General features: G+C 45.1%; 47 protein-coding genes, 7 tRNA genes and 3 rRNA genes (2 of these 57 only partly in view). 12 read left to right on the forward strand and 45 right to left on the reverse strand.

Going from position 1 to position 57,671, the window contains the following annotated elements:
• The 5 genes in view from yigB to lptM are tightly spaced (at most 48 nt apart) and all read right to left on the reverse strand, a layout consistent with a single transcriptional unit that may run on beyond the window.
• Positions 1-223 carry the 5' end (the start) of a 5-amino-6-(5-phospho-D-ribitylamino)uracil phosphatase YigB gene (yigB, locus tag ACSJJG_RS18650; RefSeq protein WP_481090183.1) on the reverse strand. Its footprint begins 494 nt before the window's first position, so only the first 223 of its 717 coding nucleotides appear in the window; the start codon lies at positions 221-223; the stop codon falls past the left edge of the window.
• Positions 223-1,137 carry a tyrosine recombinase XerC gene (xerC, locus tag ACSJJG_RS18655; RefSeq protein ID WP_481090184.1) on the reverse strand — a complete coding sequence of 305 codons (915 nt, stop codon included), beginning with the start codon at positions 1,135-1,137 and terminating at the stop codon, positions 223-225. The genes yigB and xerC overlap by 1 nt, the downstream gene beginning before the upstream one ends.
• Positions 1,134-1,838, reverse strand: coding sequence for a DUF484 domain-containing protein (locus ACSJJG_RS18660; RefSeq protein ID WP_481090185.1), 705 nt, complete (start codon positions 1,836-1,838; stop codon positions 1,134-1,136). Before ACSJJG_RS18660 ends, xerC begins: the two co-directional genes overlap by 4 nt.
• 48 nt (positions 1,839-1,886) lie before the next feature.
• Positions 1,887-2,711 (reverse strand): diaminopimelate epimerase, encoded by an 825-nt coding sequence (dapF, locus tag ACSJJG_RS18665; RefSeq protein WP_481090186.1) that lies wholly within the window; start codon positions 2,709-2,711, stop codon positions 1,887-1,889.
• A 40-nt stretch (positions 2,712-2,751) separates the two neighbouring features.
• Positions 2,752-2,949, reverse strand: a complete 198-nt coding sequence (lptM, locus tag ACSJJG_RS18670) for an LPS translocon maturation chaperone LptM (RefSeq protein ID WP_481090481.1) — start codon at positions 2,947-2,949, stop codon at positions 2,752-2,754.
• 78 nt (positions 2,950-3,027) lie between these two features.
• Between lptM and cyaY the strand changes: the two genes are divergently transcribed.
• Positions 3,028-3,348 (forward strand): iron donor protein CyaY, encoded by a 321-nt coding sequence (cyaY, locus tag ACSJJG_RS18675; protein WP_481090187.1) that lies wholly within the window; start codon positions 3,028-3,030, stop codon positions 3,346-3,348.
• A 110-nt stretch (positions 3,349-3,458) separates the two neighbouring features.
• Here cyaY and ACSJJG_RS18680 read toward each other — a convergent pair whose 3' ends face one another.
• Positions 3,459-6,077: a class I adenylate cyclase gene (locus tag ACSJJG_RS18680; protein ID WP_481090188.1), complete on the reverse strand. Its 2,619-nt coding sequence runs from the start codon at positions 6,075-6,077 to the stop codon at positions 3,459-3,461.
• Between the two features lie 656 nt (positions 6,078-6,733).
• On the opposite strand from ACSJJG_RS18680, the gene hemC reads away from it, so the two are divergent.
• Genes hemC through hemY form a run of 4 tightly spaced genes read left to right on the forward strand, consistent with a single transcriptional unit; the run spans position 6,734 to position 10,798 of the window.
• Complete coding sequence (gene hemC / locus ACSJJG_RS18685; RefSeq protein ID WP_481090482.1) at positions 6,734-7,675, forward strand: hydroxymethylbilane synthase; 942 nt, start codon at positions 6,734-6,736, stop codon at positions 7,673-7,675.
• Positions 7,672-8,412: a uroporphyrinogen-III synthase gene (hemD, locus tag ACSJJG_RS18690; protein WP_481090189.1), complete on the forward strand. Its 741-nt coding sequence runs from the start codon at positions 7,672-7,674 to the stop codon at positions 8,410-8,412. Before hemC ends, hemD begins: the two co-directional genes overlap by 4 nt.
• Before the next feature lie 20 nt (positions 8,413-8,432).
• Complete coding sequence (gene hemX / locus ACSJJG_RS18695; RefSeq protein ID WP_481090190.1) at positions 8,433-9,590, forward strand: uroporphyrinogen-III C-methyltransferase; 1,158 nt, start codon at positions 8,433-8,435, stop codon at positions 9,588-9,590.
• A 2-nt stretch (positions 9,591-9,592) separates the two neighbouring features.
• Complete coding sequence (gene hemY, locus ACSJJG_RS18700) at positions 9,593-10,798, forward strand: protoheme IX biogenesis protein HemY (RefSeq protein WP_481090191.1); 1,206 nt, start codon at positions 9,593-9,595, stop codon at positions 10,796-10,798.
• A gap of 788 nt (positions 10,799-11,586) precedes the next feature.
• Here hemY and ACSJJG_RS18705 read toward each other — a convergent pair.
• The 19 genes from ACSJJG_RS18705 to trxA all read right to left on the reverse strand — a co-directional run bounded on the left by ACSJJG_RS18705 (position 11,587) and on the right by trxA (position 29,586).
• Positions 11,587-11,663 (reverse strand) — tRNA-Pro (locus ACSJJG_RS18705).
• A 24-nt stretch (positions 11,664-11,687) separates the two neighbouring features.
• A tRNA-Leu gene (locus ACSJJG_RS18710) sits at positions 11,688-11,774 on the reverse strand.
• A gap of 15 nt (positions 11,775-11,789) precedes the next feature.
• Positions 11,790-11,865: transfer RNA gene (locus tag ACSJJG_RS18715), tRNA-His, on the reverse strand.
• 75 nt (positions 11,866-11,940) lie between these two features.
• Positions 11,941-12,017: transfer RNA gene (locus tag ACSJJG_RS18720), tRNA-Arg, on the reverse strand.
• A gap of 170 nt (positions 12,018-12,187) precedes the next feature.
• Positions 12,188-13,561, reverse strand: a complete 1,374-nt coding sequence (thrP, locus tag ACSJJG_RS18725; RefSeq protein WP_481090192.1) for a bifunctional threonine/serine APC transporter ThrP — start codon at positions 13,559-13,561, stop codon at positions 12,188-12,190.
• A 376-nt stretch (positions 13,562-13,937) separates the two neighbouring features.
• On the reverse strand, positions 13,938-14,675 hold the full coding sequence (gene wecG / locus ACSJJG_RS18730) for a lipopolysaccharide N-acetylmannosaminouronosyltransferase (protein WP_481090193.1): 738 nt from the start codon (positions 14,673-14,675) through the stop codon (positions 13,938-13,940).
• The gene (gene wzyE, locus ACSJJG_RS18735) at positions 14,666-16,090 is read right to left on the reverse strand and encodes an ECA oligosaccharide polymerase (protein ID WP_481090194.1); all 1,425 of its coding nucleotides are present in this window, start codon (positions 16,088-16,090) and stop codon (positions 14,666-14,668) included. Before wzyE ends, wecG begins: the two co-directional genes overlap by 10 nt.
• Before the next feature lie 2 nt (positions 16,091-16,092).
• Positions 16,093-17,205 carry a TDP-N-acetylfucosamine:lipid II N-acetylfucosaminyltransferase gene (locus ACSJJG_RS18740; RefSeq protein ID WP_481090195.1) on the reverse strand — a complete coding sequence of 371 codons (1,113 nt, stop codon included), beginning with the start codon at positions 17,203-17,205 and terminating at the stop codon, positions 16,093-16,095.
• Positions 17,202-18,452, reverse strand: a complete 1,251-nt coding sequence (gene wzxE / locus ACSJJG_RS18745) for a lipid III flippase WzxE (RefSeq protein ID WP_481090196.1) — start codon at positions 18,450-18,452, stop codon at positions 17,202-17,204. Before wzxE ends, ACSJJG_RS18740 begins: the two co-directional genes overlap by 4 nt.
• 1 nt (position 18,453) lies before the next feature.
• Positions 18,454-19,584, reverse strand: coding sequence for a dTDP-4-amino-4,6-dideoxygalactose transaminase (rffA, locus tag ACSJJG_RS18750; protein WP_481090197.1), 1,131 nt, complete (start codon positions 19,582-19,584; stop codon positions 18,454-18,456).
• The gene (rffC, locus tag ACSJJG_RS18755; RefSeq protein ID WP_481090198.1) at positions 19,571-20,299 is read right to left on the reverse strand and encodes a dTDP-4-amino-4,6-dideoxy-D-galactose acyltransferase; all 729 of its coding nucleotides are present in this window, start codon (positions 20,297-20,299) and stop codon (positions 19,571-19,573) included. Before rffC ends, rffA begins: the two co-directional genes overlap by 14 nt.
• The gene (gene rfbA, locus ACSJJG_RS18760) at positions 20,277-21,158 is read right to left on the reverse strand and encodes a glucose-1-phosphate thymidylyltransferase RfbA (protein ID WP_481090199.1); all 882 of its coding nucleotides are present in this window, start codon (positions 21,156-21,158) and stop codon (positions 20,277-20,279) included. Before rfbA ends, rffC begins: the two co-directional genes overlap by 23 nt.
• An 18-nt stretch (positions 21,159-21,176) precedes the next feature.
• Positions 21,177-22,247: a dTDP-glucose 4,6-dehydratase gene (rffG, locus tag ACSJJG_RS18765; RefSeq protein ID WP_481090200.1), complete on the reverse strand. Its 1,071-nt coding sequence runs from the start codon at positions 22,245-22,247 to the stop codon at positions 21,177-21,179.
• The gene (gene wecC / locus ACSJJG_RS18770) at positions 22,244-23,506 is read right to left on the reverse strand and encodes a UDP-N-acetyl-D-mannosamine dehydrogenase (RefSeq protein ID WP_481090201.1); all 1,263 of its coding nucleotides are present in this window, start codon (positions 23,504-23,506) and stop codon (positions 22,244-22,246) included. Before wecC ends, rffG begins: the two co-directional genes overlap by 4 nt.
• Positions 23,503-24,633 carry a non-hydrolyzing UDP-N-acetylglucosamine 2-epimerase gene (gene wecB / locus ACSJJG_RS18775; protein WP_481090202.1) on the reverse strand — a complete coding sequence of 377 codons (1,131 nt, stop codon included), beginning with the start codon at positions 24,631-24,633 and terminating at the stop codon, positions 23,503-23,505. The genes wecC and wecB overlap by 4 nt, the downstream gene beginning before the upstream one ends.
• Positions 24,634-24,703: 70 nt before the next feature.
• Positions 24,704-25,774 (reverse strand): ECA polysaccharide chain length modulation protein, encoded by a 1,071-nt coding sequence (gene wzzE / locus ACSJJG_RS18780; protein WP_481090203.1) that lies wholly within the window; start codon positions 25,772-25,774, stop codon positions 24,704-24,706.
• Between the two features lie 30 nt (positions 25,775-25,804).
• Positions 25,805-26,893 (reverse strand): UDP-N-acetylglucosamine--undecaprenyl-phosphate N-acetylglucosaminephosphotransferase, encoded by a 1,089-nt coding sequence (wecA, locus tag ACSJJG_RS18785; protein WP_481090204.1) that lies wholly within the window; start codon positions 26,891-26,893, stop codon positions 25,805-25,807.
• A 334-nt stretch (positions 26,894-27,227) separates the two neighbouring features.
• The gene (gene rho, locus ACSJJG_RS18790) at positions 27,228-28,487 is read right to left on the reverse strand and encodes a transcription termination factor Rho (RefSeq protein WP_198690304.1); all 1,260 of its coding nucleotides are present in this window, start codon (positions 28,485-28,487) and stop codon (positions 27,228-27,230) included.
• Positions 28,488-29,259: 772 nt separating this feature from the next.
• On the reverse strand, positions 29,260-29,586 hold the full coding sequence (gene trxA, locus ACSJJG_RS18795; RefSeq protein ID WP_099133093.1) for a thioredoxin TrxA: 327 nt from the start codon (positions 29,584-29,586) through the stop codon (positions 29,260-29,262).
• Between the two features lie 119 nt (positions 29,587-29,705).
• Between trxA and rhlB the strand changes: the two genes are divergently transcribed.
• Positions 29,706-30,989 (forward strand): ATP-dependent RNA helicase RhlB, encoded by a 1,284-nt coding sequence (gene rhlB / locus ACSJJG_RS18800; protein ID WP_481090205.1) that lies wholly within the window; start codon positions 29,706-29,708, stop codon positions 30,987-30,989.
• A 41-nt stretch (positions 30,990-31,030) separates the two neighbouring features.
• Complete coding sequence (gene gppA / locus ACSJJG_RS18805) at positions 31,031-32,539, forward strand: guanosine-5'-triphosphate,3'-diphosphate diphosphatase (protein ID WP_481090206.1); 1,509 nt, start codon at positions 31,031-31,033, stop codon at positions 32,537-32,539.
• A 55-nt stretch (positions 32,540-32,594) separates the two neighbouring features.
• Here the strand turns inward: gppA and rep are convergent, their stop codons facing one another.
• The gene (gene rep, locus ACSJJG_RS18810; protein ID WP_481090207.1) at positions 32,595-34,628 is read right to left on the reverse strand and encodes a DNA helicase Rep; all 2,034 of its coding nucleotides are present in this window, start codon (positions 34,626-34,628) and stop codon (positions 32,595-32,597) included.
• 161 nt (positions 34,629-34,789) lie between these two features.
• On the opposite strand from rep, the gene ACSJJG_RS18815 reads away from it, so the two are divergent.
• Complete coding sequence (locus ACSJJG_RS18815) at positions 34,790-35,905, forward strand: class II histone deacetylase (protein WP_481090208.1); 1,116 nt, start codon at positions 34,790-34,792, stop codon at positions 35,903-35,905.
• A 52-nt stretch (positions 35,906-35,957) separates the two neighbouring features.
• Here ACSJJG_RS18815 and ilvC read toward each other — a convergent pair whose 3' ends face one another.
• On the reverse strand, positions 35,958-37,436 hold the full coding sequence (ilvC, locus tag ACSJJG_RS18820) for a ketol-acid reductoisomerase (protein WP_481090209.1): 1,479 nt from the start codon (positions 37,434-37,436) through the stop codon (positions 35,958-35,960).
• Between the two features lie 160 nt (positions 37,437-37,596).
• Here ilvC and ilvY point away from each other — a divergent pair, with 160 nt between their 5' ends.
• Positions 37,597-38,481: an HTH-type transcriptional activator IlvY gene (gene ilvY / locus ACSJJG_RS18825; RefSeq protein WP_481090210.1), complete on the forward strand. Its 885-nt coding sequence runs from the start codon at positions 37,597-37,599 to the stop codon at positions 38,479-38,481.
• A 63-nt stretch (positions 38,482-38,544) separates the two neighbouring features.
• On the opposite strand, the gene ilvA is transcribed toward ilvY, so the two are convergent.
• The 6 genes from ilvA to ilvL form a co-directional block, all read right to left on the reverse strand.
• A complete protein-coding gene (gene ilvA / locus ACSJJG_RS18830) occupies positions 38,545-40,092 on the reverse strand; it encodes a threonine ammonia-lyase, biosynthetic (protein ID WP_481090211.1) in 1,548 nt (515 codons plus the stop codon).
• 2 nt (positions 40,093-40,094) lie between these two features.
• A complete protein-coding gene (gene ilvD / locus ACSJJG_RS18835; protein WP_481090212.1) occupies positions 40,095-41,945 on the reverse strand; it encodes a dihydroxy-acid dehydratase in 1,851 nt (616 codons plus the stop codon).
• 91 nt (positions 41,946-42,036) lie between these two features.
• The gene (locus ACSJJG_RS18840; RefSeq protein ID WP_481090213.1) at positions 42,037-42,963 is read right to left on the reverse strand and encodes a branched-chain amino acid transaminase; all 927 of its coding nucleotides are present in this window, start codon (positions 42,961-42,963) and stop codon (positions 42,037-42,039) included.
• Positions 42,964-42,987: 24 nt separating this feature from the next.
• Positions 42,988-43,245 carry an acetolactate synthase 2 small subunit gene (gene ilvM / locus ACSJJG_RS18845; protein WP_481090214.1) on the reverse strand — a complete coding sequence of 86 codons (258 nt, stop codon included), beginning with the start codon at positions 43,243-43,245 and terminating at the stop codon, positions 42,988-42,990.
• Positions 43,242-44,888 (reverse strand): acetolactate synthase 2 catalytic subunit, encoded by a 1,647-nt coding sequence (gene ilvG, locus ACSJJG_RS18850; protein ID WP_481090215.1) that lies wholly within the window; start codon positions 44,886-44,888, stop codon positions 43,242-43,244. Before ilvG ends, ilvM begins: the two co-directional genes overlap by 4 nt.
• A gap of 142 nt (positions 44,889-45,030) precedes the next feature.
• Positions 45,031-45,126 carry an ilv operon leader peptide gene (ilvL, locus tag ACSJJG_RS18855; protein ID WP_152669737.1) on the reverse strand — a complete coding sequence of 32 codons (96 nt, stop codon included), beginning with the start codon at positions 45,124-45,126 and terminating at the stop codon, positions 45,031-45,033.
• Positions 45,127-45,726: 600 nt separating this feature from the next.
• Between ilvL and ACSJJG_RS18860 the strand changes: the two genes are divergently transcribed.
• Complete coding sequence (locus tag ACSJJG_RS18860) at positions 45,727-47,253, forward strand: YifB family Mg chelatase-like AAA ATPase (protein WP_481090216.1); 1,527 nt, start codon at positions 45,727-45,729, stop codon at positions 47,251-47,253.
• A 62-nt stretch (positions 47,254-47,315) separates the two neighbouring features.
• Here ACSJJG_RS18860 and ACSJJG_RS18865 read toward each other — a convergent pair whose 3' ends face one another.
• The gene (locus ACSJJG_RS18865) at positions 47,316-47,654 is read right to left on the reverse strand and encodes a MaoP family protein (protein ID WP_481090217.1); all 339 of its coding nucleotides are present in this window, start codon (positions 47,652-47,654) and stop codon (positions 47,316-47,318) included.
• 115 nt (positions 47,655-47,769) lie between these two features.
• On the opposite strand from ACSJJG_RS18865, the gene hdfR reads away from it, so the two are divergent.
• Positions 47,770-48,612, forward strand: a complete 843-nt coding sequence (gene hdfR / locus ACSJJG_RS18870) for an HTH-type transcriptional regulator HdfR (protein WP_481090218.1) — start codon at positions 47,770-47,772, stop codon at positions 48,610-48,612.
• Positions 48,613-48,890: 278 nt separating this feature from the next.
• On the opposite strand, the gene ACSJJG_RS18875 is transcribed toward hdfR, so the two are convergent.
• The 6 genes from ACSJJG_RS18875 to ACSJJG_RS18900 all read right to left on the reverse strand — a co-directional run bounded on the left by ACSJJG_RS18875 (position 48,891) and on the right by ACSJJG_RS18900 (position 54,111).
• Positions 48,891-48,966, reverse strand: a tRNA-Trp gene (locus ACSJJG_RS18875).
• Positions 48,967-48,974: 8 nt separating this feature from the next.
• Positions 48,975-49,051, reverse strand: a tRNA-Asp gene (locus ACSJJG_RS18880).
• Positions 49,052-49,107: 56 nt separating this feature from the next.
• Positions 49,108-49,223: ribosomal RNA gene (rrf, locus tag ACSJJG_RS18885) — 5S ribosomal RNA — on the reverse strand.
• A gap of 80 nt (positions 49,224-49,303) precedes the next feature.
• A 23S ribosomal RNA gene (locus ACSJJG_RS18890) occupies positions 49,304-52,215 on the reverse strand.
• Positions 52,216-52,406: 191 nt separating this feature from the next.
• Positions 52,407-52,482: transfer RNA gene (locus ACSJJG_RS18895), tRNA-Glu, on the reverse strand.
• Between the two features lie 87 nt (positions 52,483-52,569).
• A 16S ribosomal RNA gene (locus ACSJJG_RS18900) occupies positions 52,570-54,111 on the reverse strand.
• Together the 16S, 23S and 5S rRNA genes with 3 tRNA genes alongside form the textbook arrangement of a ribosomal RNA operon.
• A 495-nt stretch (positions 54,112-54,606) precedes the next feature.
• Between ACSJJG_RS18900 and ACSJJG_RS18905 the strand changes: the two genes are divergently transcribed.
• Positions 54,607-55,161, forward strand: a complete 555-nt coding sequence (locus ACSJJG_RS18905) for a gamma carbonic anhydrase family protein (protein ID WP_047771680.1) — start codon at positions 54,607-54,609, stop codon at positions 55,159-55,161.
• On the opposite strand, the gene ACSJJG_RS18910 is transcribed toward ACSJJG_RS18905, so the two are convergent.
• The 5 genes in view from ACSJJG_RS18910 to dprA are tightly spaced (at most 60 nt apart) and all read right to left on the reverse strand, a layout consistent with a single transcriptional unit that may run on beyond the window.
• Positions 55,128-55,397, reverse strand: a complete 270-nt coding sequence (locus tag ACSJJG_RS18910) for a DUF1488 family protein (RefSeq protein ID WP_481090219.1) — start codon at positions 55,395-55,397, stop codon at positions 55,128-55,130. The genes ACSJJG_RS18905 and ACSJJG_RS18910 overlap by 34 nt on opposite strands.
• The gene (aroE, locus tag ACSJJG_RS18915; protein WP_481090220.1) at positions 55,394-56,218 is read right to left on the reverse strand and encodes a shikimate dehydrogenase; all 825 of its coding nucleotides are present in this window, start codon (positions 56,216-56,218) and stop codon (positions 55,394-55,396) included. The genes ACSJJG_RS18910 and aroE overlap by 4 nt, the downstream gene beginning before the upstream one ends.
• Positions 56,219-56,224: 6 nt before the next feature.
• The gene (gene tsaC, locus ACSJJG_RS18920; RefSeq protein ID WP_481090221.1) at positions 56,225-56,794 is read right to left on the reverse strand and encodes an L-threonylcarbamoyladenylate synthase type 1 TsaC; all 570 of its coding nucleotides are present in this window, start codon (positions 56,792-56,794) and stop codon (positions 56,225-56,227) included.
• Between the two features lies 1 nt (position 56,795).
• On the reverse strand, positions 56,796-57,347 hold the full coding sequence (locus ACSJJG_RS18925; RefSeq protein ID WP_481090222.1) for a topoisomerase DNA-binding C4 zinc finger domain-containing protein: 552 nt from the start codon (positions 57,345-57,347) through the stop codon (positions 56,796-56,798).
• Positions 57,348-57,407: 60 nt separating this feature from the next.
• Positions 57,408-57,671: the end of a DNA-protecting protein DprA gene (gene dprA, locus ACSJJG_RS18930; RefSeq protein WP_481090223.1), read on the reverse strand. 825 nt of this gene lie beyond the right edge of the window; 264 of the gene's 1,089 nt are visible here — the last part of the coding sequence; its start codon lies off the right edge, out of view — the gene reads right to left on this strand; it ends in the stop codon at positions 57,408-57,410.

A 57,671-nucleotide genomic window follows, 5' to 3' on the forward strand; every position in this document is an offset into this window, starting at 1 on the left:
ATGAAGTCACATCATGATAAATCTCCGGCTCCCGTTCAAGAACCGTCTGACGATATAAATGCAGATCTTCATACCCAAAGTGACCGAATTTGGCATCGTACTTCCTGATAAAACACAATACTTCTTTTTCGGTTTTATCGATGACAGGATGATTATTGTAAAGCGTATCATCCAGATCGAATGTCATCGCCGCAAACGGCGCGATAGGCCGATAAAAACGCATTATGATTTTCCTCGTTTGGCTCTGGGGTGAGCCACATCATAGACTTTGGTCAGGTGCTGAAAATCCAAATGGGTATAGATCTGGGTGGTCGACAGATTCGCGTGACCCAGTAATTCCTGCACTGCCCGCAGATCACCGCTGGACTCCAGAATATGTGTGGCAAAAGAGTGACGCAATTTATGAGGGTTAACATGGCTGCTAACACCTTGTCGAATCCCCCGCTGTGCAAATCGTTTCTGTACGTTACGGGCAGAGATACGTTTCCCGCTCTTGGTGGAAATGAACAGCGCGTTATCTTCCGGCTCAAACAACTCTCGCATTTCCAACCAACGCCGGAGCCATTCCTGTGCCATACGGCCGAACGGTACTTTACGCTCTTTACTGCCCTTACCATGTACCCAGACTTCTCCACTCGCCAAATCCAAATGGCGACAATCCAGTCCCACCAGTTCAGACAAACGCAATCCCGCTCCGTACATCACTTCGAGCATGGTTCTGTCACGCACTGACAGCGGATCGTTCAGATTAATATTGAGCAGTTGGTTAACTTCATCCACATCCATATTTTTAGGTAAGTGACGTTTTTTACGCGGGGTACTGACTGTTTTAGCCGGATTAGCTGCCAGCTTATTTTGCATCACCATCCAGTCAAGAAAGCTGCGCAAAGAAGAGAAACGCAAGGCAAGACTGGCAGACTGCAATCCTGCCCGCCGACTGCGGGAGGCAAACATCCTGACCTTAACTGAATCTAATTCCTGCCATTCACGTATCCCCATCTCCCGTGACATTTCCGCCAAAACGGCCAAATGGCGCCGATAGTGAGTGATTGTGACGGGGCTTAAACGTCGCTCAACCCGCAAATAGTGTAAGAAGTCTTCCACGGGCGCTAACAGTAAATCAATCGGCTGAGTCATGTGCGTTCAATCCAACGGGACAACAAACCCGGCAACAGCTTCGCCAAATGGGCGAGAATGTCAGTTCCCATGCCTTCGTGATAGTGCTGTTTATTATGGCTATTGAAAATGACCATGCCCAACTCCCCTCGTGATCCCAAAAGGGAAATCGCCACTGAACCAACATGACGTGCCTGTGGCATCAACAATAAAATCTCTGGGCCATACAACCGGCCAAGATAATGATTTTTTTCACCAAATCGCTTAATGCGGACGGATTCAAAAGCCTGACGGGAAATCGCCAGCTCCGGTACATTCAGTGGTGCGCCAATATGCCATTGATCACTGAACAACCGAATATAACTGTTACTTAATCCCAATGTTTTTGACCATGAACTTAAGCAGGAAAGAAAGTCCTGTAAACTCTTGGCACCAGAGAGATCTGTCAGTAATTGCAATAGGCTACTGAACAGCACTTCATTCTGTTTCGCCTGCTCTATCAAATGGTTCAGATCGTCTTCCAAATAACAGATACGTTTCCTCTGGCGGTTCATATGCCATTCCATTAAAGAAACACATTCCCGCACTGGATGGGGAACTCTTATCTTATCGACCATATTGGCATTACGGATAAAAAAATCTGGATTATTCAATAAATAATCCACGACTGTCTGATCATCCAGCCTGTTTCCAATGTGCAATGGATCGTCTTTTTTACTCATTTTCCAATGCCCCATATTTCAAGAGAGACTCAGCGAATACAGAATCAATCACAAATGAATCGTACCATCATAGACATGGGTTGCAGGCCCCGTCATAAAAAGTGGTTTGCCCTGCCCATCCCAGCGAATTTGCAGTACCCCACCCGGAAGATCAACCCGAACCTGATTATCCAACAGATCCTGCAGGATACCGACAGCTACTGCGGCACATGCACCGCTGCCACATGCCCGTGTCTCACCAGCACCGCGCTCAAAGACACGCAACCGAATATGGCCCCGATTTATTATCTGCATGAAACCAATATTGGCTCGTTCAGGAAAACGTTCATGGCTTTCCAATACGGGTCCCAATATTTCCACTTCGGCAGTGTCGACATCCTCAACCTGTATGACACAATGAGGGTTTCCCATTGATACAACGCCACAAAGTATCGTACGTTCGTTAGTACGAATAATATAGGTTTTCTCAGCCTTATTGGCGCGAAAGGGAATACGCTGCGGCTCAAAATCCGGCTCTCCCATGTTGACACAGACCTGGTCATCATTTGTGATGCTCAATATCATTTGGCCCGCTCGCGTGCTGACTTTGATATCTCGTTTATTGGTCAACCCCTTGAGACGGACAAAACGGGCAAAACAACGTGCGCCATTACCACACTGGGAAACTTCACTGCCGTCAGCATTAAAAATGCGGTAGTGAAAGTCTAAGTCAGGATCATAGGGCGCTTCAACAATCAAAAGTTGATCAAAACCCACCCCAGTATTCCGGTTAGCCAGACGGCATATTAACTCTGGAGAAAAATAAATATTTTGCGTCACTGCATCAACGACCATAAAGTCATTACCAAGACCATGCATTTTGGAGAACTGCATATACGACTCCAAGAGAAATCACATCACCGAATCACTATCATTAAGCATTCATCAATATATTGTCTTTAAGTAAGCTGTTTTCTAACAACTTTTCTGGCTGCACCTTATCCATTTTGTGCATAGATACCTGTGTTGCAGATGTTTTTGCAGGAGGAAAATAGAGAGGCCCTTTCAAGCCACAACCAGCCAGAGAAAGTAATGTTATAATAGCCAGTGACCAACGGAGTTGTTTTTTCATCATATTAATGCCTGTGATTCATGCGCCAATACTCTCTATAATCGCAGCTAGGCCCTGAAAAGCAAATAGGAAATAAACATGAACGATAGCGAATTTCATCAATTGGCTGATCAATTGATGCTTCATATTGAAGAGCAACTGGATAATTACGAAGGTGATACGGATATCGACTATGAAATAAACGGCGGTGTGATGACGCTGAGTTTTGAAAACGGCAGCAAAATCATCATTAACCGCCAGGAGCCTTTCCATCAGATATGGCTGGCAACCAAAAATGGCGGTTACCATTTCGATTATCGGGATAGCCAGTGGATTTGTGACCGCAGTGGTAATGATTTTCTCTCCATGCTGGCACAAGCCATTACTGAACAAAGCGGTGAGCCATTCCAATTTTCGTGACTATATTTCATTAAAACCCAATTTCGTCAAAGCCAAATAAAAACAATTAGCCAACGAAAGATATCTAACAAAAGCGTCTGATAAAACAGGCGCTTAGGTAATTGATAATGTCAATAGTGATACAGAGAACGATAAGGATCGTGTGCATGTGCCCCACGAGTTTTATCAAGGTGCTCGTCAATATGAATCCTTGTATCATTCGCTTCTATATCATCCACTGGGTACACTCCCTCTATAAATGGAGTGACATGGGTACGCTCACCTTTCTTAACGATTTGATAGAACTGCGGCAAATTGAAATTGACAAAACTAGAGCCATAAGTGAAACGATCATGTGATGATGAATAAAATCGGCTGATATCTCGCACCAACTCTTCTTTACTGCCTTCACAATGGGAATAAATTTCCACCCGATTTGATTCATCAAGAATATAAATATTGAACCCTTGCTTGCTGTCAATATCTTCGAAAAAGAACTGGATAATTCCTTCACAGGCAAAACCGTCTATGACAGACGGTAAGTGTTTTTCTTTGGTATCAATTTTGACTGGCAGACCATGCAATTTGGTGTTGGAAATCGCACCATAGAATTCCACTGCATTTTCCAATTTTTGCACCGAAACGTTTAACCGTTCGAAGAATAATCCCCATGTTTGACCTGAAATGCGTAACGCCTTGAAACGGTTTGGATCTTGTCGGTTGCTGGACAGGCGTAACTCTATACACTCCGAAACTAATTGCTGGATACGGGTGCGGATCAACCCACGCAAATGTTTGCTATAACAGAATACTTCAACATCAGATGGCGGCGCTGCATCTTGATGCATTTTTCCCAATATGGTTTTTAATGCTTCCAATACCGATTGTTCACCACTGAAATGCAAGGTTCTCACTTCATTCCATGAATTGCGGTAAAGCAAATCAATACTACCTACCAGACATTGTTGCAACTCGCCAAAACTGAAAACATTCAGGTTCCTTAAGTCAAAACGAACGATTTGATCAGAAAATGCAGCTGTTGGATCTTGTTCTAAATTGACAATGATCGCCAAATGGCGGATTTCACAAGGACTATATAGTGCTTTTGGTGTGGGAGCAGGTAGACGGACTGGGAAATGAGCGGCAATGTCATCCACCAAATCACATAATTTCTGCCTGTCACACTGAGATTCCCCGTGATGAATATGGAGCCGAGTTTCTTTAGCCAGCAGGCCATTAAAATAGGTCCAGGAAACTAATTTATTCAGATAGCGATTGTATTCCAATGGTTGATAACCAATGATCGATTCAATCGTGGGGGCATGGTTGTAAAGATACCAACCACTGCGGTTTACTCGCCCCGGAGGGACATAAATGAAAGTCAAATCCTTTTCCGACAGATCCGGTGATATCTGAGGATTGACCAAAGTCACTTTACCGGGTAGTGCTTCAAAAGCCGCATACAATTTACGGGTCAATACGCCAATATCTTGCGGGCTGGCACTCACACTTAAATTATTACGGCGGGCAAAACGGATTAAGTTGCGATAACTCTGCATCATGGTATCAAGCAATTCATTATGAGCATCACGTACCTGCTCAATTTTCCATGCATTACGCTTATCCAGCATGGCCAGTTTATCGTCATCCCAACCCCATTCGCGCACTAACTGGGACATAACCTGACGACGCCATCCTGTACAGCCTTTATCATTCTGACCTGCCAATAGTTTCTCGCATACCTTCAGATAAAAACAACGACGCGCCAAATCAAGGCGCGCAAGGTCGTTCGTGGCAGTCAGATAGCGAGTTACACGCTCCAGCATCATGCTATAGGCATCGAGGCCAAACGAAACAATCGCACCATCATGAAAATATTGCTTCATTTCCATCGCCAGAAGTTTTCCATTGGGATACTCCCATGAATAAGCTTCCAACAGCAGGCTTTTCAATACAGCTTTATAAGGAGAGTCCACACTCTTGTAAAGCTGCCAGAGACTTGCCCCAAAATATTCCTCTGCGGATAATTCGCTCAAGCCACCCAGATCTAACCATTCATTTGGTGTCAGCACGCCTTGGGCATAGAGAGAAAGAACATATTCATCATAATGAGCCTCCTCTTCCACCGGAACCATTGCCCACAGCAAGCGTTTGCCAGCCATGCAGACCGCTGTACGATAAAACTCATCAAGCAGAAGGATGTGTTGGGTAGAACCACAATCTTCACCGTTCAAACTACCGCAGGCATTATGCCGAAAACGGTTTTCATCAATCAGAAAAAAAGTCACCTCTGTACCCAGTGAAGCCGCCCACTGTTCTATCAAGGTACATTTTTGTTCCAGTAAAGCTTTCTCGTCACTATCTAACCAAGATTGATGACAAACCCAAATATCCAAATCAGAAGAACAACTTTGCCCGATAGAAGAAGTACTGCCCATGGAATAAATTCCCGTAATCGGCAATTCACCATTAGACGTATGTGACAATACATCTGGCAGGGCACCAGTAAGCTGGCTATCCAGATCATTAATCCAAAACTGCTGCGCTTCATCAGGCATAAAAAAGCAAACGCCATGAGGAACGTCGCTTTTGATATAACCGGGCATCATTGGATGATGATAATGTAATAATACTGGAATTAAACTATAAACTTGCTTGAATGCGTCACTCATTAAGCTCGTAGCGCGCTCTAATCTAAGTTGGTTAATTGCATCCAGTCGCTGCTTTAGCGTTTCAATATAGAGATACAAGAGTTTCGCCTGATATCAGTTCCAGTGCCTAAAGTAGTCCCCTGTTTCCGATAACGCATGATATTACAAGATTATTTAAAATTATTTTTACAAACTTATTGTCGGAAACGTGATCAATTTAACACCTTGCAGTCAAAGCGTAAAGTATGCAATACCATCTTTTCTCTTCACCTGCAATAGCCGAAATACAATTAACTCATTGTAAAATATTAAGTTAATCACGAAATAGACACAATAATATGCTTTTTTGACATAACTATTATCATTGATTATTTTTCGTATCGCGGTTGTAAAGCATTGTAAATGCATCACTCTTCCATAAATATTTAACCGAATAATATTTTTCTTATTGTTAAATATTTTCACCGTTTTTTATCATCAAGCTCAGCACAAAATTCAATTTGCTTTTAAATCAATCTCTTTGTTTATTTTCTCCATTCAAATAAAATATTATTTTAATATTTAAAATTATTTTTATTTAATAATCTGTATATCTATATACTATTTTGATTTTTTTCTGGCTTTTTCGTCACTGGAAAAAAAATCATTGAGATGTTAAAACTGATACTATTTTCTTACTAATTGGTGACTAACTGGTGGCTAAAAACCATTATTTTCCATCAATTACCCAATATACTTACCTAATAGATTTATCCATGACAATGAAAACCATTCGCATCGCTACCCGCCAAAGCCCATTAGCTATGTGGCAAGCGCAATATGTTCAAAAGCAACTGAAACACTTTCATCCAGAACTGCAAGTAGAACTGGTTCCAATGGTGACACGCGGCGATATTATCCTTGATACACCATTGGCAAAGGTGGGCGGCAAGGGGCTGTTTGTGAAGGAACTGGAATTAGCTCTGCTCGAAAAGCGAGCTGATATTGCCGTCCACTCCATGAAAGATGTCCCTGTCGAATTTCCTGATGGTTTGGGATTGGTCACAATCTGCGAACGGGATGATCCACGGGATGCTTTTGTTTCAGTAAAATACGCCTCGCTCAATGACCTACCGACTGGCAGTGTTGTGGGTACGTCCAGTTTACGCCGCCAGTGCCAAATCCGTCAGCTACGTCCTGATCTTGTCGTTCGTGACTTACGCGGTAATGTCGGGACCCGTCTGAACAAACTCAATAACGGCGATTATGATGCCATTATTCTTGCAACAGCGGGCCTGAAACGGCTGGGGCTGGAAGAATGCATTCGTATGCCATTAGAGCCTGAATTATTGCTGCCAGCCGTCGGTCAAGGGGCGGTAGGTATTGAGTGTCGGCTCGATGATCATCAAACCCGTGAACTGCTGTTGCCCTTGAACCACGCAAGAACAGAAGCTTGCGTTCTCGCTGAAAGAGCGATGAATACCCGCCTTGAAGGGGGCTGTCAGGTACCGATTGGCAGTTATGCCATCTGGCAGGGAGAGAGCATTTGGTTACGCGCGCTAGTGGGTTCCCCTGATGGCACAGTGATCGTGCGCGGTGAAAGAGTGGTCTCCCCCAAAGAGGCTCGTCAAGCGGGTATCGCATTGGCGGAAGAGTTATTGGAAAAGGGCGCACGCCAGATTCTGGCTCGCGTATACCAGAGGAACCTACCAAAATGAGCATTTTGATCACCCGCCCTGTCCCCGCAGGAGAGGAATTGGTCAAGCGACTGCGGTCTATTGGAAAATCAGCCTTCAGCGCCCCCCTCATTGAAATTCATCCGGGGGCAGATTTGCCATTACTGCCACAAAAACTGCAATGGCTCTCTGCGGGAGATCTGGTTTTTCTATTATCAAAAAATGCTGTTCATTATGCCAATGAACGGCTTATTCAAGAAGGCCAGTCATGGCCTGAACAGTTATCCTATTATGGGATCGGCAAATCAACTTCCCTGATGTTTCATCAATTAACTGAATTGGAAATCTTCTATTCTAAGCAGGGTGAAACCAGTGAAGATCTGCTGCAACTCCCAACTTTACAGTCAATGGACAATAAAAAGATTTTATTGCTCCGAGGCAATGGCGGCCGCGAAGTGATTGCCTCCACATTAAGGCTCCGTGGAAGTGCAGTAGATTACTGTGAATGTTATTCACGCCAGCCAGTTAAATACGATACAGCCGATTTCAGTCGTCACTGGCAGCAATGTGGTATAAAAACCATCGTTGTTACAAGTGGCGAAATGCTGCAACTGTTATATAACTTAGTAACTGATAGCGATGGAAAAGCATGGTTACTGAATTGCAAGCTGATTGTGGTCAGCAAACGTCTTGCTAATATCGCCCAGACTTTGGGCTGGCAAACAATACAAGTCGCCAAGAGTGCAGATAATGACGCCTTAATCCAGGCACTGGAATAAATTAATATGGGATGTCCATTATGACGGAACAAAAAAAGACGGAACAAAAACAATCTACCGATACGGTTAAGAGTTATGGATGGTTAGGTAATACGCTCTCAATAGCCATTTCTTTGGCGATAGGTGTTGGTGGTTTCTATATTTATTATCATGGTCAACAGCAGAATGCAGCATTAAAAGCCGAAAATCTCGCTCTTCAACAAGAGACGGCTTCTCTGACACAACAGCAGTCTGCCGATAAGCAAAACTTTAGCGCCAAACTCCAAGAGTTGGAGGATTCCTTACAACAAGCCAACTCACAAAGTCAGCAACTGGCGGGGCGCATTACAGAGCTTCAAAACCGTGTTTCGGCATTTGCAAATACAGATATTGAAAACTGGCGACTGGCGCAGGCAAGCTCCCTCGTTAAGATGGCTGGCCGAAAAGTCTGGAGCGAACAGGATATGACTACTGCCATCGCCTTGCTGAAAGATGCCGACCAGAACCTGGCTGAAATGGATGATCCCAGCCTGCTCTATGCCCGTAAAGCTATCATGGCAGATATCGATTCCCTGACCAAAATCAAACAGATTGATTTAGACGGTATTATCCTGATATTGAATCAGCTATCAAACCAAGTCGATAACTTACACCTTGCCAATAAAGTCGAACGAGCCACATCGGAGAAGGCAAATGACCATGGGATCACGGCTTCCCTCGCGGATTGGCGCCAGAACCTGAGCAATAGCTGGCACAGCTTTATGGATAACTTCGTTACCATTACTCCACGTGATAACAGCAAAGAGCCGCTGCTGGCACCTAACCAAGGCGTTTACCTGCGTGAGAATATTCGTTCCAAGCTGCTGATTGCTGCGCAGGCGGTTCCTCGCCATCAAGTTAAAATTTATCAGGACGCATTGAAAGATGTTCAAGCTTGGGTGAATGCCTATTTTGATACCTCTTACCCGGAGGCTGAACGCTTTTTAACAAACGTTGCTTCACTGCAAAAGAAACCATTATCCATCAATATTCCTGAGCAACTGAACAGCCAACCAATATTGGCAGAGCTGGTTCGTAAGCGTATCTATAACTTACCGCATTCTCATCAATCCCAACCTGAAATTCAGCCTGAGTCACAATCACGGTCGACAACAACAGCAACCACCGATCAGGCAAAAACATCCGTTGAGGGGAACTGAACATGCTGAAGATATTCTTGCTGTTCGTGATCCTTATTATCGGGATCGTCGTTGGCCCTTTGATGTCTGGCCATCAAGGATATGTTTTGATCCAGACGGACAAACTCAACATTACCACCAGTATCACTGGGCTAGTGATCATCTTCCTTCTGCTGCAATTCCTGCTGATTCTGATCAGCTGGTGTTATCGTCGCTTAAAACGTACCAGCACGTCCACTCATAGCTGGATCTTTGGTGGATATAAACGTCATCGTGCTCGCTCACAAACCAAACAGGCACTGCTGAAATTCGCCGAAGGGGATTTCAAGCAAGTTGAACGCCTGATGGCCCGCAACGCTGACCATGCAGAACTTCCTGTCGTGAATTATCTGCTGGCGGCAGAGGCAGCCCAACGACGCGGTGATTATTTCCGAACCAACCAATATATTCAACAAGCGGCAGATGTTGCCGATAAAAACCAACTTCCCGTTGATATTACCCGTATCCGGGTCCAATTAGCACAAGGTGAAATTCATGCCGCGCACGTTGGTGTGGACAAGCTGTTGGATCATGCCCCTCGTCACCCTGAAGTATTGCGATTGGCGGAACAGGCTTACTCTCTTTCAGGTGCTTATCAATCCCTGATTGATATCTTGCCTTCCATGCTGAAAGCTAATCTGCACAGTGAAGAAGAAATCCTTAAATTGCGTCAGCAAGCCTATATCGGATTAATGAATCAGGTTATGGCAGAGAAAGGCAGTACGGGGCTGAAAATATGGTGGAAAGATCAAAGCCGCAAAATTCGCAATGACATTGTACTGCAAGTTGCCGTGGCCGAGCATTTGATTGAATGCAATGATCACGAGACCGCCCAACAAATCATTTTGGACGGATTAAAACAGCAGTACGACGAACGTTTGCTACTATTAATTCCCCATCTTAAGGCAAGTGATTCTGACGCCATACAAAAGACCCTTTCTCACCTGTTAAAGCAACATGGTGCAACCCCGTTGCTCAATAGTACACTGGGACAAGTTGCCCTGCGCCATGGTGAATGGGCCAATGCTGAATCGGCATTTAAAGCAGCTCTTGCTCAACGACCAGATGCTCATGATTACGCATGGCTTGCCGATGCACTGGACAGATTGCAAAAGCGTGAAGAAGCTACCCAAACCCGCAATAAAGGCTTTATGCTGACCTTGAAGCGTGATAGCGACGTCGACGTATAAAATCGCGGGGGTACACCTCAGTTAACGATGAAATATATGGGATGCAATTGAGTCGTTAACCGAGGTGCATTCACCATTAAAGCTCATGGTAAACTGCCTGAAGCCTGTCCTCACTGTTCTACAGACAAAAAAAAACACCTATCAAAGAAGACAGGTGTATAAATACAATCAGGTCTACAGACGGATAGTGCCTCACTCAACGTTGTGTCCGGTTTGCGATGAAAAGACAGAATACTTACTCATCTATAACGTGGACCATAGGCACTGACAATCAGCTCTACATCATCCCGAGGTTTATGAAGTCATTTGCTGTCATAAGGAGTGGAATGAGTATCTACGATTTTAAATATTGCATTTTATGTGCCAACTTTTTCAATCAGGATAAACTTTCTTTACCCAAGGTTTGGCTGGCTTTCCATAATAGATAACCTGACTTTCACCAAATATCATTAAAAATACCGTCTCTCATTTGAGACGCCCTTTGAGCCGTTTAAATATAGACACGATAAATCATATAGTTGAACGTCTCCTATTTGAGACATTAAGTGGTGCGGTTTGTCGTTGAAATACAACATCAATAAAAAATATCTTTTAAAACATAATATTAATTCATTAACAAAAACAATAACACTCAATTTATCGATTAAAAATCGAACAGAAATTAAGAAGAAATAAAAAGGGAAAAATTTTTTATCAGCAGGAAAAACAGGGAGAATAGGGAGAAAAAGAAAAAAACCTGGAAGTAGACAGAAAGAAAAAACCCCGCAAAGCGGGGGTTTTTCAGAATTTGGTCGGCGAGAGAGGATTCGAACCTCCGACCCACTGGTCCCAAACCAGTTGCGCTACCAAGCTGCGCTACTCGCCGAAATATATTTTTTTATCTTTCTTATGGTGCGAAGGGGGGGACTTGAACCCCCACGTCCGTAAGGACACTAACACCTGAAGCTAGCGCGTCTACCAATTCCGCCACCCTCGCGTTTCATAAAAAAGATGGGGTGGCTAACGAGACTCGAACTCGCGACAACTGGAATCACAATCCAGGGCTCTACCAACTGAGCTATAGCCACCATAACAGCTATCTTTTTACATACAACAATGCCCGACCACGATAACTCATTACCACTGCTCTTGCACGCTTAAAATGGCGCGCCCGACAGGATTCGAACCTGAGACCTCTGCCTCCGGAGGGCAGCGCTCTATCCAGCTGAGCTACGGGCGCTTAACGCCGTTGCGGTGGAGGATAGTACGGATTTAATGTCGTACTGTCCAGTGCTTTTTTAAAAGAAATGATGCGTTTGATTATGCTTTGCTCATTTAGCTGATAAAGACAGCACTTTCCCACCGCAGTATTAGCAAAAACAGTTGCCGATCAAAAACCAACCCATAAAACTATATCGATTTTTTAGGCAAATACCATTTCATCAACCAATAAATTAATGACACGATCAGCAAAAATACGCCCCCGACTATCAGGGAAAAACGTGTATCCGTGTTAATTGCCATCCCAACCAATACGCAGCACAGGAAAATCAGTGTTAGGTAATTGACATAAGGGAACAGAATTGATTTAAACCGATGCTGTTTTATGGCTTCCTCATGATGCTGACGGAAACGCAATTGACTGACCAGAATCACAAACCATGGCACCATGCCAGGCAATACGCTGGCGCTATAAACGTAAACAAATACTGACTGCGGATTTGGTATCAGATAATTCAGGCTGGAACCTGCAATCAAGCAACCAATGGTAATTGCAATACATCTTACCGGCACACCATTTTTCGACAATTTCAGCAATGAAGCAGGCAATTGACGGTTCTGCGCCAAGGCATACAGCATTCTGCCACCGCTGTACATTCCGCTGTTACACCCTGACAGCGCAGCTGTCAGCACGACAAAGTTAATCACTGCGGCCGCAGAAGCGATACCAACTTTAGAAAAAGTCATCACAAACGGGCTGCCATGCGCGCCTACTGCTGTCCACGGGAACAAGGTTACAACGATAAAAATAGCACCAACATAAAAAATCAGGATACGCCACAAAATATTGTTGATCGCTTTTTTAAGGGTAACTTGTGGGTTTTTCGCTTCACCAGCAGTAATGCCAACCAGCTCTACCCCCTGATAGGAAGCGACCACAATACAAAGGGCAAATAAAAAGCCTTTCCATCCACCGGAGAAGAAACCACCATGTGCGGTCAGGTTATCCAAACCAATGGGTTGCCAGTCATTGCCCAAACCGAAGAAAATCAAACCAATGCCAATCAGGATCATCACAATAATCGTTGTGACTTTGATCATGGCAAACCAAAACTCCAGCTCACCATATAGCCTTACTGCCGCCAGGTTAGCTAAGGCAACCAATCCAACTGCTCCCAGTGCTGAAACCCATTGCGGCAACTCTGGAAACCAGAATTCAGCATAGACGCCAACAGCAGTAATCTCTGAGATCCCGACAGAAACCCACATGAACCAATAACCCCATGCGGTCAGGCATCCCCAATAAGGGCTTAGGTACTTATGCCCAAAGGCAGCAAATGAACCCGTTACAGGTTCAAGGAACAACATTTCTCCCATGGAACGCATAATGAAAAAGACAAAAAAACCAGCAATAATGTAAGCCAGCAAAACAGAAGGGCCGGCCCATTTCAAGGTACTGGCTGACCCCATGAACAGCCCTACGCCGATTGTGCCACCTAGCGCAATCAGCTCAATATGACGTGCCTCAAGTCCCCTTTGCAGGCTCTGTTTTGAATCACTCATAAAACTCCCTATCCACTTTTATGATGTCTATACTTGCAAACAGAAAAATACAGGAATTGATAATCAATCGTTGTAAAAAAGGCTGGGATCAAAACACGTTTTGCCAATCAGTGAAATAAAAAATTATAAAATTGGGTCGATATCTGTTTTATTTGACATCGTAGTGGAAGAGAACGACTTCCAGAATGATTGCTTTTCCTCATATAACAAGGCGATTATTTGAGGTTTTGCCAAGAAGCTTAAAAACACGGGTTTTAAAACATGGAATGTGAACACAAACGATTAAACAACAAGCTATTAGCAAATCCAAAAAACAAAAAACCTGCTGCAATCGCATATGCCCGACGCAACAGGTAGAAAAGAGAAATGATCGGGACTAAAGCTTACCACCATAATAATAGCCAAGGAATCTCAATAGCTTTAGCTGCCTACGGATACGGCTTGGCTGAGAAAGTAAGCGATACAACCACTCCAAACCCAGATTCTGCCAGACTTTTGGTGCACGTTTAACGTGACCAGTAAAGGCATCATAGGTTCCTCCAATCCCCATATACAGGGCATCTGGATATACTTTGCGGCAGTCACGCATAAAGATTTCCTGTTTGGGTGATCCCATTGATACGGTAATAATCGCAGCACCACTGGCATGAATCCGCTCAAATACCTCATCACGCATTTCGGCCGTAAAATACCCATCTTGGCTACCCACGATATTGACATTCCACTGAGTACGCAGTTTGTTCTCAGTCTGTGCCAGGATATCGGGTTTTCCACCAACCAGAAAGACGGGAGTACCTTTGCGCCCAGCCCGTTCCATCAAGGCTTCCCATAAATCAGCGCCCGCAATACGCGATACATCCGCATCAGGGTATTTACGGCGAATGGCACGTACGATGCTAATGCCATCTGCGTATAAATATTCGGCCTCATCCAACAATATCTTCAGCGCATTGTCTTTCTCGGCCGTGAGTACTTTTTCTGCGTTAATCGCAACCAATGTACCTGTTTTTACCTGTCCATCCAGGAAAAGATGATCGAGGAAATGCGACATGCCACGAAAGCCCCAAATATTGAGGCCGCGAATGCGGTATTTGGGAGTGTTATTCAACGCCATTTTTTTTTCCTTACACCCAAAATAACAGATGTTTTTCGCGTAGTAGCCAGATTACTGACCACAAATTTTCGAATCAGCCCGGCACTTTCAAACAGCCAATACAGCAATTTCGCCGCAACCAGACATAGGCCAAAGACAATACAAAAGAACACCACCCGAGAAACAAAAGAATCTACTCCTTCACGGGCAAGCACAATCATGTTAAAGATGGCGCCAAAGCAGAAGGCTTGCAAAATGGCTGCCTTATAGCGATTGCTTTCCTGTTTTCCTGCTTCATAAATCCAGTCAAACCATTTAATAATAAAACCGACTGCTATCGCCCCCAGAGGGATAAAGAATACGCCCCCCATAACCACAAGAGAGCCAATCAATGTGGGGGAAATCGCAAGACCAGAGTGGTTATTCAATACATCCCATGTGAAATAGTTAGCTGTGTTCCAGACCAGATTAGGCCTGTCCGGCCATACCCAACCAGGAATAAAAACATAAAAATCACGGATAATCGGTGCCAGCCCTTGAAACTCAATTTTACTGTAATTATTCAGCAGCAGGGCCAAATTTTCCCATGGCGAGAAAGTATCTCGCGTGAGATACAGAAAAGTATAAAATGCCTCTGCCCCGCTTACATCCAGGCTATAGCGTTTCAACGCCAGCCAGAACATGCCGACAATTCCCATTGCGCCCGCAGTAAACAGCATCCATAGCGTGATCCAGCCGCGGACAATCCCGATAAACAGGAACAATGCAAACGCGATAATGATGTTAGCCCGCGTTCCGCCAACGATCACATATGTCAGGATGCCAAATCCCACCGTTCCGACCAAAAAGCATAACCATCGTCCTTTGGTCGGTTTCAGAAAAAAGACCACCAGCATGGCAGGAATAAAGAAATAAAAGAATCGCTTGAGCGCCACGCCGGAAACCTGGCTGGAAAAGATCTGGCTATAGGACTGTAACTTAAACAGCAAAAAGCCGTTTTGCATAAAGAATGAACCTACCGTAACGATAGCAATACCGGCAAGCAGTAACCACGTCAGATTCGTTTCCACCCGATTCATCGTAAACAGGGGCTTACGCGGCACAGTCACCGTTAAGTTTTCAGGTCTGATATTATCGTTGGGCCGTATTTTATAAGTGAGGCGTGTTTTATAAGCCACATAGTAAATGGCATAAAAACAGCCAGACGCTAACATCGCATGTAACAATGAGTCTACCGGTACTACTGCCACATCAAACTGAAATACCAACAGACTGGTCAATGGAAAGCCAAAATAGAATGTCAGCAGATACAACAATGAGAAAAAGACATTAAAGTTAAAACGGATACGCCGAAACTCCTGATACGTTAAAGTCAGGATAAAGGCCACCGAAATCACGTAAACAACAAAAAGCCCGCCGAATTGTGTCAAGGTCATTGCTACTCTCCAGATGCTGCCGACAGGGCGGTTTTCCACCCCTCAATGAAATGGGGATCAAAAAAAGCAATCGCCTTTTTATCGAGGGACAGCATCTGGCGCTGTGCTTCCTGCACCCAGTGTTTATTGAGTTCATCGCCGTCAAACAGCACAGGGATCTGCTGTTCCGTTAAATCATGCCAGAATGGATTTTGACGACTCAGAACAAACGGAATACCAAATTGAATCAACAGACAGAGTGTTCCGATACCCTGCTGACGATTGAAAATGAAATAACCTAAATCGCATTGGCGCAATAATGATAAGTATTCATCAAAGGCTATTTGCTCTTTCAAAATGCGGATGTTTTGCGCCGGAAACAACGATAACGCCGTTTGCTCCACACTCTGGATATAGGCCTGATTATTATCAGGATAGCCCATTGGAATGATTACCTTTGCCTCATCGCCAAACTGGCGGTGGATCTTCTGCAAAGCTTCAATATGGCGATTAGATTGATCCCCTGAATTTCCCAATAAGATGGAAATCCCTTGCGGTGAAAATGTTTTCTCCGTTACCGTCAGCGTAGGGTTCATCCGGGTTGGGAAATAGAGTAATGATGATGGCACATCAGGTTTAGCCTGATTTGAATGCAGGATACCGCATTGGAGGCCCTTCTGGAAGAAGTACCTGAGATCGCCACGCGTGGCAAAAATATGCCCTAACCGCTTCTGTGCCAGGCGACGAATCAGATAGAACAAACGGAATTTCAGTTGGCGGGATTCTTCATAGAGATCAGCGCCCCAAACGTGCCAGAAGAATTGGTGTCGCTGAATTTTGCCCATTAATAAAGCCAACCACAAAGCAGCATTAAACTGCCCGTGGAAAAAGAAACGGACGGTTCTGTCGGCCTTCGCTTTCTCTATCACCGCCTGTGACAAGGCAGATTTGCTGTTATAAAGCGAAATAGCCAGGTCAGGGTAATTTGATAGCCATGTGTGGTCTTTAGACACCACCATAAAACACGGTTTGGCGGAAAAATGTATTTCCTGTGCCAAGACGTCATTAAAGAAACGCAGTAACGTTTGATTGTGATGTGGGATATCCGATCCCAAAACGTGAATTAGGGTTGTCATGCTCGCCTGCGATAAATAATAAATACGCTACAACAAAGAATGAAATAAACAATGTAAGTTACCATATATGACTGGGCAGCCCCCAACGCCCCATTTGCCGGTATCAGCCAATGAGAAAAACCCGTCAGTAAAAGGAACTGACTCACTTCAGTCAATATATAAAAACGCAGTGCCGCTTTCGCTATCACCAGATAACCAAAAACATAAGCACCAACTTTCAACACATCGCCCACTAACTGCCACGCAAACAGATCCCGCATGGCGATGAATTTGTCTGAAAATAACAGCCAAATCACGAAATCACGTAACAACCAGACAGAGAAACTGGCAGCAACCACAGCAGGCAAGACAAATTTCAGCGCCTTCATAATCTCGCCAGTGATTTCTTGTTTACTCTCCAAACGAGAAAGGGTCGGCAATAGATAGACAGTGAAGGAGGCGGTGATAAATTGTAAATAGGCATCTGAAATACTACTAACTCCCTGCCAAATCCCGACCTCTTCCCAGCTATAACGCGCTGCCAGTAAATTTCGCATCATGACATAAGCAACGGGCAAGGTAATGGAAGTCAGCAATGCCATAAGGGTAAATTTGCCCAAATGGCTGGCAATCGCACGATCCCACGTAGGTTTCAAGGCAGAAAACGTAATCACCTTGCGATGCAGTATCATCAGGCCGGCAGGTAAAACTACCAATGCAGGAACCAATGCCAAGCCAGCCAATGCTCCTTCATAGCCTCCCAGCCAATAGCAGAGGCCATAAGCCAGCATGCCTGTCAGGCTGCCCAAAATAATGGCTAACGCATTTCCCTTAGCATCCCTGAACCCTTTCAGGATTGCCAGAAAATAGTTGGCGTAAGCAATGCCCATTTGAATAAATGCGAGCGCCTGCACAACAGTTTTGTAATGGGTGTGACCAAACAGGCCAATACTGATAATTTCACTGAACCAGAGAAAGAACACTGCCAGTAAGGTCGAAAAACCCAAAATTATCAAGGACGATGTGCCCAATACTGCCCTGAGCCTTTCCGGTTGCTGATGATGTTCCGCCACGTATTTGGTGACACCATTAAAAATCCCTGCCCCAGAGAGCACACCTAATACAGTAATGAGTTGGCGAAAATTACCTGCTTGCCCAACACCTATTGGACCAAAAGATACCGCCAGAAGTTTAATGACCAGCAACCCCACACCGATCTTGATCAGTGTGGAGCCTGCTGTCCAAACAGAAGCTTTAGCAAGTGACATATCAGGCGAAAAATTCCTTGATACGATCGATAACGATTTGCTGTTCTATATCAGAGATGTTGTAGAACATCGGTAAGCGAACTAAGCGGTCACTTTCGCGGGTGGTAAAGCGATCTTCGCCGTGGAAACGGCCACATTTCTCACCCGCTGGGCTGGTATGCAATGCCACGTAGTGGAATACGCTCAGGATACCATTCTCTTTCATATAACTATTGAATGCGCTACGCTCTCCTACATCTTTGAGCTTGATATAGAACATGTGGGCATTGTGTTCCAAGCCTTCCGGGACAATTGGCAAAGCTAAGTATCCCGCGTCTGCTAACGGTTTCAGGGTTTGATAGTAGTTCTCCCACAAAGTCAGGCGGCGTTGATTTATTTTTTCAGCAAGTTCCAGTTGTGCCCACAGGTAAGCCGCTTGTAGATCAGACAACAGATAGCTGGAACCGATATCACGCCATGTGTATTTATCGACTTGTCCGCGGAAGAATTGACTACGGTTGGTGCCTTTCTCCCGAATGATTTCGGCACGGGTAATCATAGAACTATCATTGATTAACGTTGCCCCACCTTCACCACCGGCTGAGTAATTTTTGGTTTCATGAAAGCTGAAACAGCCAATATGTCCAATTGTGCCCAATGCACGGCCTTTATAGGTGGACATGACGCCCTGTGCAGCATCTTCCACCACATACAGGTTATATTTTTTCGCCAGTGCCATGATGGTGTCCATTTCACAGGCCACGCCCGCATAATGCACTGGTACGATAGCACAGGTTTTCTCTGTAATAGCGGCTTCAATCTTGTTCTCATCAATGTTCATGGTATCAGGACGAATATCCACGAATACAATGGTTGCACCACGCAGTACAAAAGCATTGGCAGTCGAAACAAAGGTATAGCTCGGCATAATGACTTCATCACCCGGCTGGATATCCAACAACATTGCCGCCATTTCCAGTGAAGCTGTACAAGAAGGTGTCAGCAATACCTTCGGGCAATTAAAACGCTGTTCCATCCATTCTTCACAACGTTTGGTAAATTCACCATCACCGCACAATTTACCGCTAGCCATCGCCTGTTGCATGTATTCAAGTTCAGTGCCGACTACCGGTGGTTTATTAAATGGAATCATCTCGTCCTCTGTATAACCAATATGCGGTGCTTTCAATGATGGCACCACGACGTGTATAAAGACGCAACGCAGCGATATTGCTTATTTGTGTCGCTACTCTCAGCCGTTGTATCTGATGGCTCTGGCACCACTGTTGCGCCGCCGACATTAATTTTTTGCCAATCCCTTGATGATGATTATCTGGTGCAGCAGCCAATAAGCCAATGCGTACTTCGCTGTTACCTATGTCCCTTAAGGTGACAAAACCCGCTATTTGGCCGTGTTCATCATTAATCAGTAGGCATTCATGATCAAACGTACCCAAAACGGCTTTTTCAACCCAAGCGGCGTAAAATCGCCCGCTGTCATCAGGTTGATACCACGGTGCGCGGAAGCGGCTGGTCGCAAATACACGCGCGGCAACGGCCTTTAATACGGGGATATCTTTTGGTTTTGCCGAAATGAGTGCTTTTCCCGTATGCATGCCAGGAATATCTCCCGCCTCAATCGATAACCGTAAATCGACCTCACCTTCAACCAGTGAAAATCCCAAGGCAGAAAGCTCATCGATAAGGCCTGTTTGTTGGGCCGCCACTTTAGCTTGCACCAATGCATATTGGTCCAAATCAGCAGCCGTCAATGCTGCCGCTTCCGACGAAAAATTCAGGCGGGCAGTAGATAAACCCAAAAACTGGCTTTCCCAAGCCAAGGGGTCAAGGTTGGCGTGAATAGACATTGAGCAAATCCATCAGATAATTGCCGTAACCTGTTTTCGCTAAATCCGTGGCAGCCACTTTTAATTGCTCCTCACTGAGCCAACCATTACGCCATGCGATCTCTTCCAGACAGGCAATTTTGAAGCCTTGCCGTTTTTCGACGGTCTGAACAAAAGTACTGGCTTCAATCAGGCTGTCATGAGTCCCCGTATCCAACCAGGCAAAACCACGCCCCAATAATTCAACATTCAATTCACCGCATTCCAGGTACATCTGGTTGATGCTGGTGATTTCCAGTTCCCCGCGCGCAGAAGGTTTTACTTGTTTGGCAAAATCCACGACTTTGTTGTCGTAAAAATAGAGACCAGTCACCGCCCAATTGGATTTAGGCTGTACAGGTTTTTCTTCTATGGAAAGTACCCGATACTGTTCGTCAAATTCCACTACACCAAATCGTTCGGGGTCCATCACCTGATAACCGAATACTGTCGCTCCTGTTTTTCGGTCAGAAACATGTTGTAGTTTCGGGCTAAACGCCTGACCAAAAAAGATATTGTCACCCAATACCAGACAGCAAGTATCCTTGCCGATAAATTCTTCACCAATCAGAAATGCCTGCGCCAGACCATCAGGTGAAGGCTGTTCGGCATAGCTAAGTTGGATACCAAATTGTTCACCACTACCTAGTAATCGTTTAAAAGCGGGTAAATCTTCCGGTGTCGAGATGATCAGGATATCGCGTATGCCCGACAGCATTAATACTGACAGCGGATAGTAAATCATCGGCTTGTCATAAATCGGTAATAACTGCTTTGATACACCGCGTGTTATTGGATACAAACGGGTGCCAGAACCCCCAGCCAGTATAATTCCTTTCATCTGCTCCCCCTGACGGGCTTATTCATTTCCTAACCCAAGTCGTTCCCCTGTATAAGAGCCATTCTGAACTCTTCTCCACCAACTCTCATTTTCCAGATACCATTGCACAGTCTTGCGAATGCCAGATTCGAACGTTTCCTCGGGAGTCCACCTCAGTTCACGTTCAATTTTTGCTGCATCAATCGCATAACGCATATCATGCCCCGGGCGATCCGTTACATGGGTAATAAGATCGCGATAATACTCTACTCCAGCAGGTTTTTCGGGGCGCAGCTCCTCCAGTAATTCACAAATCGTTTCCACAACTTCGATATTTCGCCGCTCATTATGTCCACCGATATTGTAGGTTTTGCCAGGCTCCGTCTGGGTGACCACCAAATACAACGCCCGCGCATGATCTTCCACATAGAGCCAGTCACGGATTTGCTCTCCCTTGCCATAGACCGGCAAGGGCTTGCCTGCCAGCGCATTCAGGATCATCAATGGGATCAGTTTCTCAGGGAAATGATAAGGACCATAGTTATTCGAACAGTTGGTGATCACGGTTGGTAAACCATAAGTACGGAGCCATGCCCTGACCAGATGATCACTGGACGCCTTTGATGCAGAATAAGGACTGCTTGGTGCGTAAGGTGTGGTTTCAGTAAAGAAACCATCTTCACCGTGCAGATCACCATATACTTCGTCTGTTGAAATATGGTGGAAGCGGAATTGGTTCTGTTTTTCCTGATCCAACTGTTGCCAAAATGCACGAGCCGCTTCCAACAAAGTATAAGTGCCGATGATATTGGTTTCGATAAAAGCTGCCGGCCCGTCAATGGAGCGATCAACATGGCTTTCTGCGGCCAAATGCATGACAGCATCCGGTTGATATTGCTGGAATACACGATCTAAGGCATCACGCTGACGGATATCAACCTGCTCAAACGCATAGCGGGGATGGTTGACAACCGGAGCCAGTGATTCAAGGTTACCCGCATAAGTCAGACTATCAACGACAACGACACTATCTTCAGTTTGATTAATAATGTGGCGAACAACCGCAGAACCGATAAAACCTGCACCACCTGTAATAAGAATACGTTTCAACGCCAAACTCCTTTTGTATCAACAACCCATTTTTGTTTTATTGCAGAACCATTAATGGCTTTAAACTGGCTATGATCCACCAGCATCAAGACAACGTCAGCCTGTTCTAATGCCGGGTTGACATCCATCAATTCCACCCTATCTTTCAGTAAATTAGGCAGTTCATGCACATTGGGTTCAACCGCGATGGTTTGCCCTGTATGCCACTGCGCAACCATTTTGGTAATATAAACAGCCGGGCTTTCCCGCAAATCATCAATATCTGGTTTGAAGGCCAAGCCAAAACAGGCAATTCTAATCTCATTTGCCCGTTTACCACTCTCAGCCAAACAGTCAGCAACTGCGGCTTTCACTTGATCCACGACCCACAGCGGCTTGCCATCATTCACCAAACGTGCGGTATGAATTAAACGAGATTGCTCAGGGTTCTGGGATACAATGAACCATGGGTCGACGGCAATGCAATGCCCTCCTACACCAGGGCCAGGTTGCAAAATATTTACTCGTGGATGGCGGTTTGCCAGGCTAATCAGTTCCCACACATTGATTCCCTGTTCGGCACAGATCAAGGAAAGTTCGTTGGCAAAAGCGATATTAACATCACGGAAGCTGTTTTCTGTCAGCTTGCACATTTCCGCTGTTCTGGCATTGGTGATAACACATTCACCTTCAAGGAAGATATTGTACAGCTCACTCGCCCTGCGGGAAGATTTGGCGGTCATACCCCCTACTACCCGATCATTTTTAATCAATTCCACCATCACTTGTCCGGGCAAAACACGCTCAGGGCAATAGGCGATATCAATATCTGAGTTTTCACCCGCTTGCTGAGGGAATGAGAGGTCAGGACGTACCGCAGCTAACCATTCTGCCATCTGCTCTGTCGCACCAACGGGAGAAGTGGATTCCAAAATAACCAAATCACCTTTTTTCAAGACAGGTGCTATTGATTCCGCCGCAGAACGCACATAGGCCATATCGGGTTCATGCTCCCCTTTGAAGGGAGTTGGAACAGCAATCAAGAAAGCATCCGCAGTTTGTGGAATCGTCACGGCTTTCAAAAAGCCCTCTTCTACCGCAATTTTTACTACCTTATCTAAATCAGGTTCAACGATATGAATCGAACCACGGTTAATCGTTTCTACCGCATGTTGATTAACATCCACGCCAATAACCCTCTTTTGACGGGAGGCGAACGCCGCTGCGGTGGGCAAACCGATATAACCCAGACCGATAACAGAAATTGTTTCAAAACTCATAATGTCACCTGATTTTTTCTTAATGCTTCAAGAATTCGCTGGCAAGCCCGGCCATCACCATAAGGGTTATGGGCATGGCTCATTTGTTGGTAGGTGTTAACATCTGTCAATAAACGCGTAACTTCCGCAACGATAGTTTGTGTTTCTGTTCCCACCAGCCGCACTGTTCCCGCATCAATCGCTTCAGGTCGTTCAGTGGTATCGCGCATAACTAAAACCGGTTTTCCCAGAGAAGGCGCTTCTTCCTGAATACCCCCTGAATCGGTCAAAATTAAATAGGCATGATTCATCAAATAGACGAAGGGCAGATAATCCTGTGGTTTGATAAGGATAACGTTATTAATGTTATGCAAAATGCGCTTAACGGGTTCACTGACATTCGGGTTCAAATGAACCGGATAAACTATCTGGACATCAGGATGCGCTTTGGCAATTTGTGCCAATGCTTCACAAATACGCTCAAACCCTTTACCAAAATTTTCACGGCGATGGCCTGTCACCAAGATCATTTTTTTATTTAGGTTAAGGAAAGGATAAAGTTCAGCAAACTGTCCATATATAGCTTCATCATTCATGATGCGATCACGCACTGATAGCAGGGCATCAATCACCGTATTACCGGTAACAAAAATACGGTTTTCCGCAATGGATTCTTTTAAGAGGTTATTCCGGGAATTTTCCGTCGGTGCAAAATGGTACATAGCCAAGTGTCCGGCAATCTTACGGTTGGCTTCTTCCGGCCATGGAGAATAAAGATCCCCTGTTCTTAAGCCAGCTTCAACATGACCTACCGGAATATGCTGATAGAAAGCAGCCAGACTCGTTGCCATGGTTGTTGTTGTGTCACCATGCACCAATACCACATCTGGTTTGAATTCTTCTAATACAGGCTTTATACCTTGCAGGATACGACATGTGATATCCGTCAGATCCTGCCCTTTTTGCATGATATTCAGATCAAAATCTGGCGTTATTCCAAACAGATGCAATACCTGATCCAGCATTTCCCTATGTTGAGCTGTGACACACACTTTTGCTTCAAAGGCAGTATCCATAGCCAACGCATGTACCAACGGGGCCATTTTAATGGCCTCCGGCCGAGTACCAAACACAGTCAACACTTTCACAGTGACTCTCTTATTTTGTCAATCATTGCAGATACTTCCAAGAATGCCTATCGTTTATTTTTACATACTGTTACTTATATGAACTATCGGAGCGAGGACGTCTTACTAAAGCGACACCTGCACCAACCAACATGCCTACGGCTCCCCATAAAATCATCATGAAAGCACGGCGAGGACTGTCTCGGTTAACGGGTTCCTGCGGTGTTCTGAGATAGCGGTAAGTCAGAAAAGAATCCTGCAAAGTCGGACCGACATTCAATGTAGCCAGCATCGCGATATTTTGATCATAATCAATGCTGTAGTCAGGACCTGTAGCTTCCAACGTTTCAATTTGGGCTTGCAGTAATGATGTACCCAGCATAAACATTTTGGATTCAGGCAGTTCTTCGATAGGGATGTTTGTCTGATTACGGTGAATTCCTTGCTTCTCAGCCACTTTCAGTGACTGCTGCAAGACATTCAATTCACGATTATATATTGCTTTTCCCACCATCTCCTGACGTTTCACCAACGCTTTCATTGACTGAGTCCGCGTCGCCCACGCCCCTTTAATTTCGTTGTTCAGGTGAGTACTCGCCCGTTGGTTGGCGAACGCAATATATTGACGCAGAAGTTGATTAGCTTCAACGGCGGTTTCTGCTGTCAATTTGATACTGTCATTTGATGATGTTTTATCATCACTGCGCGTAATTTTAATATCGTTGATCAATTCATCCAACAATACAGCATCCGCTTTGACATGCCCTTCCTTGCGTTGTTTGTAATACTCAGAATGAAGCCAAAATTCACGACGGGTATCATACGCAGAAACCTGTGTCATGAATTCTTTGTATGCACCGTCTGGAATGGTTGGTAATTGCGCTTCTGGCGAAGCATTGATATGGGTATCCAAATTGCGCAGAAATTGTTGTTGCGAATAGTAGCTACCCAAATTATTCGTTGTCGGTAAGTCCACAATAGCGGTTGTGCTCCATTTTTGCTGCATCAAATAAGATGCACCCAGAGCGGCGGCAGCGAAAATTATTGCCAGTGCGATAATCCATATCTTTCCATGCCACAAAGCATAACACAGTGCCCGAATATCCAGTTCATGCTCTATAGCAGGTTGATCCTGTTTAGATTTCGTTTCTGAGTTTATCACTGCACAAAACCTCTTTGATTGTCGATGTCTTTAATGATGGCTTGCTGCCCGACGTATACGACGCTTACACCGTTTGATAAAACGGGCTACCTTCCACGCTCTTTTGATGCAATAGCCATACAACATAAATGCAAGCAAAAATAATGCCAACATCACCCATTCAGGAACAAAAATCAACCGTTCAGCAATTATTCCGATCGATGCTAATAAAGCCGCCGCCAAAGTGATCAAAATAAATGCCTGACGAGAAGTAAACCCAGCACGCATAATTAAATGGTGAATATGCTGACGATCTGGAGAAAACGGACTCATCCCCTTACGCAATCGACGGTACATAATAGCAACCATATCCATCAGAGGGATTGCAATAACCCATAATGCTGTCACAGGGCTAATAGAAGCATTTTCCCCTTGCGTAGCTTCAGTCAATAGCCAAATAATGGTAAAGCCGATTAGGGTACTCCCCGCATCCCCCATAAATACCTTAAAGCGTTTTCCTAATATGCCAAGATTAAGGAAGATGTAAGGCAAAATCCCCGCTATAAACGCAAAACACCAAAACGCCAATGCCGTATTACCATTTTCATACAACAAAATACCCAACGCACCGAAAGAAACACAAGATAGCCCGCCCAGTAACCCATCAATACCATCCACCATATTGAAAGCATTGATAGCCGCCCAGACAGCAAATAAAGTCACAATATAGCTGAATGGCCCCAGAATCATTTCCCAAGGACCAAAGGAATTTCCTAAACTCTCTAGTTTAAGATCAGCAAAAAACATCATGCTAATGCCAACCAAGGCTTGGATAACTGCTCTAATCTTCACGCTGACATCAAACCGATCGTCTAGTACACCGACAAAAACCAGTATTCCTGCACAAGCCAAATATGGCCATTTGTGTGGGATAAACTCTTTTGTGATTGCAAACGCAAAACAAACACTAAAAAACAATGACATACCACCAACTAAAGGAATCAATCCTTGGTGACACTTACGGTAATTGGGCTTATCAACCAAACCTATATTTTTTGCGACCTTACGCGCCATAAACAAAAACGCGAATGAAAATATAAATATGTAAAAAATTTCGGCGCTCATCCTAGGAATATTCACAATAACAACTCTCTGCAAGATAACGATGGGCCATCTATTATCGATAGTCTTATAGATGCTTATGATTATTGATCTATAAGTTGGTATTCACAAAATAAGGAGTTCTACCATGCATAGAAAATCAATACATGGATAATGCTGACCATAGTTCGTGATCAATTACTGAATACTTGTAAGAAATTTACTTGGCATATACCCACTCGATCACACAAATAAGACATGCAAAATATGTGCCACCCAAGCCAAACACTGTGATAATGTAAAACCATAAAAAACGCCACAAAACGTGGCGCTTAAGTTGTCACTGAAGGATATTTTTTATCGCAAAACTAAACTATGAACGTTTCATAAAGTCGAAGAACTCTTCGTTTGTTTTTGTCATAGCCAGTTTGTTGATAAGGAATTCCATCGCGTCGATTTCACCCATCGGATGAATAATCTTACGTAAGATCCACATCTTCTGGAGCTCATCCTGTGTAGTGAGCAGCTCTTCTTTACGTGTCCCAGAACGGTTGTAATCAATAGCTGGGAAGACACGTTTTTCCGCAATCTTACGGGACAGGTGCAATTCCATATTACCTGTACCTTTAAATTCTTCGTAAATAACCTCATCCATCTTGGAGCCAGTATCAACCAGCGCAGTCGCAATGATGGTCAGGCTACCACCTTCTTCGACGTTACGTGCAGCACCAAAGAAACGTTTTGGACGATGCAGGGCATTTGCATCCACCCCCCCCGTCAAAACCTTACCGGAAGCAGGAACCACAGTGTTATATGCACGAGCCAGACGGGTAATGGAATCCAGCAGGATAATAACGTCTTTTTTGTGTTCAACCAGACGTTTTGCCTTTTCAATCACCATTTCAGCCACTTGCACATGGCGGGAAGCCGGTTCATCAAAGGTTGAAGCAATCACTTCGCCTTTTACCAGACGCTGCATTTCGGTGACTTCTTCTGGACGCTCATCAATCAGCAAAACCATCAGCACGCAATCTGGGTGGTTATGAGCGATGTTAGCCGCAATATTTTGCAGCAGCATGGTCTTACCCGCTTTTGGTGGGGCAACAATCAGGCCACGCTGACCACGACCAATCGGCGCTGCCAGATCCAGAACACGGGCGGTCAAATCTTCAGTAGAGCCATTACCGCGTTCCATACGCAAGCGGCTGTTAGCATGGAGTGGCGTCAGGTTTTCAAACAGGATTTTACTGCGGGCGTTTTCAGGTTTGTCAAAGTTGACTTCATTAACTTTCAACAGGGCAAAATAGCGTTCACCTTCTTTTGGTGGGCGGATTTTCCCTGAAATGGTATCACCGGTACGGAGGTTAAAGCGGCGGATTTGACTAGGAGAAACGTAGATATCATCAGGACCTGCAAGGTAAGAACTGTCTGCGGAGCGGAGGAAACCAAATCCATCCTGCAATATCTCCAGCACACCATCTCCGAAAATATCCTCTCCGCTTTTCGCATGCTGTTTGAGAATAGAGAAAATGATGTCCTGCTTACGCATACGAGCCAGGTTTTCCAGCCCCATATTTTCGCCGAGAGTAATCAATTCAGATACCGGCGTATTCTTTAATTCGGTAAGATTCATAATGGTGGGTTCTTTAACTCGGGGTATATCTCGAACTATGAACGTGAATGGTATGGCAGCATTATTGATGCCTGTTTATTTGTACCAGAAACGAATAAGACCTTCTAACATATTAAATTATATTACAAGGTAGTAGTTTGAAGTACTCAGATTGATTTCAAATAAAGCTGACAAACTGTCAAAACTATCTTCTAACTACCTATGTGCCATATGTTATAACTATCTATAATGTAGATACAATTCTATAATGCAAACACCATTAAAGTTCAACAGTGGGCACTATTTTTCAGCATACACATCTTCCAGCATACATTTTTTTGACATAAGCACTGTTAGCAGATTCTATACCTAACACCTAGCATGGAAAGGAGAAGGCTTGGCATAAAAATGCCTAGGATAAAACACCCTGCTTAAAGATATTCAGCATTAGAACGCTATGAGTGTACCAAGCTATATACTGAATTAGTCGTATATAGACTCAGAGATTTTACCAAATGCGATATGCCATCAGATACTTCAGGTGACCCAGAGATAACAGATTTATCAGACACTACAAATTGTTTAGTATGCAACACGCTTAATGTCAACTCTTTACACAAATAAACCTTTTATGCCAATAAACCTTTATATCGAATAAAGAGTTAGCTCAAGCGAAACTTCATACAAGCACATGGTCGCTAACTTATCATGCTTCGTAGCGGACGTCTAGCGGTCAATGAGATAAATCATCTCATACGTCAAACGTCCGTAATTACTGTGACCTGATTCTAAATTATAGGTGTGGTTCCAAAAACTCTTTCAGTTGAGTTTTTGACAAAGCGCCCACTTTTACGGCAACCTTTTCACCACCTTTAAACAGAATCAGAGTTGGAATACCACGAATACCGTATTCTGGTGCTGTTGCTGGGTTATCATCAATGTTCAGCTTGCCAACTGTCAGTTTTCCTTCGTATTCTGTGGCAATCTCATCCAGAATAGGGGCTATCATTTTGCAAGGACCGCACCACTCAGCCCAGAATTCAACGAGAACTGGACCTTGTGCTTTCAAAACATCGTTTCCAAAGCCAGCATCAGTCAGAGAAATAATATTCGCACTCATTTTTTGCTCCAAAAATAAAATCTTTTACAGTGTCAGTGTACATGAACCAACATAAGGGTGTCTTTATTTCAGCGGATACACTTTCTTAAAGCAATAGTTAACTGATATTCTACCATACTATGAGCAAAACACATTTGACAGAAAAGAAGTTTTCCGACTTCGCATTGCACCCCAAAGTCTTGGAAGCCCTTGAAAAAAAAGGATTTTCAAACTGCACGCCGATACAGGCGCTAACATTGCCTTTAACTGTCGAAGGCCGAGATGTTGCGGGGCAAGCACAAACCGGAACGGGCAAAACGCTGGCATTTTTGGCGTCTACTTTTAATTACTTATTGACTCATCCTGCGAAGAGAGAGCGTAAAACTAATCAGCCAAGAGCGCTGATTATGGCGCCTACCCGTGAATTAGCGGTTCAAATATACTCTGACGCAGAAGAATTGGCGCAAGCCACCGGGTTGAAAATGGGTCTTGCCTACGGCGGCGATGGCTATGATAAACAACTTAAGGTTCTGGAAGCTGGCGTCGATATCGTCATTGGCACAACAGGGCGTTTAATCGATTACGCAAAACAGGGCCATATCCATCTTGGCGCCATTCAAGTTATTGTACTTGATGAAGCGGATCGCATGTATGACCTGGGCTTTATCAAAGATATTCGCTGGTTGTTCCGCCGACTCCCCGCAGCCACAGAAAGAATGAATTTGCTGTTTTCCGCAACTCTCTCTTATCGAGTGCGTGAACTGGCTTTTGAGCAGATGAATAATCCTGAATATGTGGAAGTGGAACCACTGCAAAAAACAGGGCACCGCATTAAGGAAGAGCTATTTTATCCCTCCAACGAAGAAAAAATGCGTTTGTTACAGACTCTGCTGGAAGAAGAGTGGCCTGATCGCTGCATTATTTTTGCCAATACCAAACACCGTTGTGAAGACATCTGGGCCCATCTGGCTGCTGATGGTCATCGGGTTGGGTTGCTGACTGGTGATGTTGCACAGAAAAAACGTCTGCGTATTCTTGAAGAATTCAGCATGGGCAATCGGGACATTCTGGTTGCCACAGATGTTGCCGCCCGTGGACTGCATATCCCATCGGTGACACATGTATTTAACTATGATCTCCCCGATGACTGTGAAGATTATGTTCACCGGATTGGCCGGACAGGCCGTGCTGGAGAAAGTGGCCATTCTATCAGCCTGGCGTGTGAAGAGTATGCACTGAACTTACCGGCCATTGAAGAATATATTCAGCACCAGATACCTGTTAGCAAATATAACAGTGATGCATTACTAAAAGATTTGCCAGTACCTAAGCGCCGTAATCGCACCCGCTCAGGGGGACACCCTCGGCGTACCGGCGTACCACGCCGTGGCAATACAACACGTAACAGTAAGCGCCCAAGCTAAAATGACGCAATGCTGAAACAACACAGGCCGGAATAAATACTATGCTGAGTGCTTCTTCGCTTTATGCGGCTATTGATTTAGGCTCAAACAGTTTTCATATGCTGGTCATCCGTAAAGTATCCGGCAGCATTCAAGTCGTTACTCGCATCAAACGCAAAGTCAGGTTGGCTGCCGGATTAGATAAAAATAGTCATTTATCACAACAGGCAATGGAACGGGGATGGCAGTGCTTGCGCCTCTTTTCCGAATATTTGCAGGATATTCCGGCCTCACAGATCCGCGTTGTTGCTACTGCAACCTTGAGGCTGGCAAAAAATTCAGATGAATTTACTAGAAAGGCCTCAGAAATATTAGGCAAATCTGTTCATGTGATCAGCGGCGAAGAAGAGGCTCAACTAATTTATCAAGGTGTCGCTCACACGACTGGCGGGTCTGAAAAGCGGCTTGTCGTAGATATTGGTGGTGCCAGTACCGAATTGGTAACAGGTGTTGGAGCCAAAACCACCCAGCTTTTCAGCCTTGAAATGGGCTGTGTGACCTGGCTGGAACGTTATTTCAATGATCGCCACCTGACAGCAGAAAACTTTGCCAACGCAGAAGCTGCTGCACATGATATTCTCAGCCCTGTTACCACTAAGCTACTTGAGCAAGGCTGGAACATTTGCGTAGGAGCTTCCGGCACAGTACAAGCCTTGCAGGAAATCATGATTGCCCAAGGTATGGATGAATTGATCACCCTACCCAAACTCCAACAACTTAAACATCAGGCGATTGAATGCGGCAAGCTGGAAGAGTTGGAAATTGATGGGCTGACACTGGAACGGGCGTTGGTTTTTCCAAGTGGATTGGCAATCTTAGTCGCTATTTTTCAGGCATTGAATATCGAAAGTATGATACTGGCAGGCGGCGCGCTACGTGAAGGTCTGGTTTACGGGATGCTGGATGTGCCGATTGAGCAGGATATTCGGGCAAGAACCCTGTGCAATATTCAGCATCGCTTTCAACTGGATATTGAGCAGGTACAGCGTGTCAAACAGTTAGCCGAAAATTTTTGCCAACAAGTTGCCAAGTCATGGAAATTGGACGAACGTTGTCGCGAGTTATTGGCTGGTGCCTGTTTGCTTCATGAAATAGGCCTGTTTATTGACTTTCGTCAGGGGCCTGCACATTCCGCTTATTTGATAAGCCACTTGGATCTGCCTGGTTATACGCCCGCCCAAAAACGACTGTTGGCTACGCTATTGAGAAATCAAAGCGGCCCGGTGGATTTAGCATCGTTCAGTCAGCAAAATGCGGTGCCATTGATACAGGCACAACGGTTATGTCGTTTATTGCGTCTGGCAATTATTTTCGCTAACCGTCGGCGGGATGACACTTTGCCAACATTACGATTACAGGCGGAAAATGAAACGCTCATTATCACCTTGCCTTATCAATGGCAGATAAAACACCCACTCAGAGCGGCAGCATTACAGCAAGAAATGAAGTGGCAGAGTTATGTCCAATGGTTGTTGTTGCTTGAGGAACAAAATAACTCTCGTCTAGGCTGACGTTTTTACTTTATTCCCCTGCAATTATCCATAAATGCAGGGGAATATTATCGTACTATTTATTATTGTCGGTTTTCAGCCCAAGTCCCAGACGGGATTTAATATCGGCAAGGCGCGATTGCCCCTGTTTCATCCTTTCCTCTGCGCTCATCACTCTCTTACCTTGTGGCCAATCCAAATCATCCTGTGGCAATTCAAGCAAGAATCGGCTCGGTTCTGGACGGATAAGTTCACCAAACTGACGACGCTCTTTGCTGAGAGTAAAAAAAAGTTCTCTCCGCGCGCGCGTAATGCCAACATAAGCCAAACGACGCTCTTCCTCAATGTTGTCTTCATCAATGCTGCTCTGGTGTGGTAACAAACCTTCTTCCATACCAACCAAAAAAACATAGGGAAACTCCAGCCCCTTGGAAGCATGTAGCGTCATTAACTGAACTTGATCCAGCTCTTCATCTTCCTCGCCTCTCTCCAGCATATCCCGCAACGTAAAACGCGCCACAACTTGAGAAAGGGACATTGGCTCATTCAAATCATCTCCTTCAAGCATTCCACTCATCCAAGTGAAAAGTTGGTTGACGTTTTTCATTCTCATTTCAGCCGCTTTTGGGCTGGGGGAAGTTTCATATAACCAGCTTTCGTAATCCATGCCGCGCAATAAGTCTCTCACCGCCAGCAGTGGCTCCCGCTCTGCCTGACGAGCTATTTCATCCATCCAATGGGTAAAGCGTTGTAATGCAGCCAAACCACGCCCAGTTAAATGCTGTTCCAGCCCAAGATCAAAACTGGCTTGATATAAGCTCTTGCTACGCTGATTCGCCCATTCGCCCAATTTCTGGATCGTCACCGCACCGATTTCTCGTCGTGGTGTATTGACGATACGTAAAAACGCGCTGTCATCCTCAGGATTGATCAACACACGCAAATAAGAGAGCAGGTCTTTAATTTCAGGCCGAGAAAAGAATGATGTTCCCCCCGAAATTCGGTAAGGAATGCGATTTTGCATCAACATTTTTTCGAAGATACGGGATTGGTGATTACCGCGATATAAAATAGCGTAATCTTTATAGTCCGTTTTATTAATAAAGTGATGAGCGATCAACTCCCCCACCACACGTTCAGCTTCATGATCCTCATTATTTGCTTCAATCACCCTGAGCGGATCACCATACCCCAACTCAGAAAAAAGTTTTTTCTCAAAAACATGAGGATTGTTGGCTATCAGAATATTAGCCGCTTTCAGTATCCGCCCGGATGAACGGTAATTTTGTTCCAGCTTAATCACATTCAACTGCGGGAAATCGTCTTTCAATAAGATCAAATTCTGTGGACGGGCACCACGCCATGAGTAAATAGATTGATCATCATCACCAACCACGGTAAAACGTGCGCGATTACCCACCAATAATTTCACCAGTTGATATTGACTGGTATTCGTATCCTGATATTCATCCACCAGCAAGTAGCGAATTTTATTCTGCCAACGCTCCCTCACTACCTCATCATGCATTAACAGCAATGTTGGTTTAGTAATCAGATCATCAAAATCGAGAATATGACAACTATTCAGGTGCAAGTCATAACGACGGTAACACTCTGCAAACTGGTGTTCCTGCGCTGAACGTGCCATCCTCATTACTTGTTCTGGCGACATTAAGTCATTCTTCCAGTTAGAAATGCTCGAAGTCAGTTTTTGTAGCAGATCCTTGTCTTCTTGTAATAAATCCGCGGTGAGATCTTTCAACAAAGCCATCTGATCTTGATCATCAAACAATGAGAAATTGCTTTTCATGCCCAGTGCTTTGTATTCACGCTTAACGATCTCCAAACCCAGCGTATGGAAAGTCGAGATCATTAACCCCCGAGTTTCCTTACGCCCCAAAGTTTGTGCAACACGTTCTTTCATCTCCCGTGCCGCCTTATTAGTAAAAGTAACTGCCGCAATATGGCGGGCCTGATAACCACAGGTACGGATCAAATGGGCAATTTTATTGATGATCACCCGAGTTTTGCCAGAGCCGGCACCGGCCAAAACCAGGCAAGGACCTGTTACAAATTCAACCGCTTGTTGTTGGTTTGGATTTAATCGCATATTGTTTCGAACACTATCATATATCAATTTTAATTCTACTGTAATTAAAATACATAAAATCTATTTAACTACACTAATGTTATAAGGGCCAATTACGCTTATATACCCAATAGATTTCAAGTTGGGGCTTGAAAGATAAAGGGAATCAAAGAGGATGTAATATGCTACGTAAGACAGGTTTTTTCTTTGATGAACTCTGTTTCTGGCACAATTCTGGATTATCACACGTTTTGACATTTCCTGTTGGAGGATGGGTACAACCGCCCAACGGTGCAGGACACGCAGAATCACCGGAAACAAAACGCAGAATGAAAAGCTTAATGGATGTTTCCGGTTTAAGCCATTCGTTGCAACTGCGTCGGGCTGAACCTCTTGATGACGCAACGCTAAGGCTAGTTCACACCGAAGATTATTTACAGCGTTTTAAGTCCATAAGTGATAATGGCGGAGGAATGTTAGGTTCTGAAGCACCAATAGGGCAAGGCAGTTATGAAATTGCCAAATTATCTGCCGGACTCACTTATGCGGCAGTAAAAGCCGTGTTACAAGGTGAACTGGATAATGCCTACAGCCTTTCCCGTCCCCCCGGCCACCATTGCCTGCCAGATCAAGCAATGGGATTCTGTTTCCTGGCCAATATTGCTCTTGCCATTGAGCATGCCAAAGAGCAGCTTGGGGTTGGACGAGTCGCAGTCATTGACTGGGATGTTCACCACGGTAATGGAACCCAGCATATCTTCTGGGAACGTGATGATGTTTTGACCATTTCATTGCATCAAGATGGCTGCTATCCCGAAAGCTATAGTGGCGAGGAAGATATCGGCGCTGGCAAAGGGGAAGGTTTCAATATCAATATTCCATTGATGGCAGGCGCTGGACACAACAATTATCTTTATGCTATGGATCAGATTGTGTTTCCTGCATTGCGACGTTATCAACCAGAATTGATTATCATTGCCTGCGGCTATGATGCCAATGCGTTTGATCCGCTGGCACGAATGCAGTTGCACAGTGATAGCTTCCGTGAAATGACCCGCAAGGTACAGCAAGCAGCCGATGAGCTGTGCCATGGTAAATTAGTTATGGTTCACGAAGGGGGGTATTCCGAAGCCTATGTGCCTTTCTGTGGGCTAGCTGTCATGGAGGAATTAAGTGGTGTGCGCACGAAAGTCAACGATCCGGCTTTGAATATGATCCAATCGCAACAACCGAAAGAACGGTTTGAAGCATTTCAGCGACAAGCCATTGATGAATTGAAACTGACATTCAGCCTGTAAGAATTAAAGACTCCTGCCCGATAAAATAACTGCGGGCAGGATAAATATAATGTTAACCACCGACTGCAATGCGTTTCATATCCGTCATATAACCACGCAAAATACGGCCGATAACTTCAATCGGATGGTTACGGATAGCTTCATTTACATCACGTAACTGCGCATTATTGATGCTACGATCTGTCACTCCTTTTCCTAAATCCCCTGCTTGCAGAGTTACCATGAATTTCTCTTTCAGCAACGGAACCGCAACATATGAGAACAGATAGTTACCATATTCCGCCGTATCAGAAATGACCACGTTCATTTCATACAGGCGTTTGCGAGCAATGGTATTCGCAATCAACGGCAGTTCATGCAAAGATTCATAATAAGCAGACTCTTCGATAATTCCAGTATCTACCATCGTATCGAATGCCAGTTCTACCCCTGCTTTGACCATTGCAACCATCAGGACGCCATGATCAAAGTATTCCTGTTCACTGATATGCCCTGAGTAATCAGGGTAATTTTCGAATGGTGTCTTACCGGTTTCTTCACGCCAGGCCAGCAAGTTTTTATCGTCATTTGCCCAGTCAGCCATCATTGTGGAAGAGAATTCACCAGAAATGATGTCATCCATATGTTTCTGGAACAACGGCGTCAAAATAGTTTTCAATTGTTCAGACAGGGCATAAGCACGCAATTTCGCTGCATTGGAAAGGCGATCCATCATCAATGTAATGCCGCCCTGTTTCAGCGCTTCTGTGATAGTTTCCCAACCAAATCGGATTAATTTTCCGGCATAACCGGGATCAACACCATCAGCAACCAGTTGGTCATAACACAACAAAGAACCCGCCTGTAACATGCCACACAGAATGGTTTGTTCTCCCATCAAGTCAGATTTAACTTCTGCTACGAAGGAAGATTCCAGTACGCCAGCCCGATGTCCTCCAGTTGCGGCAGCCCATGCTTTCGCGATCGCCATTCCTTCGCCTTTTGCATCATTTTCTGGATGTACAGCAATCAGAGTGGGTACACCGAATCCACGCTTATACTCTTCACGCACTTCCGTACCCGGGCACTTAGGCGCAACCATCACAACCGTGATGTCTTTGCGTATTTGCTCACCCACTTCAACGATGTTGAAACCGTGGGAATAACCCAGTGCTGCACCTTCTTTCATCAAGGGTTGCACTGCCTGAACCACCGATGAATGCTGTTTATCTGGCGTCAGGTTGATAACCAAATCAGCCTGTGGCACTAACTCCTCATAAGTGCCAACTTTGAAACCATTTTCAGTTGCCTTACGCCATGATGGACGTTTTTCATCAATCGCTTCTTTACGCAGCGCATAGGCAATATCTAAACCAGAATCACGCATATTCAGACCCTGGTTTAGCCCTTGCGCACCACAACCGATGATCACCACTTTCTTGCCTTTCAAATACCCTGCTTCGTCAGCAAATTCTTCCCGCGCCATAAAGCGGCATTTGCCTAACTGCGCCAATTGTTGACGCAAATTCAACGTATCAAAATAATTAGCCATGGTGACTCCGATATAATAATGAGGTGTGAGATCGTTTGCATAGAAACAATATATGACATGCAAGCCATTGCTGAAATTGATATATTAACAAGACTACATTGCAGTTTATGCAACAAACTTTTTCACGGCAAACAGCCTCTGAATAAAGGGCCTAAAAACGATGGATCTACGTGATTTAAAACTGTTTTTACACCTTGCGGAAAGTTGTCATTTTGGCCGTTCAGCCAAGGCCATGCACGTCAGTCCATCCACACTTTCACGCCAGATCCAGCGCCTTGAGGAATTATTGGGGCACCCGCTTTTTCTGCGAGATAACCGAACAGTAAAATTGACCTCAGCCGGTGAACAATTCAAACAATTTGCCCAACAAACTCTCCTGCAATATAAACAACTACAGCATTCATTAAACCACCAAAGCCCATCACTCACGGGAGAGTTACGTCTATTCTGTTCAGTCACGGCGGCGTATAGCCATCTTCCACAAGTACTGGATAAATTTCGGGCAGAACATCCCTTGGTAGAAATTAAACTGACAACAGGAGATGCTGCTGATGCCGTCGATAAAGTTCAATCCGATGCGGCAGATTTGGGGATTGCTGGTAAGCCAGAGAGGCTGCCTGATAATGTCAGTTTTACTAAAATAGGCGAAGTACCACTGGTATTGATTGCCCCTTCTCTGCCTTGCACCGTGAGAAATCTCGCTACCCAGGAATACCCCGACTGGAATAACATTCCTTTTATCCTGCCTGAGCATGGGCCTTCCCGCAAGCGCATTGAACTGTGGTTCCGCCGGCATAAAATCCTGCACCCCGTCATTTACGCGACAGTTTCCGGCCATGAAGCGATTGTTTCTATGGTAGCACTGGGTTGCGGGATTGCACTGATCCCTGCGGTGGTTGTCGAAAATAGCCCTGAACCTGTGCGTAACCGTATTTCACTGCTGGAAAATATTGCTCTGGTCGAGCCGTTTGAATTAGGTGTCTGTGCGTTGAGTAAACGTTTGAATGAACCGTTGGTTAAGGCATTTTGGGAACTATTAAAATAAAAGCAGAAACAAAGCCTCCTTTTGGAAGCTATTTTGCTGTTTATTTCTTTAATAAATTGATTACTAAGTCAGAAATAATTTAAAAGAAGGATTATCGGTCTCATCATGATATTCATAGCCCAACACATCCAAATGGCGATCAAAACACACTTCCGGTCCTGAAAGTTCAAAAGCAGCCAATACACGTCCATAATCCGTGCCGTGGCTACGGTAATGAAACAGGGTGATATTCCAATGCGTCCCTAATGTTTGCAAAAATTTCAGTAAAGCTCCCGGAGATTCAGGAAAGGCAAAACTAAACAATCGCTCCTGCAATGACTTGGATGGCCTGCCACCGATCATATAACGAACATGCAGCTTCGCCATTTCATCATCCGTAAAATCAACAACTTGATATCCCGATGCGTTTAACTCTTCAATAATTTCACGACGTTCGCTATTTCCCCGGCTCAATCTGATCCCCATAAAAATGCAGGCTTGGTTGGGATCGGTTGCATCCGAATAACGATAGCTAAATTCAGTCACAACACGAGATCCCAGTATCTGACAGAACTGTAAGAAACTCCCCTTTTGTTCAGGGATCGTCACCGCCAGCAAGGCTTCGCGTTGCTCTCCAAGTTCGCAGCGTTCTGAAACGTATCGCAATCCATGAAAATTCACATTAGCCCCAGAAAGAATATGTGCTAACCGCTCTCCCTGAATCTGATGTTGCTGGACATATTTCTTCAAGCCAGCCAGTGCCAGCGCACCGGAAGGTTCTGCAACCGCCCTGACATCTTCAAAGATATCTTTCATGGCCGCACAGATAGCATCGCTGTCTACGGTAATGACATCATCGACATATTGCTGGCATAAGCGAAACGTTTCGTCGCCAATGCGTTTAACCGCAACACCTTCCGCAAATAGTCCCACTCTTGGCAAATCGACCGGATGCCCTGCTTCCAGTGCTGCTTTCAAACAGGCAGAATCCTCGGCTTCCACACCAATGATCTTCATTTCAGGTACAAGCTGTTTGATGAGAACAGCAACCCCCGCAATCAACCCGCCGCCACCAACCGGAACAAAGATACGATCAAGATGAACATCCTGCTGTAGCAACTCCATTGCCAGTGTCGCCTGACCTGCAATCACGACAGGATGGTCAAAGGGTGGAACGAAGGTGTAACCATGCGCTTTTGCCATCTCAATGGCTTTTGCCTTCGCTTCATCGAAGTTCGTACCATGCAATAGAACCTCGCCACCAAAACTGCGAACTGCATCGACCTTGATATCCGCTGTCGCTATCGGCATGACAATGGTGGCTTTTATGCCAACCTTATTGGCCGATAATGCAACACCTTGCGCATGGTTACCCGCGGAAGCCGTGATCACACCTTTGCTTTTTTGCTCTTCCGTCAAACCCGCAATCATCGCGTACGCACCGCGCAATTTGAAACTATGTACCAACTGGCGATCTTCCCGTTTAACCAAAATCGTATTGCCTAAACGCGCAGAGATTTTTTTCATTTCCTGTAAGGGAGTGACTTGAGCAATATCATAAACTGGCGCACTCAATGCCGCCTTGAGATATTCCGCACCCTTGGGTTCAGTATTCAGAGGATAAACCGCCACAATCAACTCCCCAGTTTAGTTTTATCACGCACTGCGCCTTTGTCAGCACTGGTCGCCAATGAAGCATATGCTCGTAACGCCAAAGAAACCTGACGCTTACGGGACTTAGGTGTCCACGCCTTATCTCCGCGAGATAATTCAGCCTGTGTACGCTCTGCCAGTTCTGTTTCCACCACATCTAACTGAATTGTACGGTTCGGAATATCAATATTGATGAAATCGCCATCATGAATCAGGCCAATCAAGCCACCATTTGCTGCTTCTGGAGAGACGTGACCAATAGATAATCCCGATGTTCCGCCTGAGAAACGTCCATCCGTAATCAATGCACAACTTTTTCCCAATCCCATCGATTTCAGATACGTGGTGGGATAGAGCATCTCTTGCATGCCTGGGCCGCCTTTCGGTCCTTCATAGCGGATCACAACTACGTCACCTGCCACTATTTTCCCACCGAGAATGGCTTCTACTGCATCCTCCTGGCTCTCGTAAACTTTGGCCGGGCCACGGAAAGTCAGGATTTCTTTGTCAACGCCTGCTGTTTTCACAATGCAGCCATCTCTTGCAATGTTGCCAAACAAAACAGCCAACCCACCATCCTGACTGTAAGCATGAGTCAGTTCACGAATACATCCTGCTGCGCGATCGGTATCTAACGATGGCCAACGACAATCTTGTGAGAAAGCTTGTGTGGTACGAATCCCTGCTGGACCTGCTGCATACATGTTCTTAACACTTTCATCTTTTGTCAGCTTGATGTCGTACTGAGACAATGTTTGTGGTAAATCCAAACCCAAAACATTTTTCACATCACGATGCAAAAGCCCTGCACGATCAAGCTCACCGAGAATCCCTATCACGCCACCAGCACGATGTACGTCTTCCATATGGTATTTCTGCGTGCTCGGGGCAACTTTGCACAAATGGGGCACCTGACGAGACAAACGATCAATATCCGCCATAGTAAAATCAATTTCACCTTCCTGCGCGGCGGCCAACAAATGCAAAACGGTATTAGTCGACCCCCCCATCGCAATATCCAATGTCATGGCATTTTCAAAGGCCGCTTTGGTCGCTATATTACGCGGGAGAGCGCTATCATCATCTTGCTCATAATAACGCTTAGTCAGTTCAACAATGCGTTTACCGGCATTGATAAACAGGGTCTTACGATCAGCATGGGTAGCGAGCAGTGAGCCATTACCTGGCTGCGAAAGTCCAAGCGCTTCGGTCAGACAATTCATCGAATTCGCCGTAAACATACCAGAGCAAGAACCGCATGTCGGACAGGCGGAACGCTCAATTTGCTCACTCTGTTCATCACTGATATTTGGATTAGCGCCCTGAATCATGGCATCGACCAAATCCAGTTTGATCAGTTGATCGGATAATCGCGTCTTACCCGCTTCCATTGGACCACCAGAAACAAAAATAACCGGAATATTTAAGCGCAAAGATGCCATCAACATGCCTGGCGTGATTTTGTCGCAGTTGGAAATGCACACCATGGCATCAGCACAGTGAGCATTGACCATGTACTCCACCGAGTCAGCAATCAACTCCCGCGAAGGTAACGAATAGAGCATTCCACCATGCCCCATTGCGATTCCATCATCAACAGCGATGGTATTAAACTCTTTCGCAACGCCTCCTGATGCCTCAATCTGTTCTGCCACCAGCTTGCCGAGATCACGCAAATGTACATGTCCTGGCACGAACTGCGTGAATGAGTTAACAACTGCAATGATAGGCTTTCCAAAATCTGCATCAGTCATACCTGTGGCTCGCCATAAGGCACGGGCTCCCGCCATATTGCGGCCATGAGTCGTCGTGGCAGAACGGTATTTAGGCATTGTCTTCACTCCCATGTCAGTCTTATCAATTAATAACTTCAGCAATCAAAACAGGCGGGGAACGACCGCCTGTTGAGTTTTATATTTTTTATTAAGGATTAATCGGGTCCAACCAACCCCATTTATCTTCTGTCGTACCATCAAATAAGCCAAAGAACGCGCTTTGGATTTTTTTAGTGATGGGGCCGCATTTGCCGATACCCACCTGAATACCATCTACACTACGAACTGGTGTGATTTCCGCAGCCGTCCCTGTCATGAATACTTCATCCGCTAAATAAAGCGATTCGCGAGAAAGTGCCTGTTCACGAACTTCCAGACCAAGATCCTGTGCCAACTTGATGATGGCATCACGAGTGATCCCCGGCAGGGCAGATGAAGTAAATGGCGGTGTGAATAGAACTCCATCCTTCACTTCAAATAGGTTTTCGCCCGCACCTTCTGAAATATAACCATGAACATCCAGTGCAATCCCTTCCTGATAACCATGACGCCGCGCTTCACTTCCCACCAACAAAGAAGAGAGGTAGTTGCCGCCCGCTTTTGCACCTGTAGGAATTGTGTTTGCTGCCATGCGATTCCATGAAGAAACCATCGCATCAATGCCCTGATCCAAGGCTTCCTCACCGAGATAAGCTCCCCACGGAAAAGCCGCAATGATAACATCTGTTTTATAACCAGCAGGAGGGTTCACTCCCATACCAACATTACCTATAAATACCAATGGGCGAATATAAGCACTGGCCAATTTATTTTTACGCAGCGTTTCACGGCAGGCCTCCATTAATTCGTCCACACTTTGACTGACTGGAAAACGGTAAATCTTGGCTGAGTCACGCAAGCGCTGCATATGTTCACGATGACGAAAAACAACGGGTCCTTTATGGGAATCATAGCAACGGATCCCTTCAAATACCGAAGTACCATAATGTAAGGCATGGGACATAACGTGAACTTTAGCCTCTGCCCACGGCACCATTTCCCCATTGAACCAAATATAATCAGCTTGCTTTGTCATTCTCAGTTTTCCTTCAAGGGCGCATTATGCGTTTATTAATCGTGATTCTTTGTGTTTGATCTCAACACCAGCAACATCCACTAATTTCAGCAGTTGGGAAAAAAGTAAATTAACTGGACGTTGGCTAGACACGGTGAGTTCAATATTTACATTATCATTATCTGTTATATGATCCATATTCAATGCGCATATCTGAAATCCACGGTGACGGGTAACCCTCAAAATCCGCTCCAAAATCTCAGGGCAAAACCGCGCCTTAATAGCAAGTTGATGCTGTATCATAATGATTTCTCCAACATGGTTTCGTTGCTTGCACCTGGTGGAACCAATGGCCAGACATTCTCTAATTCATCAATAGACACATGTAATAAATACGCGCCCTCGCTGTTGAACAAAGCATCCAATGCTTCATCCACTTGTGCTTTGTCAGTCACTTTCTGTCCCGGGATCCCAAATGCCTGCGCCAACGTAAGAAAATCAGGATTATCAGTTAAGATCGTTTCGCTATAACGTTTGTCAAAAAACAACTCTTGCCACTGGCGAACCATGCCTAATCTTTGGTTATCCAATAAGATCAGTTTGACCGGCAATTGCTTGCGTTTAATCGTGCCCAATTCCTGAACATTCATCATGAAGGAGCCGTCACCAGATATGCAGATAACCATATCGTCAGGACGAGCCATCTGAGCACCAATCGCCGCTGGAATGCCGAATCCCATTGTGCCTAATCCACTTGATGTTATGAAATTTTCTGGCTGACTAAAAGTCATGTGTTGAGCAGCCCACATCTGATGCTGCCCAACATCGGTTGTGATAACCGTACTGGACGAAGCACGTTCAGAAACCTGCTTCAACAGTAACGGAGCATAAATACTTTCGCCCTGATAGTCATAACACCATGCATGTTCGTTTTTTAATTGTTTGATTTTTTGCTGCCAGGCTTGGATAGATAAAGGTTGTTGTAAATGAGGCAATAGGGTTTTTAAATCGCCCAATAATGACACATGGGTCTGACGTAATTTATTGAACTCAACGGGATCAATGTCCACATGAATAACTTTGGCATTAGGTGCAAAAGTATTCAGCTTCCCTGTAACACGGTCATCAAAACGCGCTCCGGCAGCAATTAACAAATCACAAGATTGAACGGCAAGGTTAGCGGCCTTAGTCCCATGCATCCCTAACATTCCCAAATAACATTCATGTTCAAAATCTGCCGCGCCCAATCCTTTCAATGTGGAAACAACGGGAATACCCGTTTCAGAGACAAAATTGCGCAACTCAGGAACAGCACCAGACATGCCAACCCCGCCACCCACGTACAAAATAGGTTTCCGGGATGAAACTAACAATTGCCGGGCCAACTCAATCTCTTGTTTTGGGAGAGAGAATTTAGGGGATGCCGGTATTAAATAGGGGGCAAAATCACTTTGGCCTAACTGAATATCTTTTGGTAAATCAACCAGAACAGGGCCTGGACGACCACTCATGGCAATAGAGAAGGCATCGACCATGATTTGGGGTAATTTTTCCAGCGAATCAACAAGAAAGCTATGTTTTGTACAAGAAAGAGACATTCCCAGTATATCGATTTCCTGAAAGGCATCCGTCCCTATAAATTCAGAACTCACCTGTCCGGTAATCGCGACAATAGGAACAGAATCCAATAATGCGTCAGCCAATCCCGTGATTAAATTTGTTGCTCCTGGCCCTGATGTCGCGATGCAAACACCCGGCTTGCCACTTGCCCTCGCATAGCCAATTGCAGCCATAACGGCGCCTTGTTCATGGCGGCATAAAATGTGCTCAACACCGCCATCATACAGCGCATCATAAACTGGCATGATGGCGCCACCTGGATAACCAAAAACTTTTTCAATTCCCTGTTTTCGTAATGCCTCTACAACCGATTGTGCCCCGTTCATTGCCGTCTCCCCTGTTATGTTTATCTTGCCATTGGCTGTTGTGATGTTTTGTTACTTCTGCGTGTCTAACCCAGTATCAGGCCTAAAAAAAACCCCCGCGCCTTTCGGTGCGGGGGTTTTTGGAATCTGGCTATTCTTCTGTCTAAGCCGTTCTTCGTCCAAGTGCAGCCCCGCACGGTGGGATAATCACCACCACGCTCACAATAATTAGGCTAATCACTAGGACAAATGCGTTCATAATTTTATTCGTTTTTAATTCGTATGCTTGACGTATATTTAAGAGTTACCACTTTCTATGATTGTTGACAACGATTATTTTTGTTTTTTTATAACAAAATTATTTTGTTTATATTTTTCATTTAGATAACCAAGAAACAGATAAATCCACTGGAATTCACTCATTTTTAGCTCAGAAAACATTGCCATCTGTTTGTTTAATAAAATTATTAATAAATAAAATAATAAAAAATAAGTTAATCGTCTAAGCTTCTATAACATGGCAAAAATGCGATCGAAATTCATTTTTTATAATTAATTATTATCACGATCAACAGTATATAGGATTAAAATTTATTAAATTAAATTTATGTATTTTATGTGATTATAATTATTAACAAATACCATTCATTACCGTTCTATTTTTTATCATGAGAGTTCCAGTTTGTTAGAATACCCATATATAACACTATGTTATTATTAAAATTCAAACGACTGAATAGTTGTCAGTATTATCATAATAATAAATATATTTACGAACCTTTTCACAAAACAATGAAAGGCGACTTTTCATTATTTTTTATCAATCCATGATAACAGCTTTCTTGCTAAGGAGAGCATCATGGCACTGGCCGTTATTCATACACGGGCAACAATTGGTATTGATTCCCCTATCGTCACGATAGAAGCACATATCAGTAATGGTTTACCCGGTCTCACCCTTGTTGGTTTACCTGAAACGACCGTAAAAGAAGCTAGAGATCGTGTCCGAAGTGCTCTGATCAATAGTGGTTTTACTTATCCTCCCAAAAGGATCACTGTCAATTTAGCGCCAGCAGATCTCCCCAAAGAAGGGGGAAGATATGATTTACCCATCGCTATTGCAATTTTAGCCGCATCGGAACAGATCACGACAGATAAGCTACATAATTACGAGTTTTTAGGTGAGTTAGCACTCTCTGGTGAAATACGGCAAGTTATGGGAGCAATTCCCGCAGCATTGAGTGCAAAAAGAGCTGGAAGACAACTTATCCTCTCCTCAGAGAACCAGACTGAACTGGCAATTTTGTCTCAGAACGAAACGTTAATGGCAAATCATTTGCTGCAAGTCTGCCATTTCTTACGAGGAGAAAACGCGAACTTATCCTCTCCCCCTCCTGTTGAACCACAAACTGAATCATTTGTATTAGATATGCAAGATATTATTGGACAGGAACAAGCTAAACGGGCATTGGAAATCACAGCCGCTGGCGGTCATAATCTTCTGCTACTCGGTCCTCCAGGCACCGGAAAAACTATGCTTGCCAGTCGATTATGTAGTTTGTTACCGCCATTGACGCATCAGGAAGCGTTAGACGTTGCAGCAATCAATAGCTTGGCGGGATGTCCAGTACATCATCAAAAATGGCATACACGCCCATTTAGAGCTCCTCATCACAGCTCTTCAATGGCAGCTCTTGTTGGAGGAGGTTCAATACCCAAGCCAGGAGAGGTTTCACTTGCCCATAATGGCGTGTTATTTCTGGATGAATTACCTGAATTTAACCGCAGTGTCCTTGATGCCCTGCGGGAACCGTTAGAATCTGGCGAAATAGTAATATCCCGTGCCAGAGCAAAAGTCCGTTTTCCTGCCCAAGTTCAATTGATTGCAGCCATGAACCCTAGCCCAACCGGCTATCATCAAGGAATACATAACCGAAGTAGTCCACACCAAGTATTACGTTACCTCTCTAAACTATCAGGCCCTTTTTTAGATCGTTTTGATCTCTCTATTGAAGTTCCTCTGCTTCCTCCAGGAATTTTAAGTCAGTCATCAACAAAATATGGAGAAAGTAGTCAAGAAATCAAAAAACGCGTAGCAAGGGCAAGAAAAATACAAATAGAGCGCTGTGGGTACATCAATGCCCGTCTCAATAGCAAACAAACTGAAGATATTTGCAAAATTAGCATGGAAAATGCCGTTTTTCTGGAAAATACTTTATTGAAATTAGGGCTATCTATACGTGCCTGGCACAGAATACTTAGGGTTTCCCGCACAATTGCAGATTTAAGAGAACAAACAAGAATAGAAAAACCAGATATTATGGAAGCACTCAGCTACCGAAGTATGGATAGGTTACTTATACAATTACAGAAGCAGGCTGGATAAGTTATCGGTTAGAAGAGGGACTGCTGCCCCTCCTAGATAGATGATTAATATTAATGATGGTATTAATCATCAGTATCGGTATAGTCCTCCGAAGAATCAAGCGGCGGTTTTCCACCGGAAAGGGTATGAAAACGTTTTGGACGGCTAATTTTTGCCAAATATTTAATCCATACCTTTTCTTCTGTCGTTGCAGGTGCACGTTCACCACGGCAAACTGCAACAAACAGTTCTTCTTCTTCTGTTTGAGGTTCACGTTTACCAAGGTCCAATTCATTGAACGCATGACCATAACGTTCTAGCAATTGAGCCTCTTTGATGGTGAAATCACCATGACGGGAAAATCCACGTGGATAATTTTTATTATCAAAAAAACGATTAGTCGTGATGAAGCTTTCAGCCATCTGACACACTCCTAACTCTAAGTCATACTAATTATGGCGCGGAGTATTAGGGAGGCTTGACATTCTGTAAAACAAAATATTTAAATCTTAACGACAAAAACTATTGGAGATGCATGTGGATACTGAATTACTGAAAACCTTTTTGGAAGTCAGTAAGACTCGTCACTTTGGTCGGGCAGCTGAATCGCTCTATTTAACACAATCCGCTGTTAGTTTTCGTATCCGTCAACTAGAAAATCAGTTGGGTACTAATCTATTCACTCGACATCGTAATAATATCCGCCTAACTGCAGCCGGAGAACGCCTGGTGCCTTATGCAGAATCACTAATGAGTACCTGGCAATTGGCGAAGAAAGAAATCAATTATATTGCCCAACATACAAAACTCTCTATCGGCGCTACAGCATCCCTATGGGAAAGTTATCTAACATCCTGGATAAATACGTTTTATCGACACCATCGGGAAACAAGAATCGAGTCTTTCGTTTCAACACGCCAGTCACTAGTCAAGCAATTACATTCTCGTGAATTAGATCTGTTAATTACCACTGAACCACCCAAAATGGATGAGTTTCAAAGTCAGCTGATAGGTAATATCCAGCTTATTTTATTAACAACCCTGCATAACCTTGATAAGACGGTAGAAAATTATATTAAATTAGAGTGGGGAGCTGATTTTCACCAGCAAGAACAACAAATCTTAAAGAACGATCATCCACCTATCATTACAACCACATCAGCACATATTGCCAGAGAGTTATTGGATAGCGTTAATGCTGCAACCTTCCTTCCTGTACATTGGCAAGAAGAATATCCGAAACTTGTTGCCTTACCTAATAATCAGTTAATAGAACGGCCATTGTACGCTGTATGGCTACAAAACAGTGACCAACAAGCGCTTATCCAACACTTATTAAAAATTCCTGTTGAGAAAGCACCTGTAACTACCAAAAAATAATTTTTTATAGAAAAAATAATGAGTTATGTACGGTATAGTCCGCAAAGGAGTAGCGCCCGCAAAGAAATTAGAATTACACGAGACTAGAAGTTAAAACTATAGGTCAGTAAAAACACAGGTCAGTAAAAACACAGGTCAGTAAAAATATAGGTCAGAACTGCAATATTTAAGCTATAGTACGTTAGAACTGTATAAAAAATGACAAACAAGAAAAACCCAGCTAACTTTAGCTGGGCTATTAATCTGAAAGCTATATCAATTATTACTTATTTGTTAACTGGCAGGGGCGGAGAGGCTCGAACTCCCAACACCCGGTTTTGGAGACCGGTGCTCTACCAATTGAACTACGCCCCTAAATACGGTGGCGGTGCGGACGGGACTCGAACCCGCGACCCCCGGCGTGACAGGCCGGTATTCTAACCAACTGAACTACCGCACCACCGAATTTCTCTATCTGTGCTGCCTTTTGTGCCGGCAACACGTTTTTTAATCAATGTCTGGCAGTGTCCTACTCTCACATGGGGAGACCCCACACTACCATCGGCGCTACGGCGTTTCACTGCTGAGTTCGGCATGGGATCAGGTGGGACCACCGCGCTGTTACCGCCAGACAAATGCTGTATTCAATCCCGAACAAGCTGCTGTGCTCTCTGAAACCTTCTCTCAATCCCCAAAACACCTTCGGTGTTGTCAGGTTAAGCCGCACGGCTCATTAGTACCGGTTAGCTCAACGTCTCGCAACGCTTACACACCCGGCCTATCGACGTCCTCGTCTCGGACGGTCCTTCAGTACCCTCAAAGGAGTAAGGGAAGACTCATCTTAAGGCAAGTTTCCCGCTTAGATGCTTTCAGCGGTTATCTCTTCCGCACTTAGCTACCGGGCAATGCCATTGGCATGACAACCCGAACACCAGTGGTGCGTCCACTCCGGTCCTCTCGTACTAGGAGCAGCCCCTTGCAATCTTCCAACGCCCACGGCAGATAGGGACCGAACTGTCTCACGACGTTCTAAACCCAGCTCGCGTACCACTTTAAATGGCGAACAGCCATACCCTTGGGACCTACTTCAGCCCCAGGATGTGATGAGCCGACATCGAGGTGCCAAACACCGCCGTCGATATGAACTCTTGGGCGGTATCAGCCTGTTATCCCCGGAGTACCTTTTATCCGTTGAGCGATGGCCCTTCCATTCAGAACCACCGGATCACTATGACCTGCTTTCGCACCTGCTCGAGCTGTCACTCTCGCAGTCAAGCTGGCTTATGCCATTGCACTAACCTCCTGATGTCCGACCAGGATTAGCCAACCTTCGTGCTCCTCCGTTACGCTTTGGGAGGAGACCGCCCCAGTCAAACTACCCACCAGACACTGTCCGCAACCCGGATAACGGGTCCGCGTTAGAACATCAAACATTCAAGGGTGGTATTTCAAGGATGGCTCCGTGCAGACTGGCGTCCACACTTCACAGCCTCCCACCTATCCTACACATCAAGGCTCAAGGTTCAGTGTCAAGCTATAGTAAAGGTTCACGGGGTCTTTCCGTCTTGCCGCGGGTACACTGCATCTTCACAGCGAGTTCAATTTCACTGAGTCTCGGGTGGAGACAGCCTGGCCATCATTACGCCATTCGTGCAGGTCGGAACTTACCCGACAAGGAATTTCGCTACCTTAGGACCGTTATAGTTACGGCCGCCGTTTACTGGGGCTTCGATCAAGAGCGTCGCGTTGCCGCTAACCCCATCAATTAACCTTCCAGCACCGGGCAGGCGTCACACCGTATACGTCCACTTTCGTGTTTGCACAGTGCTGTGTTTTTATTAAACAGTTGCAGCCAGCTGGTATCTGCGACTGGCCTCAGCTCCGGACGCCTGGTCCTTCACCTAACGCCAGCGTGCCTTCTCCCGAAGTTACGGCACCATTTTGCCTAGTTCCTTCACCCGAGTTCTCTCAAGCGCCTGAGTATTCTCTACCTGACCACCTGTGTCGGTTTGGGGTACGATGGACCATAATCTGAAGCTTAGGGGCTTTTCCTGGAAGCGGGGCATCAGCAACTTCAGCACCGTAGTGCCTCGTCATCGTGCCTCAGTGTTAGGGATAACCGGATTTGCCTGATTATCCCACCTACACACTTAAACCGGGACGACCGTCGCCCGGATTGCCTAGCCTTCTCCGTCCCCCCATCGCAATTATGGCCCGTACAGGAATATTAACCTGTTGCCCATCGACTACGCTTTTCAGCCTCGCCTTAGGGGTCGACTCACCCTGCCCCGATTAACGTTGGACAGGAACCCTTGGTCTTCCGGCGAGCGGGTTTTTCACCCGCTTTATCGTTACTTATGTCAGCATTCGCACTTCTGATACCTCCAGCAAACCTCACAGTTCACCTTCAACGGCTTACAGAACGCTCCCCTACCCAACAACACATTCATGTCGCTGCCGCAGCTTCGGTGCATGGTTTAGCCCCGTTACATCTTCCGCGCAGGCCGACTCGACCAGTGAGCTATTACGCTTTCTTTAAATGATGGCTGCTTCTAAGCCAACATCCTGGCTGTCTGAGCCTTCCCACTTCGTTTCCCACTTAACCATGACTTGGGGACCTTAGCTGGCGGTCTGGGTTGTTTCCCTCTTCACGACGGACGTTAGCACCCGCCGTGTGTCTCCCGTGATAACATTCTTCGGTATTCGCAGTTTGCATCGGGTTGGTAAGTCGGGATGACCCCCTAGCCGAAACAGTGCTCTACCCCCGAAGATGAGTTCACGAGGCGCTACCTAAATAGCTTTCGGGGAGAACCAGCTATCTCCCGGTTTGATTGGCCTTTCACCCCCAGCCACAAGTCATCCGCTAATTTTTCAACATTAGTCGGTTCGGTCCTCCAGTTAGTGTTACCCAACCTTCAACCTGCCCATGGCTAGATCACCGGGTTTCGGGTCTATACCCTGCAACTTAACGCCCAGTTAAGACTCGGTTTCCCTGCGGCTCCCCTATACGGTTAACCTTGCTACAGAATATAAGTCGCTGACCCATTATACAAAAGGTACGCAGTCACCCTGATAAATCAGGGCTCCCACTGCTTGTACGTACACGGTTTCAGGTTCTCTTTCACTCCCCTCGCCGGGGTTCTTTTCGCCTTTCCCTCACGGTACTGGTTCACTATCGGTCAGTCAGGAGTATTTAGCCTTGGAGGATGGTCCCCCCACGTTCAGACAGGATACCACGTGTCCCGCCCTACTCTTCGAGCTCACAATATCACACCTCTTCGGATACGGGGCTGTCACCCTTTACTGCCGGCCTTTCCAGACCGTTCTCCTGACGTGTGTATCGCTGATGGCTCTGGGCTCCTCCCCGTTCGCTCGCCGCTACTGGGGGAATCTCGGTTGATTTCTTTTCCTCGGGGTACTGAGATGTTTCAGTTCCCCCGGTTCGCCTCATTAACCTATGAATTCAGTTAATGATGGTGCAACGGATTGCACCGGGTTTCCCCATTCGGACATCGCCGGCTGATAGCGCTTCATATCAGCTCACCGGCGCTTTTCGCAGATTAGCACGTCCTTCATCGCCTCTGACTGCCTAGGCATCCACCGTGTACGCTTAGTCGCTTAACCTCACAACCCGAAGGTGTCTTCGAATCGGAGTTATTGAGAGACTCCTCAATACCGTCCTCAAGACAGATACTGAGTGTTTCAAATTTTCAGCTTGTTCCAGATTGTTAAAGAGCTAATATTGCTAAACCGACGCGCACGTCCGCTTAACAATATTTCGGTGGCACCGTCTTTCACCCGATACCAGAGCAAGATGGCGTCCCCTAGGGGATTCGAACCCCTGTTACCGCCGTGAAAGGGCGGTGTCCTAGGCCTCTAGACGAAGGGGACTCAAAGTCTTCTTCGCAGACGCTTGCTCTGCTTTATTTCATCAGACAATCTGTGTGAGCACTGCAACAAAATCCACTATCTTTTCGGTAAGGAGGTGATCCAACCGCAGGTTCCCCTACGGTTACCTTGTTACGACTTCACCCCAGTCATGAATCACAAAGTGGTCAGCGCCCTCCCGAAGGTTAAGCTACCGACTTCTTTTGCAACCCACTCCCATGGTGTGACGGGCGGTGTGTACAAGGCCCGGGAACGTATTCACCGTAGCATGCTGATCTACGATTACTAGCGATTCCGACTTCATGGAGTCGAGTTGCAGACTCCAATCCGGACTACGACAGACTTTATGAGGTCCGCTTGCTCTCGCGAGGTCGCTTCTCTTTGTATCTGCCATTGTAGCACGTGTGTAGCCCTACTCGTAAGGGCCATGATGACTTGACGTCATCCCCACCTTCCTCCGGTTTATCACCGGCAGTCTCCCTTGAGTTCCCACCATGACGTGCTGGCAACAAAGGATAAGGGTTGCGCTCGTTGCGGGACTTAACCCAACATTTCACAACACGAGCTGACGACAGCCATGCAGCACCTGTCTCACGGGTCCCGAAGGCACTTCCGCATCTCTGCAGAATTCCGTGGATGTCAAGAGTAGGTAAGGTTCTTCGCGTTGCATCGAATTAAACCACATGCTCCACCGCTTGTGCGGGCCCCCGTCAATTCATTTGAGTTTTAACCTTGCGGCCGTACTCCCCAGGCGGTCGATTTAACGCGTTAGCTCCGGAAGCCACAGCTCAAGGCCACAACCTCCAAATCGACATCGTTTACAGCGTGGACTACCAGGGTATCTAATCCTGTTTGCTCCCCACGCTTTCGCACCTGAGCGTCAGTCTTCGTCCAGGGGGCCGCCTTCGCCACCGGTATTCCTCCACATCTCTACGCATTTCACCGCTACACGTGGAATTCTACCCCCCTCTACGAGACTCTAGTCAACCAGTCTTAGATGCCATTCCCAGGTTAAGCCCGGGGATTTCACATCTAACTTAATTGACCGCCTGCGTGCGCTTTACGCCCAGTAATTCCGATTAACGCTTGCACCCTCCGTATTACCGCGGCTGCTGGCACGGAGTTAGCCGGTGCTTCTTCTGCGGGTAACGTCAATCACAGCACTTATTCAGTCCTGTGCCTTCCTCCCCGCTGAAAGTACTTTACAACCCGAAGGCCTTCTTCATACACGCGGCATGGCTGCATCAGGCTTGCGCCCATTGTGCAATATTCCCCACTGCTGCCTCCCGTAGGAGTCTGGGCCGTGTCTCAGTCCCAGTGTGGCTGGTCATCCTCTCAGACCAGCTAGGGATCGTCGCCTAGGTGAGCCATTACCCCACCTACCAGCTAATCCCATCTGGGTTCATCCGATGGCGTGAGGCCCGAAGGTCCCCCACTTTGCTCGTTCGAGGTTATGCGGTATTAGCCACCGTTTCCAGTGGTTATCCCCCTCCATCGGGCAGATCCCCAGACATTACTCACCCGTCCGCCGCTCGCCGGCAGGAAAGCACGCTTTCCCCGCTGCCGCTCGACTTGCATGTGTTAGGCCTGCCGCCAGCGTTCAATCTGAGCCATGATCAAACTCTTCAATTAAAGTGTTTGATGCTCAAAGAATTCTGACTGTTCGTTCATAATGAATTAACTGTTCAGTCACTCTTCAAGACTGTTTAATCTTTTTCGCCTTGCGGCGTCAGATAGTGTCTTGCGAGTGCCCACACAGATTGTCTGATTAATTTGTTAAAGAGCGGGGGCAACCGGAAGCCTCTTCCGGGTTGCGAGGCTGCGTATCTTACGCTTTTCGCCTCGGGAGTCAAGCGATTATTTTCGCTTTTCTCTCACTGCCCTTCGCGGCCTGTTTCAGCGCAGCGTCGGTCAGTGGTGGCGCATTATAGGGTGTTTTACGGCGCTGACAATAGTTTTTTGCAATTTTATCTTCAAGTGGGCATTTTTTGCCCTTTTAAATATAAAAACCACTCAAATAGGCTAAAATTAATGCGGCTCATTCCATTGCATGGCGTTTTTTTCCTCAATAACATTCCTATATAATTGCTTATACATTTGCGATCCACTCTTACTGTTGAGGTTTTTATGCCTACTGTTTTACGCCAATATCTAAATTTCTATCCTCAAGTCGGCCAAAAAGTTCTTTTAGATCCTTCTTCTGTTGTAATTGGAAATGTCAGATTAGCAGACAATGTCAGCATTTGGCCCCTTGTAGTTATCAGGGGAGATGTAAATTATGTCTCAATTGGTTCACGTACAAATATTCAAGATGGTTCTGTTTTACATGTGACTCATAAATCTCCTGATAATCCAAATGGTTTCCCTCTAATAATTGGCGAAGATGTCACGGTAGGTCATAAATCAATGCTACATGGGTGTAAAATTGGGAATCGAGTCTTAGTTGGCATGGGTTCCATTTTACTTGATGGAGTGACTATTGAAGACGATGTTGTGATTGGAGCTGGTAGCCTAGTTCCTCCAGGTAAAAAATTAAAAAGCGGTTACCTGTACGTCGGTAGTCCTGCCAAACAAGTACGAAAACTCAAACCTGAAGAATTGGAAGGGCTGCTTTATTCCGCTAATAATTACGTTAGCTGGAAAAATGACTACCTATCAACACAATCTGAAAGCAAAGAGTAGCGCCCAAATTGATCATCATGCCCACTCAAAATGGTTGTTTCAAACTCTTCTTCCAAATCCCAACGATGTTGGCGAAACAAATCGAGTGGGTGATGATCCTTGCCATAACGCCCTATTATCTCATCAGAACTAATCATACACTCCACCAGCAAACCATCCACCATTGCTGGGAATATTACCTTATTTTCTATCGCATCCCACTCTTCACGATCAGGAAATTGAATTGATTGGTTCATGCATGTAACTCCCGTCTTAAGGCCGTTAAAACAGGTTCTATTTCAGGGAACACTCCATGCCATAATTCAAAAGAATACGCAGCCTGCCCTACTAACATTCCTAAGCCATCAGCCAAACGTGAAACACCATTTTGGTGAGCGAACGTAAGGAAAGGCGTTAATCCATGCTGGTAATACATGTCGTAACACACACTATTATTTTGAAAAATCAACGGAGAGATGGCAGGAATTTGTCCATCAAGGCCAGAAGCTGTTGCATTAATGATAATATCAAAATCTGGAGGAATAAGGCCAAGAGCACTCATTTCAATGGCCTGAATATCACCTAATAGAGAAAATGTATTTGCGATTATTTGAGCACGTTCAAATGTTCGGTTAGTAATAGTGACTGAACAGCCCAGTGATAACAAAGGAGACAATACACCTTTCGCAGCTCCACCAGCGCCTATGATCAGAATCTTCTGTCCTTGAGAGAGGAATTTGAGTCGCTGCAAGTCTACTAATAATCCCATTCCATCAGTATTGTCACCGAGCAGTCGGTTTCCCGATATCCGTTTTAATGTGTTAACTGCACCACAGATACTCGCCCGTTCAGTCAATTCATCTGAGCATTTATAGGCACTTTCTTTGAAAGGAACAGTGATATTCGCACCTAATCCCCCCTGTTCGAAAAAGTGAGCTAAGGTTTGTTCAAAGTTTTCTACCGGAGCAAGTACTCTCCCATACTGATGCTCGATACCTGTTTGTTCAGCAAACAATCGATGAATATAAGGAGATTTACTATGCGCAATTGGATTACCAAAAACAGCGAATTTATCCATGATTACCTATCCTTTCCGATATAATTTGCCAGTTAACGCATCCCTGATTTCTGATGGATTCTTACGCCCACCAACTTCTCCTTCTAATATTGGGACACGATTGCCAAATTGCTGTCGTACTTCTTCTACACTACGACATGGGTCTAATCCACTTAGATTCGCACTGGTCGAAACAAGTGGTTTTTCATATATAGCGCATAGCTGCTGAACCAAAGGGTGATCCGTAACTCGAACGGCCAATGTTGAAAATTTGCCAGTCAACCATTTTGGTGTGGTTGCTTTCGCGGGGATTACCCACGTAACAGGACCAGGCCAAGATGAGAGTATGGTTTCTTTCTGTGTATCATTTATCTGTTCATCATCAATATAAGGACATAATCTCTCATACTTATCAGCAATAAGAATTAGCCCTTTCTCCCAAGGCCTATTTTTCAACGCTAATAGCTCTTGCACTGCATTTTCACTATCAGGGTCACACCCTAATCCAAAAACGGCTTCAGTAGGATAAGCAATAACTTTTTCTTCTTCTAAGGCCGTGATAACTTCATCAAATACTGGTGAGATTACGTAACTCATTTCATTTCTCAATTTCGTTAACTTGTTGCTTACTACACAATTTACTGGCACAAAATAATTTTACGCCTTGGGAAGTGCGCTTTTCTATTAACAATGGGTAGTGACAAAACGTGCATTCACCTGAGATAGGCTTATTGTTAAGTACAAACTGACACTCTGGATAGCGATTACAGGAATAAAATGTCTTACCAAAACGAGATTTACGCTGGAGTAATTTTCCTTGCTGGCATTGAGGACAATTAATTGACGTATCATCTGGTTTATCAATTAATTCTGTATATTCACATTCAGGATAATGACCACAGCCAATAAACATACCGTAACGCCCTTGACGTAAGACTAAAGTGAATCCACATTTTGGACAAACTTGCCCATCCAATTCTTTAACAATATGTCCGTCTACTTGTGCTTTCAAAGGACGAAGATAATGGCAAGATGGATAACTGGAACACGCATAAAATGGGCCATGATCGCCATTGCGGATCACTAACTCAGCATTACACTCAGGGCAACGCTCTATTTCTTTTATAGTAAAAGACACTTTTTTAGACATATCTCACTCGCTGAATATCGGCAGCCGCCATGACATTGGAAAAAGCACAAATTAAATCGCTTAATTAGTTCGGACATACCCACCAGCAACAACAGCAACTTTTCCCATGAGTTCCAACTCCAATAATTTGGTCATAACTTCGGTAACAGGCAGGGAAGAACGCTGGGCAATCACATCAATAGGTGTGACTTCACTACTTACGTTAACCAGCACATCCACAAATGGCAACTCTGTTTGTTCAAATTGTTTATTTTCTTCCTCCTGACCTTTCCCTTCTACGTTAACCCATTGAAATGAAGAGCTAATATGTTCCATAATATCTAT

The sequence above is a fragment of the Xenorhabdus sp. SGI 60 genome, assembly GCF_056632175.1.

Coding starts and splice junctions, on each gene's coding strand:
- wecC (WP_481090201.1), bottom strand. CDS start 23,506: ATGAGTTTTGAAACAATTTCTGTTATCGGTCTGGGTTATATCGGTTTG.
- ilvL (WP_152669737.1), bottom strand. CDS start 45,126: ATGAACGCATTTGTCCTAGTGATTAGCCTAATTATTGTGAGCGTGGTG.
- rfbA (WP_481090199.1), bottom strand. CDS start 21,158: ATGAAAGGAATTATACTGGCTGGGGGTTCTGGCACCCGTTTGTATCCA.
- gppA (WP_481090206.1), top strand. CDS start 31,031: ATGCTGAGTGCTTCTTCGCTTTATGCGGCTATTGATTTAGGCTCAAAC.
- wecG (WP_481090193.1), bottom strand. CDS start 14,675: ATGGCGTTGAATAACACTCCCAAATACCGCATTCGCGGCCTCAATATT.
- ACSJJG_RS18660 (WP_481090185.1), bottom strand. CDS start 1,838: ATGAGTAAAAAAGACGATCCATTGCACATTGGAAACAGGCTGGATGAT.
- rffC (WP_481090198.1), bottom strand. CDS start 20,299: ATGTCTATTCACGCCAACCTTGACCCCTTGGCTTGGGAAAGCCAGTTT.
- hemX (WP_481090190.1), top strand. CDS start 8,433: ATGACGGAACAAAAAAAGACGGAACAAAAACAATCTACCGATACGGTT.
- rhlB (WP_481090205.1), top strand. CDS start 29,706: ATGAGCAAAACACATTTGACAGAAAAGAAGTTTTCCGACTTCGCATTG.
- rffA (WP_481090197.1), bottom strand. CDS start 19,584: ATGATTCCATTTAATAAACCACCGGTAGTCGGCACTGAACTTGAATAC.
- dapF (WP_481090186.1), bottom strand. CDS start 2,711: ATGCAGTTCTCCAAAATGCATGGTCTTGGTAATGACTTTATGGTCGTT.
- lptM (WP_481090481.1), bottom strand. CDS start 2,949: ATGAAAAAACAACTCCGTTGGTCACTGGCTATTATAACATTACTTTCT.
- rho (WP_198690304.1), bottom strand. CDS start 28,487: ATGAATCTTACCGAATTAAAGAATACGCCGGTATCTGAATTGATTACT.
- ilvY (WP_481090210.1), top strand. CDS start 37,597: ATGGATCTACGTGATTTAAAACTGTTTTTACACCTTGCGGAAAGTTGT.
- ACSJJG_RS18925 (WP_481090222.1), bottom strand. CDS start 57,347: ATGTCTAAAAAAGTGTCTTTTACTATAAAAGAAATAGAGCGTTGCCCT.
- hemC (WP_481090482.1), top strand. CDS start 6,734: ATGACAATGAAAACCATTCGCATCGCTACCCGCCAAAGCCCATTAGCT.
- cyaY (WP_481090187.1), top strand. CDS start 3,028: ATGAACGATAGCGAATTTCATCAATTGGCTGATCAATTGATGCTTCAT.
- ilvC (WP_481090209.1), bottom strand. CDS start 37,436: ATGGCTAATTATTTTGATACGTTGAATTTGCGTCAACAATTGGCGCAG.
- thrP (WP_481090192.1), bottom strand. CDS start 13,561: ATGAGTGATTCAAAACAGAGCCTGCAAAGGGGACTTGAGGCACGTCAT.
- ACSJJG_RS18740 (WP_481090195.1), bottom strand. CDS start 17,205: ATGACAACCCTAATTCACGTTTTGGGATCGGATATCCCACATCACAAT.
- trxA (WP_099133093.1), bottom strand. CDS start 29,586: ATGAGTGCGAATATTATTTCTCTGACTGATGCTGGCTTTGGAAACGAT.
- ACSJJG_RS18815 (WP_481090208.1), top strand. CDS start 34,790: ATGCTACGTAAGACAGGTTTTTTCTTTGATGAACTCTGTTTCTGGCAC.
- ACSJJG_RS18865 (WP_481090217.1), bottom strand. CDS start 47,654: ATGGCTGAAAGCTTCATCACGACTAATCGTTTTTTTGATAATAAAAAT.
- rep (WP_481090207.1), bottom strand. CDS start 34,628: ATGCGATTAAATCCAAACCAACAACAAGCGGTTGAATTTGTAACAGGT.
- ACSJJG_RS18840 (WP_481090213.1), bottom strand. CDS start 42,963: ATGACAAAGCAAGCTGATTATATTTGGTTCAATGGGGAAATGGTGCCG.
- wzyE (WP_481090194.1), bottom strand. CDS start 16,090: ATGACCTTGACACAATTCGGCGGGCTTTTTGTTGTTTACGTGATTTCG.
- hemY (WP_481090191.1), top strand. CDS start 9,593: ATGCTGAAGATATTCTTGCTGTTCGTGATCCTTATTATCGGGATCGTC.
- ilvD (WP_481090212.1), bottom strand. CDS start 41,945: ATGCCTAAATACCGTTCTGCCACGACGACTCATGGCCGCAATATGGCG.
- ACSJJG_RS18905 (WP_047771680.1), top strand. CDS start 54,607: ATGCCTACTGTTTTACGCCAATATCTAAATTTCTATCCTCAAGTCGGC.
- ACSJJG_RS18910 (WP_481090219.1), bottom strand. CDS start 55,397: ATGAACCAATCAATTCAATTTCCTGATCGTGAAGAGTGGGATGCGATA.
- hemD (WP_481090189.1), top strand. CDS start 7,672: ATGAGCATTTTGATCACCCGCCCTGTCCCCGCAGGAGAGGAATTGGTC.
- tsaC (WP_481090221.1), bottom strand. CDS start 56,794: ATGAGTTACGTAATCTCACCAGTATTTGATGAAGTTATCACGGCCTTA.
- aroE (WP_481090220.1), bottom strand. CDS start 56,218: ATGGATAAATTCGCTGTTTTTGGTAATCCAATTGCGCATAGTAAATCT.
- ACSJJG_RS18860 (WP_481090216.1), top strand. CDS start 45,727: ATGGCACTGGCCGTTATTCATACACGGGCAACAATTGGTATTGATTCC.
- ilvG (WP_481090215.1), bottom strand. CDS start 44,888: ATGAACGGGGCACAATCGGTTGTAGAGGCATTACGAAAACAGGGAATT.
- wzxE (WP_481090196.1), bottom strand. CDS start 18,452: ATGTCACTTGCTAAAGCTTCTGTTTGGACAGCAGGCTCCACACTGATC.
- xerC (WP_481090184.1), bottom strand. CDS start 1,137: ATGACTCAGCCGATTGATTTACTGTTAGCGCCCGTGGAAGACTTCTTA.
- ilvM (WP_481090214.1), bottom strand. CDS start 43,245: ATGATACAGCATCAACTTGCTATTAAGGCGCGGTTTTGCCCTGAGATT.